The organism is Nocardioides sp. URHA0020 (genome assembly GCF_000620705.1).
Taxonomy (GTDB): Bacteria; Actinomycetota; Actinomycetes; order Propionibacteriales; family Nocardioidaceae; genus Nocardioides.
The window spans coordinates 377,577-431,166 of record NZ_KK211168.1 but is presented as its reverse complement, the minus strand read 5'-3'; the positions used below and the strand labels follow the sequence as shown (position 1 = coordinate 431,166).

The window sequence follows — 53,590 nt, the reverse complement described above, 5'->3', positions numbered from 1 at the left end:
CGGCGGGCCCTTGGTCCTGGGGGCCGTTGTAGTTGGAGTTGAGCCCGGCCGGTTCGGCGGGCCCTTCGTCCTGGGGGCCGTCGTAGTTGGAGTTGAGCCCGACGGGTGCCGGCGGTGCAGGCGTCAGCGCTGGCTGCGGTACGGCGGCCCGCGGCGGCGCCGGCGCTGGGTGGCCGTTGCTCCGCGGACGGGTGGCCGGACCGGGCGCCGGGCCGGTGACGTGCGTGCCCCGCGGTCGACCGATGATGCCGGGCGCGGGACCGGTGACGTCGTTGCTCCGGGGACGGCCAGGGCCGCCAGCGTCCGAGGGGCGCAGGCGGCGCACGATCGATGGTGCCGCGGGCACGCCCTGCGGCACGGCTCGGTCGCCGACCACGGGCAGCGGCGCAGGTAGCGCCGGGGACGCCGGCTCGGCCTCCGGTGTCGTCAGCTGCTCACCTAGGGGCTGCTTCTTGCCCGGTGCGAACGTCTTCGACATTGCGCTCCTCGACTCGGTCGGCCGCCGTCACTCTCGCACGCGCGACGTGCCCGCGTCTGCGGTTCGCCGCAAGTCAGCCGCGCGTCGTGAGGAGCACGTCCCCGAGCACCGGTGCGCCGTCACGTTCGCCGCCCGCGACGCTCGCCGAGCCGACGATCCGCCCGTCCTCGCGCCAGCCGCGCACGCGGATGGTCTCGCCCGGGAAGACGACGCCTGCGAACTTCACCCCGAAGCTCGACACCCGGGTCGCGTCGCCGTCGAGGAGGTCCTCGGTGAGCGTGCGCAGCGCGATCCCGTAGGAGCAGAGACCGTGCAGGATCGGTGCCGGGAAGCCGGCACCCCTCGCGAAGTGCGGGTCGGCGTGCAGCGGGTTGCGGTCACCGCACAGGCGGTAGAGCAGCGCCTGCTGCGGGGTCACGTCGTACGTCGTGTCCGCGTCGGGCTCGCGGTCGGGGATCTCGACCGGCGTCGAGGTGCCGCGGTCGCCGCCCCAGCCGCCCTCGCCCTTGACGAAGATCGACGAGCGGGTGGTCCAGAGCCGCTCGCCGGACGGGGCGGTGGCGACGCCCTCCTGCCAGATGACCGCGGCCTTGCCCTTGTCCCAGATCTCGCTGATCCGCGTGGTCACCGTCGCCGAGCCCGAGGTCGGCAGCGGGCCCGTGACCTCGATCGACTGAGCGCCGTGGACGACCTGGGCCAGGTTGATGTCGCACCCGGGCAGGTCGAGCGGCGGCGGGTCGGTCTGGTGGAAGGTCGGGGCGACCACGCCGAAGGACGGCAGCACCTGGAGACCTGGCCCGTCCAGCGTCCAGCGCAGCGCCATGGCCGACAGGTTGTCGCCCGGCTTCGATCCCGCTCCGATGCCCAGGTGGTAGAGCAGCACGTCGCTCTCCGACCACGAGAAGTCGAGCGAGCCGAGCTCGGCGCCGATCGCGACGTCGGGGTCGATGGGCACCTCAGGACTCCTGCGAGATGGTCTCTGCGGCGAGGTAGCCGAAGGTCAGTGCGGGGCCGATGGTGGCACCGGGGCCGGCGTACGTGCGCCCCATGACGGCGGACGACACGTTGCCCGCGGCGTAGAGGCCCGGGATGGCGGAGCCGTCGGGCCGCAGCACGCGGGCCTTCTCGTCGGTGACGAGACCGCCCTTGGTGCCGAGGTCGCCGGGGACGATCTTCACGGCGTAGAAGGGCCCCTGGTCGATCACGTGCAGCGACGGGTTCGGCTTGACGGTGGGGTCGGAGTAGTACTTGTCGTAGCCGCTCTCGCCGCGGTGGAAGTCCTCGTCGGTGCCGGTCCGGGCGAAGCCGTTGAAGCGCTCGACGGTCGCGGCCAGGGCGTCGGCGGGCACGTCGATCTCGGCGGCCAGCGCCGCCAGCGAGTCGGCCTTCTTGACGGTGCCGTTCTTGTACCACCGACCGGGGAAGGGCTGCCGGGGCGAGAGCCCGGCGAAGAGGTAGCGGTTGCGGTAGCGCTGGTCGATGATCATCCAGGCCGGGACGTGCCCGACGCCGGTGGCCTCGCCCTCGTAGATCTCGTGCACGGCCTCGACGTACGGCAGTGCCTCGTTCATGAAGCGCCGCCCGGCCTGGTTGACGATGATCGAGCCGGGCAGGTTGCGCTCGGCCAGGCAGAACCACGGGCCGGACGGCAGCGGGATGGTCGGACCCCACCAGGAGTCGTCCATCAGGTCGACCTCGGCGCCCGCGGCGATGCCGGCGAGCACGCCGCCGCCGGTGTTGAACTGCGAGCCGGTCGTCCAGTCGACCGACGTCGGCTGGGGCTGGTACTTCTCGCGCATCTCGAGGTTCTTCTCGAACCCTCCGCTGCCGAGGATCACGCCGCGTCGGGCCCGGACGACGGACTCGACGCCGTCGCGCAGCACGCGGACGCCGACGACGCGACCGTCCTCGATGACCAGGTCGGTCAACTCGGTCTCGTAGTGGACCGGCACGTCCGCGTCCATGAGGCCCTGGCGCAGGCCGATCGCGATCGCGTTGCCCATCGCGTACATCCTCTGACCGCGCATCAGGCTGACGATCCGCCTGAGCAGCACCTTCGCCATCGTCAGCGGACCCTTGATCGTGCGGAGGCCGAGGCTGATCTTGCGGTAGTCGGCCTGCGTGACGATGAGGTTCGCCGGAGCCTTCGTGTACGCCGGGTGCAACCGCTCGAGCTCGGAGCCGAGGAAGCGCGCGTCGAGCGGGATCGGCTCCGAGGAGCGGCCCGCGAGCCGGCCGCCGGGCGCCTCCGGGTGGTAGTCGGCGTACTGCGGCACCCAGGTGAAGCGGACCGGGGTCCGCTCCCGGATGAAGTCCATGACCTCGGGCCCGCGGTCCAGGTAGGTGTCGCGCCGGACCTTCGGCACGACGTCGCCGACGATCGAGTCGAGGTACTGCTTCGACGTCGCCGGGTCGTCGCCCTGACCGGCCGCCTTGAGCGCGTAGTTGTTGGGGATCCAGACCCCGCCACCGCTGCGTGCCGTCGAGCCGCCGAAGTACGCGCTCTTCTCGACCAGCACGGTCTGCAGACCGCGCGACTTCGCGGCCAGGGCGGCGGTCATGCCGGCGCCACCGGCGCCCACGACCACGACGTCCACCTCGGTGGGCAGGGGGGTCTCCATGGCGAGAAACTGTAACAGGTTCTACTATTGCTCCCGTGACCTCCCAGGACTCGATCGCGGCGGCCGTGACGCGACTCTCGCAGGCGCTGGCGACGCGGGTCCCGTGCGCGCCGGTGCGTGATCTGATCGGCACCGACGACCTGCCCGCGGCGTACGCCGTGCAACAGGGACTCGTGCAGGCCCGCCTGGCCGGCGGCGCCTCCGTGGTCGGCCGCAAGATCGGCGCCACGTCCGAGGCGGTGCAGCGGCAGCTCGGGGTGGACCAGCCCGACTTCGGCTACCTGCTCGACGACATGGACGTCAGCTCGCACGACCCGATCTCGATGCGGACCCTGCTCCAGCCGCGGGTCGAGGGCGAGGTCGCCTTCGTGCTCGCCCGGGACATCGACCCGGCGGAGGAGTCCCAGATCACGATCGACCTGGTCCGCGACGCGGTCGAGGTCGCGCTCCCGGCGCTCGAGATCGTGGACTCCCGGATCGCCGACTGGGCGATCGGCTTCACCGACACCGTGGCCGACAACGCCTCGAGCGGCCTCTTCGTCGTCGGCACCGAGGGCCGCGGCCTCGACGCGCTGGAGCCGGTCGACGTCACCATGTCGCTGACCATCAACGGCGAGGAGCGCTCCTCCGGCACCGGCGCCGCGTGCCTGGGTGACCCCCTGGAGGCGCTGCGGTGGCTCGCCGTCCAGGCCTACCGCTTCGGCGACCCGCTGCGCGCCGGCCACCTGATCCTGTCCGGGGCCCTGGGACCCTTCGTGCCGTTCGCCCCGGGGGACCGGGTCGTGGCGACCATCAGCGGCTTCGCACCGCTCAGCGTCCAGTTCGTCGACTGACCCGCGAGGAGTGAGACCCATGTCCACCAAGCTGACCGCAGCCATCGTCGGGCCCGGCAACATCGGGACCGACCTCATGTACAAGCTGCTCCGGTCGGACGTGATCGAGCCGCGCTGGATGATCGGCGTCGACCCGTCGTCCGAGGGGCTCAGGCTCGCCGCGGGCCAGGGGCTCGAGGCGACCCATGAGGGCGTGGACTGGCTGCTCAAGCAGGACGTGCTGCCCGACCTGATCTTCGAGGCGACCTCGGCGTACGTGCACCGCGAGTACGCGCCGCGCTACGAGGAGGCGGGCATCCGCGCGATCGACCTGACGCCGGCGGCGGTCGGGCCCGCGGTGATCCCGCCCGTCAACGGCCAGGAGCACGTGGGCGCGATGAACGTCAACATGATCACCTGCGGCGGCCAGGCCACGATCCCGATGGTCGCCGCGGTCACCCGCGGGGCCCAGTCGTCCGGGGGAGTGTCGTACGCCGAGATCGTCGCCTCGGTCTCCTCCATGTCGGCCGGTCCGGGCACGCGCGCCAACATCGACGAGTTCACGCGGACCACCGCTGCCGGTGTCGAGACGATCGGCGGCGCCCAGCAGGGCAAGGCGATCATCATCCTCAACCCGGCCGAGCCGCCCATGATCATGCGCGACACGATCTACTGCGCCGTCTCGCCCGACGCCGACCGCGACGCGATCGTCGCCAGCATCTTCGCGATGGAGAAGGCGGTGCAGGAGTACGTCCCCGGCTACCGGCTGCTGCAGGAGCCGCAGATCGACGACCCGTCACCGGCCACCCGCGGCCAGACGAAGGTCAGCGTCTTCGTCGAGGTCGAGGGCGCGGGCGACTTCCTCCCGCCGTACGCCGGCAACCTCGACATCATGACCGCCGCGGCCACGCAGGTCGGCCAGCACATCGCCCGCTCGGTCCTCGCCTCCGGTGGTTGAGGTGCGAGGAGCGCTGGCGACGACCCCCGCAACCACGTCCGAAGGGACCTCCAGATGAGCGACATCAACACCCTCGAGCGCACCTGGTCCGACACCCAGCCGGACAGCGGGCTGGACCTCCGCCTCACCGACACCTGCCTGCGCGATGGCTCGCACCACAAGCGCCACCAGTTCACCGCGCAGGAGGTGCACGACATCGTCGAGGCGCTGGACGGCTCCGGCGTGCCCGTCATCGAGGTGACCCACGGTGACGGTCTGGGCGGCTCGTCGTTCAACTACGGCTTCTCCAGGACGCCCGAGCAGGAGCTGATCCGGATCGCGGCCGAGACCGCGAAGCGCGCCAAGATCGCGTTCCTGATGCTCCCCGGTGTCGGCACCAAGGACGACATCCGCGCGGCGCAGGACAACGGCGGGCAGATCTGCCGGATCGCCACGCACTGCACCGAGGCCGACACCTCGATCCAGCACTTCGGTCTCGCCCGCGAGCTCGGCCTCGAGACCGTCGGCTTCCTGATGATGAGCCACACCCAGCCGCCGGAGGTCCTGGCCAAGCAGGCGCGGATCATGGTCGACGCCGGCAACCAGTGCGTGTACGTCGTCGACTCCGCCGGCGCTCTCGTCATGGAGCAGACCGCCGACCGCGTCGCCGCCGTGGTCGCCGAGATCGGCCACGAGGCGACCGTCGGCTTCCACGGCCACGAGAACCTCGGCCTCGGCGTCTCGAACACGGTCATCGCCGCCCGCGCGGGTGCGACCCAGATCGACGGCTCGGTGCGCCGCTTCGGCGCCGGTGCCGGCAACACGCCGCTCGAGGCGTTCGTCGGGGTCTGCGACAAGCTCGGCTGGCGGACCGGCATCGACTTCCTGACGATCGTCGACGCGTCCGAGGACGTCATCAGGCCGGCGATGCCCGAGGAGTGCCAGCTCGACCGGATGACCCTGATGATGGGGTACGCCGGGGTCTACTCGTCGTTCCTCAAGCACGCGGGCAACGCGGCCGAGCGGTACGGCGTCTCCGGCGCGAAGATCTTGCTCGAGGCGGGTCGCCGCAAGCTCATCGGCGGTCAGGAGGACCAGCTCATCGACATCGCGCTGATGCTCAAGGCGGAGCAGGACAAAGCCGCCGCCAACTCCTAGTCGGTGCGCCGAAGGCCCGAACTGCCCGCGGGTGGAGTATCGTGTGGATCGTTGAAGGGACGGCTCTGCAAGTCGTCCTCGCCGCACACCGTGTTGCGGCTTGTATCTCGTACTCCTGGTTTTCGGTTCGCTGGACATCAGCACAGGTGGATGTCTTCAGCGGCTCGGGGCACAGTGCCCCCGGCACGTAAACAAAGGATCAGATCATGGCTCAGGGCACCGTCAAGTGGTTCAACGCTGACAAGGGCTTCGGCTTCATCGCCCAGGATGGTGGCGGCGAGGACGTGTTCGTCCACTTCTCCGCGATCCAGTCCGGTGGCTACAAGTCGCTCGAGGAGAACCAGAAGGTCGAGTTCGACCTCGCCCAGGGCCCCAAGGGTCCCCAGGCTGAGAACGTCCGCGTCTCCTGATCTCACTCGAAGGGCCCCGACCGCTGCTGCGGTCGGGGCCCTTCGTGCGTCACTGGGTGGTGAAGGCGATCTGGTCGCCGATGGGCAGCGGCGCCGAGTCGCCGGTGGTGAGCAGCAGCCCGATCGAGCCCTCCAGGATGTAGCTGCACTTCGGCAGTGAGGAGATCACGACCGGGAGGTCCGCGCTGTTGAGCAGGGTGCTGACCGTGCCGAAGTAGTCCTCCCCGATCGGCGGCAGGGCGTAGTGGTACGGCCCGCCCGGTCCGGTGATCGTCAGCGCCATGCCGCCCAGGTTGGGGTGAGCGGCGGTGTAGCTCACGTCGAGCGCGTCGGTGATGCGGGCGCAGCCGTGGCCGACCAGCTGCTGGACGTCGATGCTGACCGCCCCGAGCTGGCTGTCGACCCGAGCCGGCACCCAGGAGCCCTGCTTCTGCACCTGGTCGTACGTCGTGTTGGCGAGCGCCACCCGTTCGGCGATCCCGGCCTGGACCTGGGTGGCCGGCTGGCCCGCGACACGCAGCACCATCCGCAGCGCGACGTACTCGTCGGCGGCGAGCCCGGCGGGGCTGGTGCTCTGCCCGGCGACGACCCCGGACAGGTTGTGCACCTGGGCCGAGATGGTGGCGCTCGCCAGGCCGATCAGGTTGTTGTTGGGCACGAAGAGGCCGGTGGTCAGGCTGTTGTCTTGCGGCACCGCCACCCAGCCGTCGGCGTCCGGCGCGACCGCGATCTGGTCCGGTCCGTTGGCGCCGAGGACGACGACCGACTTGGTCTCCACGGGCGGGAACGACCCCGTCAGACGCTGCCACGTGCCGATCTGCACGGCGACCATCTGGGCGGCTCGCACGGGCTGCCAACCCGCACCGGCGTCGTACTCGAAGCGATACTCCGCGGGCTGGTTGCTGAACTGCCGTCCGAGCACGCCGTTGAGCCGCAGGCCGGCGTAGAAGGCCCGGTCGTCGCCAAAGGTGCGCCCGGTGCCACCGGACGCGCTGTCGAACCCCGTCACGGTCTTGTAGCCACCGATGTGGTCGAACCACGGGTAGGGCTGATCGGTGCCCGGAGGCGCGTCGTCGACGCAGAGGTCGACGCAGAAGCACGGGCCGACGTTCTGACGGTCCGCCTGCCGCCCGCGGGCGGGCGGCTCCTGCAAGAGCACGCCGGTGGGGCCGTCGACGCGGAAGTAGACGTCCGGTCCGGCCACCAGCTCGACGTTGATCCACGGCGACCACGGCGTACGCGCGAAGGCATCGGGGGAGTAGTCGATGCGGAAGTGCCCGCTCGCGTCCGTCACGGCGCTGCCGAGAGCGTCATCCTGCAGCCAGTCGACGTCGAAGGCGCTGACCTTCACCCCGGGTACGGCGATCTTCGACTCGCACACGCGCACGTGACCGCAGATCGACCACCAGCCCATGCGGCCGCGGATCCCGCACCACGTGCGGTGGGGGATCTCGTAGGACCAGGCGGCCTCGAAGCCGCCCTGCGTCTCGCGCCACCTCGGGGCGAGCGTCGTCAGGGTGAACGACAGCGGCTTCGGCGGCACCCGGTGCCCCGTCATCGTGCCGCAGAGGATGTCGATGTCGAAGGCCTCGCCGCCGTCGTACGGCTCCGCCAGCTCGACCCGGAAGGTGCCGTCATCGCCGACGACCGCCTCGCCCAGCCGGTCGGCCGTCCGTGCCTGCGCGCTCGACTCCTCGAGCACGACCACGGTCTGCTTCGGGTCGGCCGCGGCGTCGCGACTGGTCGCTCCGCCGACACGGCGTACGAGGTGGACGGTCGCGCCGACGAGCGGCTCGGAGCAGTCGTCGCAGAGCATGCCGATCAGTCGGCCGGTGAATGTGTAGGACATGGCGTCACTCCTCAGGTCGGCCAGGCCCGAGATGAGGCGTGGCACCCAGGAGGAGCGGGTCGGCGGCGTGCTGGATACGCGGCGCCCCGGCCCTGCACGCCCTCGCACGCGTCGGCAGGTGCGGCGCCGTCCACCGGCTGAGGCAGACTGACCCGGTGTCCGACCACCTGAGCGACTGGCTGCTGACCAAGCGGGAGCGCGGCAACAGTGCGACCAGGCTCGACGACGTCCACCCGCGGGACGAGGCCTGGTCCGAGGGCAACCTGGTCCGTCCGCTGGTGCACGGCGCGGTGTACTTCGCGGAGCTGTACGAGCGGATCGAGGCGACCCGGGCGGGCGACCTGGTGCTCTTCAGCGACTGGCAGGGCGACGCCGACGAGCGGCTGACCGGCGAGCCGGGCAGCGAGGTGGTCGAGGTGCTCGGCCGCGCCGACGAGCGCGGGGTCGACGTCCGGGGTCTGGTGTGGCGCTCGCACAGCAGCGCGATCGGCTTCAGCTCCGACGAGAACCTCCGTCTCGGCCGCGCCCTGCAGAAGCGTGGCGCCGAGGCGATCCTGGACATGCGCGTCCGCACCGGTGGCTCCCACCACCAGAAGTTCGTCGTCATCCGGCACCGCGACGACCCGAGCCGGGACATCGCTTACGTCGGTGGCATCGACCTGTGCCACTCACGTCGCGACGACCGAGACCACGGCGGTGACCCGCAGGCGCTCGGCGACATGGCCGACGAGTACGGCGACACGCCGCCCTGGCACGACGTGCAGGCCGCGATCACCGGTCCGGCGGTGCACGACGTCGAGACCGTCTTCCGCGAGCGCTGGGAGGACCCCACGACGTTGAGCCGGAGCCCGGTCATCCTGCTCCGCGACAAGCTGCGCGGCCTCGACACGACGCCCGACCCGCTCCCGGAGCAGGCGCCCCCGCCGCCACCGGTGCCCGACGGGACCCACGTGGTCCAGCTGCTTCGCACGTACCCGAACCTCCGGCAGGGCCGGGACTACCAGTTCGCGCGCGGCGGCGAGCGCAGCGTGGCCCGTGGCTACACCAAGGCGGTGGAGCGCGCGCGACGGCTGATCTACGTCGAGGACCAGTACCTGTGGGGCAGCCACGTGGGCAACGTCTTCAGCGAGGCGCTGCGGGCCCACCCCGACCTGTACGTCGTGGCGGTGGTGCCGTTGCACCCGGACGTCGAGGGCTTCAGCCGCACCGCCCAGCTGGTCGGGCGGCGCCGAGCCATGCTCGACATGATGCGGGTCGCGCCGGGGCGCGTCGCGGTCTACGGGATCGAGAACACCGCAGGCACGCCGATCTACGTCCATGCCAAGGCCTGCCTGATCGACGACACCTGGGCCAGCATCGGGTCCGACAACTTCAACCGGCGCTCGTGGACCCACGACTCCGAGCTCTCCGCCGTCGTGATCGACACCGCCGGCACCTACGCGCGCTCGCTGCGCCTGGCCCTGGCCGCCGAGCACCTCGACCGCGATCCCGACGACGCGATGGCGGACTGCGTGGAGCCGGCCGACCTGTTCGCGACGTACGCGAGCTGCGCCGACGCGCTGGACGGCTGGTACGCCGGCGGGCGGCGCGGGCCACGACCGCCCGGCCGCCTCCGCCGGCTCGCACCGCCCGAGGTCGGGCCCGTGACCCGCCTGCTCGCGCGGCCGTTCTACCAGCTGGTGCACGACCCGGACGGACGCCCGAAGCCCCTGCGTCGCGACGACGACTTCTGACGCGATCCGGGCCCGCGGCGCGCGTCCGTCGGCCTGCGGGCGCCGGGATAGCCTGCAGCGTGTTCCACGTGATGTTCCTCGAGCCCCGGATCCCGCCCAACACCGGCAACGCGATCCGCATGGTGTCCGGGACGGGCGCCACCCTGCACCTGGTCGAGCCGCTCGGCTTCGACCTCGCGGCGCCCAAGCTCAAGCGGGCGGGTCTCGACTACCACGACCTGGCGTCGGTGGTGGTGCACCCGGACCTCGAGACCGCTCTCGCCGGTGAGCCGCTGGCCTCCGCGCGGGTCTTCGCCTTCACCGCGCACGCGAGCCGCTGGTACGCCGAGATCGAGTTCCGGCCGGGTGACGTGCTGCTCTTCGGACCCGAACCGACCGGTCTGCCGGACGAGGTGCTCAGCCACCCCCGCGTCACCGAGCGCGTGCGGATCCCGATGATCCCCGGTCGACGCTCGCTCAACCTGTCGAACTCCGCCGCCGTGGTGACGTACGAGGCGTGGCGCCAGCAGGGGTTCCCCGGCGCACAGTGAGCGGCCGGTCCCGTCGGCCCACGACGCGTCGGCACCGTGGTCGGGGCGTCCGGTCCGAGCGTGCCGTGACATGCTGCGGCCCATGCCCCAGGTCGTAGCGGAGGCGTGGGTCCCGGTCCTGCCGGGCACCGCGTTCGCGGTCTCGCAGACGACCGGTGAGCTCCGGCTGACGTGGGATCCGTTCATCCGTCACCAGCACCTGATCGACGCCGAGCGGCCGGGCAAGGACGTCCGCACCCTGACCAGGGCACGCATCGGTCCGACGATGATCAGTCGCTACGTCTCCTACCGTCCGCCGACGTCGGTCGGCATGACGATGGAGAAGGGGCCCTGGTTCTTCGCGACCTTCGGCGGCGGCTGGCGGTTCACCCCCGAGGAGCGCGACGGCGTCGAGGGGACCCGAGCCGTGTGGAAGTACACGTGGTCGGCCCGACCGGCGTGGCTCAGCCCCGTCGCCGACCCGATCGGCCGGTGGTTGCTGGGCCGCGAGATCCGAGCCCGCATCGCGGCGTTCGCCCGGGCCTGCGAGAGCCCCGACGTCCTCGGCGCCGTGTAGCGCGAGCATGACCTCCGTCAGGGGGGTACTGACCTGTCAGGTGCACGCCCGCACCCCTGTCGAGGGACACCGGAGAGGACGGCATGAGCGAGACGAGCGACAACGAGGCAGGTTCGGAAGCGGAGACCGAGGACGCCGAGCGGCGACAGCGGATGACCGACGTGCAGGCCGAGCTCGATGCCCGGGCGGACGGTGACGGACTCGCGGCCGAGGCGGGTGCGGGCGAGGAGATGGGGCTGTCCGAGGGGTGAGCGACCCGCCCGCCCGGACGCAGCAACGTCGACCCGGGCGGGGCGGGACCTCAGCTCAGGCCTTGAACTGGCCGACCGTGGTGCGCAGCGACCCGGCCAGCTGGGCGAGCTCGTTGACGGCGGTCTGGACCTGGGACAGCGCCTGGGTGGTGGACTCGGCCGAGGCGGAGACACCGGAGATGTTGGCGGCGATCTCGCCCGAGCCGGTGGAGGCCTCGGCGACGTTGCGCGACATCTCGTTGGTGGTGGCCGTCTGCTCCTCCACCGCCGAGGCGATGGTCAGCTGGTAGTCGTTGATCGAGGTGATGATCTGGGCGATCTCGCCGATCGCGATCACGGCGCCGCCGGTGTCGCCCTGGATCGCCTCCACCCGACGGGCGATGTCCTCGGTGGCCCGGGCGGTCTCCTGCGCGAGCTCCTTGACCTCGTTGGCCACGACCGCGAAGCCCTTGCCGGCCTCACCGGCCCGAGCGGCCTCGATCGTGGCGTTCAGTGCGAGCAGGTTGGTCTGCTCGGCGATCGAGGTGATCGTCTTGACGACCGCACCGATCTCCTGCGAGGACGTGCCCAGCTTGGCGACGGTCTCGTTGGTGGCGTCGACCGTCACGACGGCCTGGGTGGCGACGCGGGCCGCGTCGTTGGCGGAGGTCGCGATCTCGCGGATGGAGGCACCCATCTGCTCGGCGCCGGCGGCGACGGTCTGCACGTTGCGCGAGACCTCGTCCGCGGCACCGGCCACGACGCCGGCCTGGACCGAGGTCTCCTCGGCACCGGCCGCGATCTGCTGGCTGGAGGCCGACAGCTCCTCGGAGGACGCGGCGACCGCGTCGGCCGAGGACATGACCGAGTTCATCAGCGCGCGCAGCTTGTCGGTGGCGATGTCCAGACTGGCCGCCATCCGGCCCACCTCGTCCTGGGAGGTGACGCCGGCGCGTCGGGTGAGGTCGCCCTCGGCGAGGGCGTCGGCCACCGTCTTGACCTTGGCGACGTCCCGGCTCAGGGCCGTGGAGACCAGCCAGCCGAGGGCGAGCGCGAGGGCGATGCCGACGACGAGCAGCATGATGATCAGGTTGCGGCTCGACGAGTACGACGAGTCGACCTCGTCAGCAGCCGCGTTGGCTCGGGCGAGCTCGTGGTCGGACAGCGCGTCGAGGCGCTCGGTGAGCTGGGCGGCCGCGGGACCGGCCTGCTCGTCGTTGGCCTTGAGCCAGCCGGCGATGTCGTTGTCGATCGCCAGCGGCTTCATGACGGTCTGCTGGATCTTCAGGTAGGCGGCGCCGTCGGCCTGGAGGGCGTCGAAGAGCTCCTTGCCCTTCGCATCGGTGCCGCTGGCGAGGTAGGCGTCGGCCCCCTGGTTGAACTCGTCGTAGTCCGTCCCGACCTTGTCCAGCGCGGCCGTCGCGTCGTCGGGGTCGGGCAGGATCAGGGCGTCCCGGGCGTCCTTGCGCATGGCGCCCAGCGCCCGGTCCATCACCGCCAGGTTCGCGACTCCCTTGACGTTGTCGCTGTAGATGCCTCGGGCCTGGTCGGCGGCCCCGCCCAGCGCCTGGAGGCCGATGACCCCCACCACGGCAGCGACCACCGCGGTCACCGCGACCGCGGCCAGGACCTTCGCGCGGACAGGGAGCTGGCCGAGGAGTGACGCCGGAGAGCGGCGCGACGGGTTGACTGACATGTGTTCCTCCGAGAATGGGGTCGGGCCCGTGCGGTGCCCGCACATTCCATCGGTGAGAGACACCGCCTGCTTGAGGAAAATCCGTCAGTTCCTCGCTCGATGACCGGACCGGCCGCCGCTAGGCGACGCAGAACTCGTTGCCTTCCGGGTCGAGCATGACGACGTGGCCCAGGACCTCGAGGTGCTCCGCATCCCGGTAGGTCTCCTCGCGTACCCTGGTGGCACCGGCGGCGACCAGCGTGCTCACCGTGCGTTCGATGAGCGCGGCTCGTGCGGCCCAGTCCCACGGAGGTGCACCCGCGACCCGGATGTCGATGTGCAGGCGGTTCTTCGCGGTCTTCCCCTCCGGGACCCGCAGCCAGCTGATGGCGGGACGTACGCCGTCCGGATCGACGATCGACGCTCCGTCCCGGTCCTCGTAGCCCGGCTCGGGCACGTAGCCCAGGGCGGCGGCCCAGAAGTCCGCCAGGAGCTGGGGATCGTTGGCGTCGCAGCCGAGGGTCCAGTGAGCAGCCATGACGCTCACGCTAGGTCACCCGTCGACCGGTCGTCGTTGCGTGGGTGTCCGAGCGCGAGGGGCCCGAGGGGGTTGACTTTCCTACCGGGAAAGAACATCCTTCTTTCCTACACGGAAACAAGGAGTCGGCCATGGAGCCCATCGCCCACAACGAAGCTCGAGAAGCATTGGAAGCCATCGACCAGGCGCGCCGCGGCGTGGCCGCGGAGGTAGGACTGCCACGGTGGTACTGGTGGCTGCTGGCCGCCGGCTGGGTCGTGCTGGGCGTGGTCGGGGGAGTCTCCCCGGCGTGGTTCGCGACCGTCGCGACCGTCGCGTTCGGCGCCGTGCACACCGCTGTCGCCTCCAGGCTCCTCAGCGGCCGACGCCGTACCGGTGGCGTCCAGGTCAGCGCCGAGACCGCGGGCCGACGCCTGCCCCTGGTGGTGGTCGGCATGCTCGTGGCGCTGGTGGCCCTGACCATCGGCGTGGCGCTCGTCCTCGACGCCGACGGCGCCGAGCACGCCAGCACCTTCGCGGGGATCTTCGTCGCCGCGGTCGTCGGGTTCGGCGGGCCGGAGATCCTGCGGGTGCTCCGCCGGTGGGCCCACGCATGAGTGCCGCACGCTTCGACGAGCTGATCCACCCCAGCACCCGACTGGCACTCGTGGCGACGCTCGCCGCCGCCGACTGGGCCGAGTTCGCCTTCCTCAAGGACCGGCTGGCGCTCTCCGACTCGGCGCTGTCCAAGCAGCTGGCGACGCTGGAGGACGCGGGGTACGTCGCCACCGAGCGCTACCTCGTGGGCAGTCGTCGCAAGCTCCGCGCCCGGCTCACCCCGACCGGTCGTGAGGCGTACGACGGCCACGTCGCCGCCCTGCGCCAGGTGATCGGCCCGGCGAGCGACACCGCGCCGGCGCTCGACGGCCACGAGTAGCAGGCCTCGCTCGTCGATGTCAGCTCCGGACGAACGCGAGGACCGCGAGGACGCGCCGGTTGCTGGTCGCTGCGGGGTGCAGGCCGAGCTTGGTGAAGATGGCGCTGACGACCGGCTCCACGGTCTTGATGCTCAGGTGCAGCTCGTCGCAGATCGCCGCGTTGGACAGGCCGCGGGCCATGAGCTCGAGGACGTCCAGCTCGCGCTGGCTGAGGCCGTCGAGGTGACCGGCCCGCCGCTGGCCGGCGATGACGTCGGACAGGTTGAGGTGCTCGATCACCAGGGCGGCCTGGAAGGCCAGGTCATCCAGGAGCCGGTCCTCCGCGAGTGACAGGCGGTCCGATCGGGGTCGGTTGACGCTGAGCGCGCCGGTCACCGCGCCGTGCCGCTGCACGACGCGGACGTGGAGATCGGGAGACCCCTGCAGTGACGCGAGCTCCTCGGCGCGCAGGTCCGCACCCGTCTCGGGCCACAGGCCGACGACCTGCAGGTGGTCCTCGGGTCCCATCCACAGGGCAGCGCCGTCGGCTGCCGACGCCTCGGCGACCGCCCTGGCGAGGTCGGTCGGCAGGTCCTCGGACGCCGCACCGGTGCGCGACAGCCAGGTCAGAGCCGAGTACGCCGCGACGTGCTGACCGTGGACGATGGCCCAGCCGGCGACGACCGGGAGCAGCGCTGCGGTGATCAGCCCCGGCACCGGGGTGGCCCAGCCGGCGAGTCCGACGACCAGGGCCACCACCGAGATCGCGGCGGCACCGACGAGCCAGACGAGCTGGCGTCGCACGTGGCCGTCGGCCGCCCGCCACCTGGCCGCCAGGGCCAGCACCCACAGCACTTGGAGGCCGAAGTAGAGAGGATGGGCGATCCCCGACCAGAGCGCGTCGACCCGGTCCGGAGCGACCGCGCGGATCGGATGAGCGGTGCGCACGCCCGCTGAGGCGTACTCGACCGGCGAGGTCGCCGAGAGGGTCGCGCAGACCAGGGTCAGCCCCACCACCACGGCCGCGACCGGGCGCCACCGGCGCGACGGCAGTCGTCCGTCGGGGAAGCCGATCACCGCGAAGGTGGTCAGCGCGAGTGCGACGACCAGCGGCCAGACGCCCAGCCATCCCCACCACGAGATGGCGCCCGACGAGCTCGTGTGGCCGACCTGGCGGCCGAGGAACATGACGCCCTCGACCACACCTGCGCTCAGCAGGAGCACGCCTTCGCGGTGCCCCGGTCGCTGGAGGAGCACGTAGGCGCCGACGCCCGTGAGCGCCATGGCCAGCAGCCCGTTGTGCAGGTTGGCGACCCAGATGCCTCGCGCCATCCCCGCTGCGACCATCACGACGACCAGGCTGACCAGCAGCAGCGGCACCACGCCACGCAGGCCCCGGGAGTCGGTACGGGTCACGCGCTCATCGTGGCACGGGAGCGCCGCGTGCGGTCCAGGGTTAACCCTGCACCTGGCACCGCAGGGATTCCCCCGGTGGCGGCGATGCCGCACGGCGCCCACGGTGGAGGTCGGCCCCCCACCACCGAAGAGGCGACATGACCACCACTCCCGAGCTCCGTCCCCACCACGCCGTCGGGGCCACGCCCACCGACCGGTTGCTCGACGCCGCGCTGCTGGTCGCGCCGCTGCTCTTCCTCGCCGCCGACACGACGTACGCCGTCCGCGGCTGGGACGACCCGACCGCAGGAGTGCTGCACGTCCTCGGGGCGACCGGCTACGGCTTCGTCGTCCTGCGCGTCGCCTCGTGGCTGCGGCCGGACTCTCGGCTCGCCGCCCGGATCCTCTTCACCGGTCTCGTCGGACTCGTCGGCAGCGCCGCGTACGGCTTCGAGGCGATCCACCAGTCGCTCGGCGACACCCAGCTGGTCGACCGACCGGGCGCAGCCAACCTGATCAAGCCCTTCGGACTGTTCTTCCCGCTGTCGATGGCGCTCATCGCCTGGGCGCTGACCCGGCTCGGACGCCGCTGGCAGGGCGTCACCGTCCTGGTGGCCAGCCTCGCCTGGCCGGTGGCGCACATCGGCAACGTCGCGGTGCTCGCCGTCGCGGTCAACATCGCCCTCGTCGTCGGCTTCGGCAGCCTCATCTGGACGCGACCGTTCGTGGTCGATCCAGAGCCCCGACGCCGTCAGTTCCCTGGGCGCGTGTGACGGACCATGTCGGCGAGCGTCAGACCCGGTCGCTCGTCGTCCCAGGTCATCGAGCTGATGCGCCAGCCGCCGTACGTCTCGACGAACTGGGTGAGGATGACGCCGCGTGTCGAGAATGCCGTGCCGCCCTGGACGCCTGACTTCGCGTACACGCTCCAACGGTGCGCGACCGTCCCGAAGACGAGGGTCTCGGTCGACACCTCCTCCTCGCGGAACTCGGTGAGGATCCCGTCGTCGACGAGTCTCAGGCGAGGGGCGATGAACTCCTCGACCGTGGACGCCTCCGTCTGGCCGCCGACGTTCTTGATCAGCAGTCCTGCGTCGATGACGAGAGCGCGTATCCCGTCGTAGTCCGGACGGTGGCCGCTGGCGAAAGAGACGCTCGAGAGGAACGCCGCCATAAGCGCGTCCAGGCTCTCTGAGGCGACCGGCCCGCTGTTCTCCCAGGTGTTCACCGCACCAGCATCCAGCAACCTCGTCGCGCGTCGACATGTGTGGCCGGATCGCGGATCGCTAGCGTGCTCGCGTGACGACCTGGACCCGGCGAGGAGTGCTCGGGGTCGGCATCGTCGGCGCCCTGTCGGCGTGCTCGTCCGCTCCGTCGGCGGCCCCACCGGAGCCGACGGCCGCTCCGTCGCTGACGACCTCGCCGACGGCGTCGTCGTCGAGCGCCGCCAGGGTCGACTGGGCGCAGCTGCGACGTCACGTGCAGGGCACCCTCGCACGCCCGGGTGACCCGACGTACGACACGGTCCGGCGGCTGCAGAACCCGCGGTACGACGACCAGCGACCGCTCGGGGTGCTGTCCGTGGCGACCGCGGACGACGTGGCGACCGGCGTGCGGTTCGCCCAGGACCACGACCTCCCCGTCGCCCTCCGCTCCGGGGGACACAGCTATCCGGGCTGGTCGGGCGGGGGCCGGCCGCGGGCGCTGGTGATCGACTGCCGCCCCCTCGACGACGTCCGGCTCGACGGCACCACGGCCACGGTCGGCGCCGGAGCCTCCCTCGCCCACGTGTACGGCGAGGTGGGCCGGCGAGGTCGCGCCATCGCCGGCGGCTCCTGCCCGACCGTCGGGTTCAGCGGGCTGACCCTCGGCGGCGGGGTCGGAGTGCTGACGCGCGCGCTGGGGCTGACCTGCGACGCGGTGAGGTCGATGCGGGTCGTGACCGCCGACGGCACGCTGCGGACGGCGAGCGACGACAAGGAGCCCGATCTCTTCTGGGCGCTGCGCGGGGGAGGCGGGGGACACCTCGGGGTGGTGACGTCCTTCGACGTCGAGACCTCGGTCGCGCCGACGCTCAGCACGATCTACCTGGCGTGGCCGTTCTCGGCCGCGCGCGAGGTCATCGAGGCCTGGCAGCAGTGGGCGCCGGGCGCCGACGACCGGCTGTGGTCGACCCTCAAGGCGCTGGGTGGCGAGAGCCATCGAGGCGAGCCGACCCTGCTGCTCTCGGGCACCTGGACCGGCCCGGCGTCCGCCTTCGAGGGCCGGCTCGCCGGGCTGCTCGACCACGTCCCGGCACCGACGAGCCGGGTGCCGCACACCCGCGGCTACCTCGACGCGATGAGGGCCTTCGCCGGGTCGGGGGCCCGCGAGGCGTTCGCCGCGACCTCGCACGTCATGTACGCACCGCTCGACGCCGCGGGGATCGGCGACCTGCTCGATCGGGTGCACCTGGCGCAGGACTCCGGTCTCAAGGAGGCAGGCATCTCGATCGACGCCCTGGGCGGCAGGGTCCGCGACCTGCAGCCCGGCGACACCGCCTTCGTCCATCGCGAGGCGCTCGCGACGGTGCAGTACACCGCGACCTTCCCGCCCGGCAGTGCGCGCGATGCGGACGCCTACGTGCACGGGTTCCGCGACGCGATGCTCCCGCACTGGGGCGACCACGCCTACGTCAACTACGCCGACCGCACCATCACGGACTACCGCGCGGCGTACTTCGGGGACAACGCGGACCGGCTCGGACGCGTGCGCACGACGTACGACCCGGAGCACTTCTTCACCCAGCCGCAGGGCTTCTGAGGGCCGCCCGGCGGTCGTCGTCGCGGCGGCCGACGAGAGGTTCGTCGCGGCGCGCGGTCTCGTCTCGACCAAAACGAGAACGTGTTCTAGTATTGAGGGGTCCCACCACGACAGGAGATCTCGATGTCCCAGGCTGTGCTCGACGGTGTTCGCGACCTGCTCCCCTCGTTCCGCGAGCGGGCCGACGAGACCGAGCGCCTTCGCGTGGTCCCCGACGCCAACATCAAGGAGCTGGAGGAGACCGGATTCTTCAAGCTCCTGCAGCCGAAGCGCTTCGACGGGCTGGAGTCGGACCCCATCGACTTCTACACCGCCGTGCGTGACATCGCGGGCGCCTGCGGGTCGACCGGCTGGGTCTCCAGCGTGGTGGGCGTGCACCCCTGGCAGGTGGCGCTCTTCTCCGACGAGGCGCAGCAGGCCGTGTGGGGCCAGGACACCAACACCCGGCTGAGCTCGTCGTACGCCCCGACCGGCAAGGCGCAGCTCGCCGAAGGGGGCTACCGCCTCTCGGGCAAGTGGAGCTTCTCCTCCGGCTGCGACCACTGCAGCTGGGTGCTGCTGGGCGGCCTGGTCTTCAACGACGACGGCAACGTGGTCGACTTCAAGACCTTCATGGTGCCGCGCGAGAACTACACGATCAACGACGTGTGGCACATGGTCGGCCTCTCCGGCACCGGCTCCAACGACATCGTGGTCGAGGACGTCTTCGTGCCCGACGCGTTCACGCTGTCGATGGGCGACACCGGCCGCTGCTTCGGCCCGGGCCAGGAGCAGAACCCCTCCGACCTCTACAAGCTGCCCTTCCACTCCATCTTCACCGGCACCATCACCACCCCCATCATCGGCATGGCGCGCGGCGCGTACGCCGAGCACGTCGAGATGCAGCAGAAGCGGGTGCGGGCGGCGTACCTCGGTGAGAAGACCACGCTCGACCCGTTCGCCGCGGTCCGCATCGCGCGGGCCTCGTCGGACATCGACGCCGCCTGGGCGCTGCTGGTCAACAACATCCGCGACGAGCAGGCGCACGTCGCCAAGGGCGAGCGGATCCCGCTCGGGCTGCGGCTGCGGGTCCGTCGCGACCAGGTGCTCGGCACCCAGCGCGCGATCGACGCGATCGACTCGCTCTTCGAGGCATCCGGTGGTCGGGCGCTGGCCCAGGGCACCTACCTGCAGCGCGCCTGGCGTGACGCCCACGCCGGTCGCGTGCACGCGGCCAACGACCCGGAGCGGGCGCTGCAGATGTACGGCGCGCACGAGTTCGGGCACAAGGTCGACCCGGGGATGTACTGAGGTGACGCTCACCAAGGAGTCCGTCCGGCACTCGGCGAAGGCGGGCGACCTCACGCTCAACTACTACGAGGCGGGCGAGGGCGGCGAGGGCAGGCTGCCGCTCGTCATGCTGCACGGCGGCGGCCCGGGTGCCTCCGCCTGGTCGAACTTCGGCCGGGCGCTGCCGCACTTCGCGGCGTCGTACCGGACCCTGCTCGTCGACCAGCCCGGCTTCGGCCACTCCGACAAGCCGCCGGTGGTGGGCAACTACTACCGGTTCTCGGCCGACCACGTCGTCAAGCTCCTCGACGAGCTGGGCATCGAGCGGGTCCACCTGCTGGGCAACAGCCTCGGCGGCGGTACGGCGATGCGCCTGGCACTCACCTACCCCGACCGGGTCGGCCGGCTGATCCTGATGGGCCCGGGCGGGCTGTCGCTCAACCTCTTCCACGCCGACCCGACCGAGGGCGTGCAGAAGCTGATGAGCTTCGGCGCGGACCCGACGCCCGAGCGCCTGCGCGAGTTCATCTCGACGATGGTGGTCAACCAGGAGCTGGTGACCGACGAGCTGGTCGCGGAGCGGTTCGCCGACGCGACCGCGCCGGGCGCGCAGGCGGCGATGCGCTCCATGGGGATGTCGTTCTGGAACCCGGAGACCGCCGAGGACGGCATGCTCTGGCGCGAGGCCCACCAGCTGCGCAAGCACACGCTGCTGACCTGGGGCCGCGAGGACCGGGTCAACCCGCTCGACGGCGCGCTGGTCGCGCTCAAGCTGATCCCGAAGGCGCAGCTGCATGTCTTCCCCAACTGTGGGCACTGGGCACAGATCGAGGCCGCCGAGGAGTTCGCCGAGATCTCCACGGCGTTCCTGGCTCGCCACGTCGAATCTCGACATGCTCGATCACCGGAGGGGTCATGACGATCGACATCAGGTCCATGGGCTACGTCCGCGTGGCCAGCACGGACCTCGACGAGTGGAAGACCTTCGCCGGCAAGGTGCTCGGCCTCGCCGAGGGGCGCGGTCCCGACGCCACCCACCAGTACTGGCGCATCGACGAGGTGTCGGCCCGGCTCGTGGTCTTCCCGGCCGACGTCGACCAGCTCTCCTGCGTCGGCTGGGAGCTCGCCGACCACCGCGCGCTGCAGGAGGCTCGCCAGCACCTGCAGAAGGCCGGCGTCGCCTTCGAGGAGGGCACCAAGGACGAGCTCGCCGAGCGTCGGGTCCAGGAGCTGATCCGGTTCAGCGACCCGTGGGACAACGTCTTCGAGCTGTTCCACGGCATCACCTACGAGTCACGACCGGTCGTGACGCCGTACGCCGCCACCTTCGTGACGGCCGACCAGGGGATGGGCCACATCGTGCTGCCGGTCCTCGACGACGTCGAGGCCCTGCGGTTCTACACCGACGTGCTGGGCTTCCGGCTGCGCGACTCGATGAGCATGCCGGGGGAGTTCGTCGGCAAGGAGCCCGGCTCGAAGGTCTGGCTGCGCTTCCTCGGGGTCAACCCGCGGCACCACTCGCTGGCCTTCCTGCCGATGCCGAACCCCTCGAAGTGCGTGCACATCATGCTCGAGGTCGACCAGCTCGACCACGTGGGCCGCGCCCTGGAGCGGGTGCGCAAGCACCGGGCGCCGCTGTCGGCGACGCTCGGGCGCCACATGAACGACCAGATGGTCTCCTTCTACGTGAAGTCGCCCGGCGGCTTCGACGTGGAGTTCGGCACCGAGGGCCTCACCGTCGACGACAGCAGGTGGGTCGCGCGCGAGTCGACCGCCGTGTCGTACTGGGGCCACAACTTCGGCGCTTCGCAGTGAGACGCTTGCTCGCATGAGCCCGCAGACCGGTCGCGACGTCCCGGACGGCATGAGCCCCGACGCCCGCGAGACCTGGCCGAGCCCCGAGCTCATCAACTCCTGGCTCGGCGACCAGGACGTCGACTTCGAGTTCCGGCCCGGCGAGGACGTCGCCGTCCACGACGATCCGGACGCCGTCGGCAAGGCGCGGCTCTTCCGCGACGTGCTGGGCCGCTTCGCCTCCGGCGTCACCGTCGTGACCACGATCAGCAACGGCGAGCCGGTCGGCATGACCTGCCAGTCCTTCTCGAGCGTCTCCCTCGAGCCGCCCCTGGTGGTCTTCATTCCGGCCAAGAGCTCGCGCTCCTGGCCGCTGATCCAGCGCTCCGGGCGCTTCTGCGTGAACTTCCTGGCCGCCGACCAGGCGACGCTCTCGAACACGATGGCCAGCCGGGGCGCCGACAAGTTCGGCGACGTGACGTGGACGCCCTCCGCGGTGACCGGCTCACCGATCCTGGCCGGCTCCCTGGCTCACGTCGACTGCACGATCCACACCGTGCACGAGGCGGGCGACCACTACGTCGTCATCGGTCGGGTGGTCGACCTCAACACCGACGAGCTCGACGCCGACCCGTTGCTCTTCTTCCAGGGGAAGTACCGCACGACCGACGCGCGCTGACTGGTGGAGTTTTGTCGGCCGGCCGACAAAACTCCTCCTGGGACGACGAAGCTTTGTCGTCCCAGCATGAGTTTCATGGCGTGCGGACGAACGGGTGGCGGACGGCGGCGGCGGACCGGGCTGCGGGCGGTCCCTTCAGGGGCAGGACGCTCGTGTCCCGCGCCACGTCCGGGCGACACGGCGCCCGTCCGACCGCTCCCAGGAGCAGACGACCCCGTGGGGCGGATCGCTTCAGAGTGGCACGGCTGCTCGGTGCTCGCGCGCCGAGCCGAAGAGCTGTCCGAGGGCGTGCGCGCGCTTCACGACGAGGTGGGCGTCGTGCTCCCACGTGATCGCGATGCCCCCGTGCAGCTGGACGGTCTCGCCGGCGAGGTGGGCGACCGCGTCGGAGCAGTAGGCCTTCGCCACGTGGGTCATCACGTCGGCGTCCGCGGCCCGGGTGGCCACGGCGTACGACGCCGCCCAGGACGCCGAGCGGGACATCTCCGCGAGCACCAGCATGTCGGCCATCCGGTGCTTGAGCGCCTGGAAGGAGCCGATCGGGCGCCCGAACTGCACCCGCGCCTTGCTGTAGGAGACCGTCATCTCGAGCGCGCGCGAGGCGAGGCCGGCGGCGAGCGCCGCGCACCCCGCGGCGCCGACCTGCGCGGCCCGGTCACGTGCGGCGGCCCCGTCGCCGATCCGGGTGGCGCCGGCGAGGTCGGAGCGGACCGTGGCCAGCCTGATCGTCTGGTCCATGGAGGGGGTCCAGCTGCGCTCGCCGCTCGCGGGGTCGACCTCGTAGAGGTCGTCCCCGTCGACGAGGACGAGCACCGTCGCCAGGTCGCCGTCGAGCACGTCGACGGCGTCCGCCTCCATCGCGAGCGCCGCGACCTCGCCCGCCGCGATCCGCGGCAGCAGCCGAGCCTTGGCGTCCTGGTCGGCGCCGGCCAGCAGCGCCTCCGCGGTGACCAGCGAGGAGAGCAGGGGAGAGGGTGCCAGCGAGCGGCCGACCTCCTCGAGCACCACCAGCGACTCGAAGAGCGAGAAGCCTGCCCCGCCGTACTCCTCCGGGATCCCCAGCGCCGCGACCCCGATCTGCTCGCACAGCGTGCTCCACAGCCCTTCGTCGTACGTCTCGACGCGCGGATCGGCGCGCCTGTCGAGCAGCATGCGGACGGTGGTGGCGAGCTCCTGCTGCTCCTCGGTGAGCGCGAACTCCATCAGCTCGCACCGGCCTCGACGGGCTCGACCAGCGACGCGAGCACCCGCGCTCGGTGGAAGTCCGGCGTGCCCCAGGCCCCGACCAGTGCGCGGATCTTGGTGATCCAGATGCTGAGGTCGAACTCGGCGGTGTAGCCGATCGCGCCGTGCACCTGCAGGCCGGTGCGGGAGGCGAGGTACGCCGCGTCCGCGCACGCGATCTTGGCGGCGGAGACGTGGACCGCGCCGAGCGCCGCGCCGAAGACCAGGGGACGGGCGAAGTCGAGCGAGATGCGTACGTCGGCGAGCGCGTGCTTGATCGCCTGGTAGGAGCCGATCTCGCGGCCGAACTGCTTGCGCTGCTTGACGTAGGCGACCGCGTCGGCGAGCACCCGCTCGCCCGCACCGAGCAGCTGGGCGGCCGTGGCGAGCACCGCGAGGTCGAACGCGGCCCGGTCCGGCTGGCCAGCACCGCTCACGGGGAAGAGCCGACGGGTGCGGTCGACGGAGACGACCAGCTCGCCGATCTCGATGGCCGGCGTGCCGCCGACGAACACCTGGTCGGCGACGTCGGCGTCGAGCGCGTACGGCACGTGCGGCGGGACCGCCACGGTGGCGACCCCCTCGACCTCGCGCCCCAGGGCGATCGGCAGGTACGCCGCGGACTCGACCCACGGGCCGGGGACGGCGTACCGTCCCAGCGCCTCGAAGGCGATGGCGAGCTCGACGGGGGTGGCCTCCGTGGCGAGCGAGAGGACGCCCTGCTCGGCCAGGCGCGCCCAGAGCCTCAGGCCGGGTGCGCTGTCGCCGTCGGCCCAGGCGCGGGCGACCGCGGGCGTGTCCGAGGAGGCGAGCAGCGCATCGAGCGACGACGCGAAGTCCCGCTGGTCGGCGTCGAGCACGAACCTCACTTCGCCGCCCCCTTCGGCTCGCGCGGCAGGCCGAGGATGCGCTCGGCGACGATGTTGCGCTGGATCTCGTTGGTGCCGGCGTAGATGGGGCCCGACAGCGAGAAGGTGTAGCCGTCGAGCCAGGTCGACTCCGCCTCGGCGCGCGGGCCGAGCAGGTCGAGCGCCGTCTCGTGCAGGGCGATGTCGAGCTCGGACCAGAAAACCTTGTTGACCGACCCCGCCGCCCCCATGTCGCCGCCCTCGGCGAGCCTGGTCACCGTGCCCCAGGTGTAGAGCCGGTAGGCCTGAGCCTTGATCCAGGCGTCGACGACCGCGTCGGCGCTGGCCGCCGGGGGCCGCTCGGTGCGCTGGTAGAGCTCGACCAACCGGTCCGCGGCGGCGCAGAAGCGACCTGGGGAGCGCAGCGACAGCCCGCGCTCGTTGCCGGCCGTGCTCATCGCGACCCGCCAGCCGTCGCCCGGCGCTCCGAGGACGTCGGAGTCCGGGACGAAGACGTCCTCGAAGAACACCTCCGCGAAGCCCGCCTCGCCGTCGAGCTGGGCGATCGGGCGGACGGTGACCCCGTCGGCGTCGAGCGGGAAGAGGAAGTACGTCAGGCCGTGGTGCCGGGCCGGCTCGGGGTCGGAGCGGAAGAGGCCGAAGCCCCAGTGGGCGAAGGCTGCGCGCGAGGACCAGGTCTTCTGGCCGTTGAGCACCCACCCGCGGCGCTCGTCGTCGCGCGCCGCCGTGGAGCGCAGGGACGCCAGGTCGGAGCCCGCCTCGGGCTCGGACCAGCACTGCGCCCAGATCTGCTCCCCGGTCGCCATCGCTGGCAGGAAGCGGTCCTGCTGCTCGGGAGTGCCGTGGTCGAAGAGGATCGGGGCGAGCAGGAAGATGCCGTTCTGGGAGACCCGACCGGGAGCACCCGCGCGGTAGTACTCCTCCTCGAAGATCACCCACTCGACCAGCGACGCCTCGCGACCGCCGTACGACGTCGGCCAGGAGACGACCGACCACCGGGCGTCCGCGAGCCGCCTCTCCCAGGCCTGGTGGGCCACGAAGCCGTCGGCGGTGTCCATCGACGGGAGCGGCTCGGCTGGCACGTGGGCCTCGAGCCAGGCGCGCGCCTCGGTCTGGAAGGCCAGCTCCGGCTCGGAGAGGGTCAGGTCCATCGGTGCTTCCTCTCGGGAGTGGTTTCGAGGCTCAGGCCTGGCGGCCTTCGCACCTCAACCACCGGGGGCTGGGCGTGGGCGCGCGTCGGCACCTCAACCACCGGGGGCTCGGCGTGGGCGCGCACGGGCACCTCAACCACCGGGGGCTGGGCGTGGGCGCCCACGGGCACCTCAGGCACCGCGGAGCTCGGTCTTGAGGACCTTGCCGGACAGGTTGCGCGGGAGGGCATCGACGAGGACCACGTGGCGCGGGACCTTGAAGTTGGCCAGCCGGTCCTTCGCGTAGGCGATGACGGCCTCGGGCGTCACCGCGCCGACGACGTACGCCGTGCCGACCTCGCCCATCCGCTCGTCCGGAGTGCCCACGACGGCCACGTCGGCGACGCCGTCCATCCGCGCCAGCACCTGCTCGACCTCGGCCGGGTAGACGTTGAAGCCACCGGAGATGTACATGTCCTTGAGCCGGTCGGTGATCGCCAGGTTGCCGTCGTCGTCGAGCACTCCGACGTCGCCGGTGTGCAGCCAGCCGTCGGCGTCGATGGCCTCGGCGGTCGCGGCCGGGTCGTCGAGGTAGCCGAGCATCACGTAGTCGCCGCGGACAAGCAGCTCACCGGCGCCCTGCCCGCCGCCGGCGTCGATGCGGACCTCCATGCCCGGGATCGCCCGACCGCAGGTGGTCGCCACGGTCTGCGCGGAGTCGTCCTGCCGGCACATGCTGACGACGACGGCCTCGGTCATGCCGAAGGCGGTCACCACCTGGTCGATGGCGAGCTCGGTGCGCATCCGCTCGATCAGCACCACGGGCACGACGGCCGCGCCGGTCACGGCGAGGCGGAGCGAGGAGAGGTCCCGCGCCTCGCGACCGGGCGCGTTGAGCAGCGAGGTGAAGATCGTCGGCGCGCCGGGCAGCACGGTGATCCGCTCGACCTCGATCAGCTCCATCGTCGCGTCGAGGTCGAAGGTCGCCATCGGGTAGAGCGTGGCGCCGCTCAGCAGACCGGTGACGATGCCGACCTTGTAGCCGAAGGAGTGGAAGAAGGGGTTCACCACCAGGTAGCGGTCCTGGCCGGTGACCCCGCCCAGGTCGCCCCAGGCGCGTGCGACCCCGATCGTCTGCCGGTGCGCGGACATCGCGCCCTTGCTGCGGCCGGTGGTGCCGGAGGTGAAGAGGATGTCGGCGACGTCGTCGGGCGAGACCGACTCGGCGATGGCGTCGACCTGGGCCGTGGTGACCGAGCCGACGTCGAGGTCGGGCAGGTGCCGCAGATCGAGCACGGCCACGACCGACGTCAGCTCGCTCGCGGCGCGCAGGTCGGCGACCTGGGTCCGGCCGAGGAACCCGTCCTCCACCACGACGATCCGGGCGCCGGTGCGGTCGACCACGTCGGCGACCTCGTGCCCGGTGTAGCGGGAGTTGACGGGCACGAGCACGCCGCCGGCGTACGACGCCGCGAGGGCGGCGACCACCCAGCCGATGCTGTTGGGCGCCCACACGCAGACGCGGTCACCGGGCTCCAGCCCCAGGGCGACGTAGCCTCGCGCGGTGCGACGGACCCGTCGCAGCAGCTCCAGGAACGAGACGGACTCGCCGTCCTGGACGTACGCCGGGTGCTCGCCGAAGCGGTCCGCCGCCTCACCGAGCGCGGCCGGGATCGTCTCTGCCATGCCTTGCCTCTCGTTGTCTCGGCACCCAGGACTCGGTGGTCGGGGAGCGAGCGCAACCGGCCTCGTCATCCCAACCAAGCAATTGCTTGGTAATGTAGCACCCGTGGACCTGACCTACTCCGAGGAGGACCAGGCGTTCCGTGCCGAGGTGCGGGCCTGGCTCCAGGAGCACCTGACCGGCGAGTGGGCCGAGCTGCGTGGTCTCGGGGGCGCCGGGCGCGACCACGAGGCACACGACGAGCGACTGGCCTGGAACCGGCTGCTCGCCCAGCACGGCTGGACCTGCGTCGGCTGGCCGCGGGAGTACGGCGGCCGCGGGCTGAGCCTGGTCCAGCAGGTGATCTTCCACGAGGAGTACGCCAAGGCCGACGCGCCCGTGCGGGTCAACCACCTCGGTGAGGAGCTGCTCGGGCCGACGCTGATGGCCTTCGGCACGCAGGAGCAGAAGGAGCGGTTCCTGCCGAGGATCGTCGCCGTCGAGGAGCTGTGGGCGCAGGGTTACTCCGAGCCGGGCGCCGGCTCCGACCTGGCCAACGTGCAGACCCGGGCGCGACTCGACGGCCCCGCTGACGGTGGCGAGTGGGTGATCGACGGGCAGAAGGTGTGGACGTCCAACGCCCACTTCAGCCAGTGGGCGTTCGTGCTCTGCCGCACCGAGCCGGGCTCCGAGCGGCACCGCGGCCTGTCCTTTCTGCTGGTGCCGCTCGACCAGCCCGGGGTCGACGTACGCCCGATCGAGCAGCTGACCGGCGGCTCGGAGTTCAACGAGGTCTTCCTCACCGGAGCGCGCACCGACGCCGACCTGGTGGTCGGCGAGCCCGGTGCGGGCTGGCAGGTCGCGATGGCGCTGCTCGGCTTCGAGCGCGGGGTCTCGGTGCTGGCCCAGGTGGTCGGCTTCGCCCGCGAGCTCGACGGCGTCGTCGACCTCGCGCGGACCAACGGGTCGCTCGACGACCCGGTGCTGCGTGACCGCCTCGCCGGTCTCAAGGTCGAGCTCGAGGTGATGCGGCGCCAGGCGATGCGCGGGCTGTCGTCGGACGACGCCGCCGGGCCGTCGGTCTTCAAGCTGGTCTGGGCCAACTGGCACAAGCGGCTCGGTCAGGTGGCCATGGACGTGCTCGGCCCGGCCGGCCTGACCGCCGCCGCCGGCGGGCGCTACGAGCTCGACCGCTGGCAACGGCTCTTCCTCTTCTCGCTCGCCGACACGATCTACGGCGGCAGCGACGAGGTGCAGCGCAACATCCTCGCCGAGCGCGTGCTCGGCCTACCCCGAGAGGCCCGCGGATGACCGCCACCAGACCCGAGCAGCCCATCCCCGGCTACGTGCCCGGCCACGACCTGCTGGCGGGCAAGGTCGTCGTGGTGACGGCGGCGGCGGGCGCGGGCATCGGCGCGGCCGTCGTACGACGGGTGCTGGAGGAGGGCGCGAGGGCGGTGGTCTTCAGCGACACCCATGCTCGCCGGCTGGCGGAGGCCGAGGAGGCGCTGGCGGGTGAGTTCGGTGCCGAGCGGTTGCGCCAGCTCGTCTGCGACGTCACCGACGAGGCGCAGGTCGCCGCGCTGCTCGACGCGGCGGAGGACTTCGGTGGCGTGGACATCATGATCAACAACGCCGGGCTCGGCGGCACCGCGAACATCCTGGAGATGACCGACGAGCAGTGGCTCAAGGTCCTCGACATCACGCTGACCGGCACCTTCCGCTGCGTCCGGGCCGCCGGGCAGCGGATGGTGGCATCGGGCACGAAGGGCGTGATCGTCAACAACGCCTCGGTGATCGGCTGGCGTGCGCAGGAGGGGCAGGCCCACTACGCCGCGGCCAAGGCCGGCGTGATGGCGCTGACCCGGTGTGCGGCCCTCGACCTCGCGCCCAACGGCATCCGGGTCAACGCGGTGTCGCCGAGCCTGGCGATGCACCCCTTCCTGGCCAAGGTCACCTCCGACGAGCTGCTGCACGAGCTCAAGCAGCGCGAGGCGTTCGGTCGCGCGGCCGAGCCGTGGGAGGTCGCCAACGTGATGGTCTTCCTGGCCAGCGACTACGCGTCGTACCTGACCGGCGAGGTCGTCTCCGTGAGCAGCCAGCATGCCTGAGCCCGTGAGCGCGACCCGACGCGAGGAGCTGCTGGCGATCGCCGCCGGACTGTTCGCCGAGAAGGGCTTCAAGAACACCACGGTCCGTGACATCGCCGACGCCGCGGGGATCCTCTCGGGCAGCCTCTACCACCACTTCGACTCCAAGGAGTCGATGGTCGACGAGATCCTGCAGACCTTCCAGACCGAGCTCTTCGGCCAGTACGAGGACATCATCGCCGGTGACCTCGACCCACTGGCCAAGCTCGAGCGGGCCGTCGTGGTCTCCTTCGAGACGATCGACAAGCACCGCGACGAGGTGGCGATCTTCCAGAACGAGGCGGCCTACCTGCTGACCTTCGACCGGTTCTCCTACCTCGCCGAGCGCAACCGCCAGTCCCGCGAGGTCTGGCTCACGCTGCTGCAGGGCGGCATCGACGCCGGCGTGCTGCGCGACGACCTGGACCTCGAGCTCACCTACCGCTTCATCCGCGACACCGTCTGGGTCGCGGTGTCGTGGTACCGCCCCGGCGGGCGTCACACGCACACCGAGATCGCGCGCCAGTACCTCTCCATCCTGCTCGAAGGGATCCACCACCATGCCTGAGGCCTACATCGTCGACGCCGTGCGGACCCCGGTGGGCAAGCGCGGAGGAGCCCTCGCGGGTGTGCACTCCGCCGACCTGGCCGCGCACACGCTGAGCGCGCTGGTACGCCGTACCGGTGTCGACCCGGGTGCCGTCGACGACGTGATCCTCGGCTGCTGCGACACGATCGGCTCGCAGGCCGGGGACGTGGCGCGCACGGCGTGGCTCGTGGCCGGGCTGCCCGACCACGTGCCCGGTGTGACGATCGACCGCCAGTGCGGCTCGTCGCAGCAGGCGGTCCACTTCGCCGCTCAGGGCGTCATGTCCGGCACCCAGGACCTCGTGGTCGCCGGCGGGGTGCAGAACATGAGCGCGATCCCGATCTCGGCGGCGATGCTGGTCGGCCAGCAGTACGGCTTCTCTACGCCGTTCGCGGAGTCGCCGGGCTGGCAGGCCAGGTACGGCGACCAGGAGGTCAGCCAGTTCCGCTCCGCCGAGATGATCGCGGAGCGGTGGGACGTGTCGCGCGAGGACATGGAGGCCTTCGCCCTGGCGTCGCACGAGCGGGCGCGGACCGCGATCGCCGAGGGTCGGTTCACGGACGAGATCGCACCGGTCACGCTGCCCGACGGCACCGTCTTCGACACCGACCAGTGCCCGCGCGAGACCTCGCTGGAGAAGATGGCCGGGCTGCAGCCGCTGGCCCCCGACGGCCGGATCACCGCCGCGGTGTCCTCGCAGATCTGCGACGCGTCCGCCGCGATGCTGATCGCCTCCGAGCAGGCGGTCCAGGACCACGGGCTCACCCCGCGGGCCCGGATCCACCACCTGTCGGTGCGCGGCGACGACCCGGTCTGGATGCTCACCGGTCCGATCGGCGCCACCGAGCACGCGCTGGCGCGCACCGGCCTCTCGATCGACGACATCGACCTCTTCGAGTGCAACGAGGCGTTCGCGTCCGTCGTGCTCGCGTGGATGAAGGAGACGGGCGCCTGCCACGACCGGGTGAACGTCAACGGCGGCGGCATCGCGCTCGGGCACCCGATCGGCGCCACCGGCGTACGCCTGATGACCACGATGCTGGCCGAGCTCGAGCGCACCGGCGGTCGCTACGGCCTGCAGACCATGTGCGAGGGCGGCGGTCAGGCCAACGTGACGATCATCGAGCGGCTCTGAGTCGTCGAGACACCCGGACTGGTCGTCGGGATCGCGTCCTGGCAGCCAGCTCGGGTGTCTCGACGCGCACGGACTAGTTGAGGATCCGCATCGTCGACGGGACGCCGCCACCCTGGTGCACGTCCTCGACGAGCTCCTGGAGCGCGGTGAGGGCGACGTTCTGCGACATCGGGCCGTAGGAGACCCGGCCGACGCCGAGCTCCTGGAGCCGGGCGAGGGACGGTACGCCGGGGATGCCGATCATCGTGAGCCGCTGCGGGCCGTAGGCCTCGACCAGGGTCGCGACCTGCGCCTCGTCCAGCTTGGCCGGCACGAAGACGACCGGTGCGCCGGCGTCGAGGAAGGCCCGGCCCCGCTCGACCGCGTCGGCGAGGACCTCGGCCTGGTCGCGGTCGCGGCCCTTGACGAAGGCGTCGGTGCGGGCGTTGAGGACGAAGTCCACGCCCTCGGCCTCGGCCACCTTCATGATCTTCTCGACGTTGGCGGCCGCCTCGGCGAGCGGTCGCATCTGGTCCTCGATGTTGGCGCCGACGATGCCGAGGCCGATGGCGCGCCGTACGGTCTCGGCCGGGTCGCCGTACCCGCCCTCGAGGTCGGCGGTGACCGGGAGGTCGGTGGAGGCGGCGATGCGGCCGGCGGCCTCGAGCATCAGGTCGACCGGGATGTGCTCGCCGTCCGGGTAGCCGTACGACGCCGCGATGGAGTGGCTGGCGGTCGCGAGCGCGGTCGTGCCCTCGACGTCACCGACGACCTTGGCGCTGATCACGTCCCACACGTTGACCACGGTGAGCAGCTCGGGCGCCAGGTGGAGGCGGAGGAGGGTGGAAGCCTTGTCGCGTGTCGTGTCGTCAGCCATGGGACCACCCTAGGCGGCCGGGTGTCGGGCCACGCTCACGCCGCCGAGTCGGTCGTCTCCCCGAGGCCGTCGACGACCGCTCGCTCCAGCACCGCGGTCGCGTTGAAGAGCACCTGCTGGCCGCCCGCGCCCCGCAGGAACTCGCGGGTGCCGAGCAGCTCGTGGGTGTGCCGGTCGAAGATCCAGGTGCTGGAGGTGCCGTACGCCGCGTCGGCGCGGGTCACGCCGACGCCGCCACGTCCCATCGCGTCGGTCGCCGCGGGATCGATCCTGACGCCGGGGATGCGGGCGACCGCTTCGTAGAGAGCGGCCGCGGTGGCGGGCGGCAGCACCGACTCGCGCACGAGGTCGCCGATCTGATTGAAGACGGCCTGGTCCCGGTCCTGCCTGTCCGCCACGACGACCTGCTGCTCGAGCAGGTCGAGCAGCCGGTCCGGATCGGTGGGCAGCGCCGCGAGCCAGGTGTACGTCGGTCGGTGCAGGCCGGCCGGCGCCGGGCCGCCGTACGTGATCGGCCAGTCCTGCCCGAACTCGCGGATCACGCTCTTGTCGCTCGCAGCGGGACCGGGGTCCTGGCCGAGCCAGATCTCGCGCTCGTGCGGTCGACCGAGCTCGACGCCCTCGCCGAAGCGTCCCTCGTTGGAGATCACCTCGCTGCGGACGTAGACGAACTGGTCGGCGGACACCTCGGGTGCGGGGGCCGCGAGCGCGGCGACCGACGCCTGGTGGAGCACGGTCACCGCCGCGGGGGCCGCGACCACGGCGCGCGCGGTGGTCGCCGGCGGTCGGGGACCGGTGCGACCGGCGAGGGCGAGGGCCAGCACGGCGACCAGGCAGCCGGCGACGAGCACGACCGTGCCCACGGTGGCCATGCGGCGCCGGCGGCGATCGTGGACGGCGATGGTGCTGAGCACGCGCTGCTCGAGCCGGGCCCGGTGTGCGGGGGAGAGCTCGATGGTGCGGGGAGCCGGGTGGGCCGCGCGGAGCGTGCGGAGGTCGGTGGTCTCGGTCATCGTCGGGCCTCGCTGGTCGGGGTGGGCAGGAGGTCGGGCGCGGCCAGGTCGCGCAGCCTGGCCCGCGCTCGGGAGAGGCGGGACCGGACGGTCCCGACCGGCACGCCGAGCGCGTCCGCGGCCTCGGCGTAGGTGAGGCCGGACCAGACGCACAGGCCCAGCACCTCGGCCTCGCCCCGGCTCAGCGAGCCGATGGCCTCCGCGGTCCGCGCGAGGGTCCGCGCATCGTCGAGGCGGGAGACCGCCTCGTCCGCGAAGTCGTCGACGACGTCGCTCGAGGAGCGTCGCGACAGGAAGACCAGGCGGCGCCGTACGGCGCGCCGCGCGTTCATCGACTGCCGGGCGGCGATGCCGAGGAGCCAGGGCCGCAGCGGTCGGTCGTCGTCGGCGAGGACGCCACGGCTGCGCCAGGCGGCCAGGAAGGTCTCGGAGGTCACGTCCTCCGACGCCGACCAGCTGCCGGTCAGGCGGTGGGCGAGGGTGAAGACGGCGTCCACGTGCGCGGCGTACATCGCCGCGAACGCCGCTTCGTCCCCCGCTCGGATCTGTCGTCGCAGGCTGCGTGGGTCCGGTTCGGTGCTCACACCTACTCCTGTCCGCGACGAGCGACGGGTTCCGTCGAGGAGGGTCCCGACTTCTAGCGGAAGGTCAGCCAGAGGCCGACGACGAGCGGGATCAGCCCGAGCAGGAGCCAGGGGGAGAGCAGCCTCTTCTGGTGGATGGCGCGGAAGGCGAGCACGGCGAGGACGCCGAACGCCGCGGCCACGACGTTGAGACCGATCTGCGCGCTGGGGCGGTCGTCGTCGACGTACATCGCCGCGATCACCAGGCCGGCGGCCAGGTGCGCGATGGTGGTGGCGGCCAGGACCGACAGCACCCACTTCTGCACGGGCTCGAGGCTCATGGTGCCGGCGCCGGTGTTGCGGACGACCTCGCGGCGCGGGTTGTCGGGGTCCATCAGGTGGCGAGGGCGCTTCTTCGCCGGCCGGTCAGGCGTCGGGGTCTCACTCACCCACCCATTGTGGCGCTCCGGCGTAGGCCGCGTCGGCCGGGGTCTCCCCACGGCGCGCGAAGATCAGCGTCGCGAGCAGGACGACGTACGCCACGAACGCGAGCCCCGCGAAGGCGATCGTGATCGTGTAGCTCAGGTCCAGGACAGCGTCACTGGCGCCGAGGACCTGGGTGAGCAGCGAGATGTGGCTGTCCTCGGTGTCGCCGAAGTCCGGGCAGAAGGCGCCGAAGCCGAGCAGCCCGACCCAGGTGAGCACCTGGGCCCAGGCCTGCATCGGTGTCAGCGAGCGCGGTCGCCCGTGCTGGGTGTACGCCAGGACGGTCGTGGCGAGCAGCCCGATCAGCAGCACCGGGATCACCGACACCAGGAAGATGACGAAGAACCAGCCGCCGACGCCGAAGACGATCCGGCCGATCCAGACCCACACCAGCAGCAGGAGGTTGAGCGGGATCATCCACAGCAGCGTCCGGCGCCCCAGCTTCGTCACAGCGGCACCGTAGGGGATCGGCCGGGCCGCTAGGCGCCGGCGCGCTCGGAGGCGAGGACCGCATCGAGGACGCCGGGCAGCCTGGCCTCGAGGTCCGCGGTGCGCAGCGAGCTCAGGATGGCAGTGCCGTGGTACTCCTGCGCGATCAGGCCGGCCTCGCGGAGCACCCGGAAGTGGTGGGTGCGGGTCGACGCGCCGACCGGCAGGGAGAACTGGCTGCACGCCTGTGCGTCCGGCCCGTCGGCGAGCTGGCGCACGATCGTGCGGCGCACCGGGTCGGCGAGCGCCGAGAGCACCGCGTCCAGCGCGATGAGCTCCCGGTCGGGGTGGTCGAAGGTGCGGGTGGTGGCCATCACGTCCATGATACGACACTCGTCGTACAACGACGGTTGTCGTAGTACGTTGGCGGTCTTAGTACGACGGACGTCGTACTACAGCCACCCGACTCCAGGAGCAACAGATGAAGGTCCTTCTCACCGGCGCCACCGGCTACATCGGCTCGGCCGTGCTCACCGCCCTGCGCGACGCGGGTCACTCCGTCGTCGCTCCGGTACGCCGCCCCGAGGCGGTGGGTCAGGTCGAGCAGGCGGGCGCGAGCGCGGTGCTGGGTGACGTCACCGACGCCGGGTGGTTCGGCGAGCAGCTCGCGACCGCGGATGCCGCGATCCACGCCGCCTCGCCCAGTGACGCCACGAGCGCCGACTTCGACGCGGCCGTCGCCACCGCCGTGATCGACGCCTTCGGCGGCACGGCCAAGCCCTACCTGCACACCAGCGGGGTCTGGCTGTGGGGGAGCGGTGACTCGCTGGTCGAGACCTCGCCGTACGCCCCTCCGGCGATGACGTCGTGGCGGGTCGGCATCGAGCGACGGCTGCTCGAGTCGTCGGTCGCCGTCACCGTCCCGGCGCCCGGGATCGTCTACGGACGTGGGGCCGGACTGACCCAGCTGCTCCTCGGCGGACGCGACGAGGAGGGCCGCGTCCTGCTCGTCGGCGACGGCTCGCAGCACTGGACGACGGTGCACGTCGACGACGTGGCCGCGCTCTACGTGGTGCTGCTGGGCCTGGACGCGCCGGCCGGTCACGTCCTGGCCGTCTCGGGTGACAGCCCGACGGTGCGCCAGATCGCGGAGTCCGCCGGGGTCGGGGTCCGCCCGGAGAGCAACGACGCCACCGCGGAGCGCCTGGGTGCACCCCTCACCGAGGCGCTGCTGCTCGACCAGCAGGCCGACGGTGCCAAGGCGCGGGGCCTCGGCTGGGCTCCGACCCGTGCGGGCGTCCTGGAGCCGACCGGGCGAGGCTGACGACCTCGGTCACCACGGTGCGACCGTGGTGCCGCCCCGTTCCTCGGGCGCGACATCGCGCTCCTGGAAGCCGAACGCCGCGGCCAGCCGGTCGACCGCTCCGCGCACGTCCGGGTACTCCAGCACGGGCGTCACCGTGGCGGGCGGTGCGAGCGGTTGGTCGGCACGCCGCCCGCGTAGGCCGTCAGACGACGTACGACGAGGCGCGGCGCAGCTCGGCGGCGGCCTCGGTGACGATGCGGTCGACCAGCTCCTGGCAGGTGGGCAGGTCGTCGATCACGCCGACCACCTGACCGCTGGCGAGCACGCCCGCGTCGGTGTCGCCGTCGACAAGTCCGGCCTTGAGCATCATCGGGGTGTTGGCGGCGAGCGCCATCTGGGCGAGCGTGCGGCCCTGCGCCTTCTTCATCTCGCGGCCGTCTCGGGCCAGGCCCACCCACGACATGCCGCTGGTCCGCTTGAACTCCAGGGTGCGGCGCAGCGTCGGTCCCATCCGCTTGAGCGCGCTGGTCTCCTCGAGCTCCTCGACCAGCTCGGTGCGCAGCATCCGGTGCGGCATGCCGTCGACCTTGGCGGTGACGACCGTGTCGGTCAGGCCGCGCTGGAGGTAGAGCTGCTTGACCGCGTCGGGCACGGCGGAGTCCTGGGTGAGCAGGAAGCGGGTGCCCATGCCGACCCCGGCGGCGCCGTACGACAGCGCGGCGGCGAGACCGCGGCCGTCGAAGAAGCCTCCGGCGGCGACGACCGGGATGTCGACGGCGTCCAGGACGGTGGGCAGCAGGAGCGTCGTCGGCACCGGACCGGTGTGTCCGCCGCCCTCGCCGCCCTGCACCATCACGGCGTCGGCGCCCCACGCGGCGACCTTGACGGCATGCTTGGCCGCACCGATGGACGGCATCACGACGATGCCGTGCTCCTTGAGCGTGGCGATCAGCTCCGGCTTCGGGGCCAGCGCGAACGACGCGACCCTGACGCCGTAGTCGATGAGGAGCCGGCAGCGCGCGGGAGCATCGGCCGCGTCGGCGCGCAGGTTGACGCCGAAGGGCTGGTCGGTGCGGCCCTTGACCTCGATGATCGCCTGCTCCAGCTCCGCGAAGGTCATGGTCGCGCTGGCGAGGATGCCGAGGCCACCCGCGTCGGCAGTGCCGCTGACCAGTCGAGGACCCGAGACCCAGCCCATGCCGGTCTGCACGACGGGGTGGCGTACGCCGACCAGGTCGGTGAACGGGGTCCGGATCAGCTGCTCGCTCACGGCGCCACCTCCTGGGGGACCTCCTTGAAGCGGAGGCCCTTCGGGTCGAGCATCTCCCGGATCAGGACCAGCTCCTCGCTCGTGGGCCCTCGCGTGACGGGCACGTCGGCGGGGAGGTCGAGCTCGAAGCCGGTGGCCTCGCGGACCTGGTCGACGCTGACACCCGGGTGGACGCTGAGCAGCCGGACGCTGTGGTCGTCGCCCTTGACGTCGAAGACCCCGAGGTTGCTGACGATCCGGTGGATGTCGTTGTAGCGGGCGGCCGCGAAGCCCGCCTGCTCGGCACGCTGCGGTCCGACGCCGGAGACGATGTCCACCGCCTCGACGAAGACGCGGGTGGAGTGCTTCGGGACCCAGTACGACGTCCGGTTGTTGACCGTGTTGCCGGGTGCACCGCGGGAGCCGAGCAGCTGGCGCCGGGGCCGGGCCCAGTCGCCGATGGCGGAGATGTTCTGGTTGCCGTGGCGGTCGACCTGCGTCGCTCCCATCATCACGTGCCGCTTGCCGTACGCGACCAGGTCGAAGACCTTGCGGAAGGGGATCCAGCCCTCCACGACGTCGCCCGTGGCGAAGAGCGGCGGGACGCCGGCGAGGAAGAGCGACTCGCCGTCGGAGATCACCAGGTCGGGGTTGCTGGTGAGCTTGGCCAGGCGCACGCCGAGCATCGGGAGCAGGCCCATCGGGCTGGCGAAGATCTCGCCGTCGTCCTTGAACGCATCGGCGATGGCTGCGGCGCAGACGTCCGCGCGGGTCACGTCACTCACTTCCCCTCCTCGGCGAACGCCTGGACGGCGGCTTGGTACGACGCCTCGTCGCCCTCGAGGAACCGGCTGCTGAAGGCCGCCCAGTCCTCGTCGCTGCCGGACGCCGCGGCGGCGTACGCGCGCTGGAACCTCTCGTCGCGCTCGTAGTCCGGCGTGCACGTCGTGAAGTGGGCGCCGTGGGGCGTCTCGACGACACCGGTGACCATCATCCGGCTCAGCAGCAGCCGCTGCACCGGGGTGTCGACGGTCAGACCCGCCGTGTCGACGACCTGCTCCACGGACACGTAGGCGCGATCGGCCGCCAGGCAGAAGAGGTCGTCGAAGTACGGGTCGGGGCCGAGGTACGTCGCGTTGCCGTGCCGGTCGGCACGGTTGAGGTGCACCAGGGCGACGTCGAGGTGCAGCGCCGGCACGGCGACCAGCTCCTCGTGGACGTCGTCCGGGCCGGCGTACGGGCTGGTCACGGTTTTGATCTGCGGCTGGTTGACCAGCACGTCGGAGCCGAGGCCGGCGCGCATGGGCAGGAAGGGCAGCCGTTGGGCCGCTGCTCGCAGACCGGTCTGGAACATGCCCTCGTCGAGCTCGACCAGCTCGGGGATGGTGCCCTCCTGGCGCGCCTTCTGGAAGTTCGGCTCGAGCGGCACCGAGTCGAGGCTGACGAAGGCGAAGACCAGCCGCCGGATCTTGCCGGCGCGGGCCAGCAGGCCGACGTCGGCGCCGCCCCAGCTGACGATGGTGAGGTCCTGGAGGTCGCTGCGCAGGATGGCGCGCACCAGGGCCATCGGCTTGCGGCGCGGGCCCCAGCCCCCGATGCCGATGGTCATCCCGTCGGACAGCTCGGCGACGACCTCGTCGATGCTGAGCTGCTTGTCACGTGGTCCCGTGCTCACTTCTTGCTCTTCTCCGTCCCGGCGAACTGATCGCGGAGCTCGTCGCTGACCCCCGCGAGGTTGAGCTCCATCGTGAAGCCCTGCTCGAACCGGTAGCTCTTGTTGACGTCGATCGGGTCGATCCCGTTCAGCGCCTCCTTGGCGGCGCGGATCACCCGGGTGTCCTTGGCGGCGATCTCCCCGGCGACCTGGAGCGCGGCGTCGTCCAGCCGGTCGCGGGGGACCACCTCCAGGACGCTGCCGAACTGGACGAGGTCGCCCGCCTTGATGGTGCGGGCGGTGAAGTAGAGGGTGCGCATCATGTGCTGCGGCACCAGCCGGGCCATGTGCGTCGCGGCACCGAGGGCGCCCTGGATGACCTCGGGCACGCCGAAGTAGGCGTCGTCGCTGGCGACGATGCAGTCGGCGTTGCCGACCAGTCCGACGCCACCGCCGAGGCAGTAGCCGTTGACCGCGGCGACCACGGGCACCGCGCACTCGTAGACGGCCTTGAAGGCGGCGTAGCAGCCCTTGTTGGCGCCGATCAGGGCGTGGAAGCCGGTGGTGCGCTGCATCTCCTTGATGTCGACGCCCGCGTTGAAGCCGCGGCCCTCGGCCCGCAGGACGACGACATGGGTGTCGAGGTCGGCGCTGGCCTCGTCTAGGGCCGCGGCGACGTCGTACCAGCCCTGGACGGTGAGGGCGTTGACCGGCGGCGCGGCCATCGTCACCACCCGGATGCCGTCGGAGCGCAGCTCGGAGGAGATGCCCATCGGATGCCTTCCCTGTCTCAACCTAATGCTTGCTTGGTAGGCTAGCAGCATGGTGCTGTCGATCGACCTGACCGGACGGGTCGCGCTCGTCACGGGCGGCACCCGCGGCATCGGGCTGGGGATCACCCGGGCGCTGCTGGCGGCGGGAGCCGACGTGGTGACGTGCTCGCGGAGCGACGTGGAGCCGGTGCCGGGCACGACGCACCGCGTCTGCGACGTCCGCGACGCCGACGCCGTCCACGCCCTGATCGGCTCGCTGGACCGGCTCGACGTCCTGGTCAACAACGCCGGCGGTGCTCCCGCCGCCGACGCGGCGACCGCCTCGCCGCGCTTCCACGACAAGATCGTGGGCCTCAACCTGCTCGCACCGCTGGTCTGCGCCCAGGCGGCCAACGCCGTGATGCAGCAGCAGGAGACCGGGGGCTCCATCGTGAACATCTCGTCGATCTCCGCCGGGCGGCCCGCGCCCACCATCGCGGCGTACGGCGCGGCCAAGGCCGGCCTGGACTCCCTGACGACGTCGCTGGCGATGGAGTGGTCGCCGCGGGTGCGCGTCAACGCGATCGACGTGGGCCTGTGCCGCACCGAGCAGACCGACGACCACTACGGCGACGACGCCTCGGTCGCGGTGATCGAGCGGACCATCCCACTGGGTCGGATGGCGCGTCCCGAGGAGGTCGGCAACGTCGCGGCGTTCCTGGCCAGCGACCTGGCGTCGTACGTCTCGGGCGCGAGCGTCGCGTGTCACGGCGGGGGAGAGATCCCCGCCTTCCTGCTGGTCCAGAAGGGACTCTGATGAGCTCGCTCCTCGAAGGTCGCACCGCCATCGTCACCGGCGCCGGCCGTGGCATCGGACGCGCGCACGCGCTCGAGCTGGCGCGGCACGGTGCGGCGGTGGTGGTGAACGACTTCGGCGTCTCGTTGTCCGGCGAGGGCACGGGGGAGTCTCCGGCCGAGGCGGTGGTCGCGGAGATCGAGGCCGCGGGCGGGCGGGCGGTGGTGAACGGTGCCGACGTCGCCGACTTCGAGCAGGCCGCCGCGATGGTGGAGCAGGCGATCACGACGTACGGCGGCCTCGACATCCTGGTCAACAACGCGGGGTTCGTGCGGGACCGGATGCTGGTGAACACCGCCGAGGAGGAGTGGGACGCCGTGATCCGCGTGCACCTCAAGGGGCACTTCGCGCCGCTGCGGCACGCGGGCGCCTACTGGCGCGCCGAGTCCAAGGAGGGCCGCCAGCGTGCCGCCCGGGTGATCAACACGTCCTCCGGCGCCGGGCTGCAGGGCTCGGTCGGCCAGACGACCTACTCGGCCGCCAAGGGCGGGATCGCCGCGATGACGCTGGTGGCCGCGCAGGAGATGGGCCGGTACGGCGTGACTGTGAACGCGATCGCCCCGGTGGCTCGGACCCGGATGACGGAGGGCGCCTTCGACACCTCCGCCATGGCCCTGCCGGAGGACAACTCCCCGATCGTGGCCTGGCTGGCCTCCGCGGAGGCGGGGGACGTGACCGGCCGGGTGATCGAGATCGACGGCGGCCGGGTCACCGTCGAGCTCGGGTGGCGGCACGGACCCGCGCTCGACCTCGGCCGCCGGTGGGAGGCGGCCGAGGTCGGTCCTGCGCTGCGCGAGCTCCTCGCCGCGGGTCCCGCTCCGGAGCCGGTGTACGGCGCCTAGGGTGCGGGAGTTTCATCGGCCGGCCGATGAAACTCACCCCTGGACGATGAAACTTCGTCGTCCAAGCGTGAGATTCGTCGTCCAGACTCGGTGCACGTTCAGCCGGCGCGGCGTTGAGCGACGATGCGCTGCACCCGGGCACCGATCTCAGCCGGGTTGCTGAGGTCGCCCCAGACCAGCCGCAGGATGCGCAGCCCGGTCAGCTCCTCCAGCAGGACCTCTCGCTCCCGCTCGGCCTTGACCACGTCCTCGATCCTCTGGCCCGGCTTGAGCAGGCGGCCGTACTTCACCTGCCCGTCGAACTCCACCATCGCACCCTGCCTGCGCAGCAGCAGGTCGACCCGTCCAGCGACCCGTCCGGACGGGAGCCGGACCTCCCACTGCGGTTCGGGCTCGAACCCGAGATCCTCCAGGATCAGTCGGCTGCGCGTCTCACCAACGGACTCCGACCGCCCGTCGCTGGCCGCCACCGCGGCCGGCAGGTTGACGCTTCCGGGCCACTCCCGGAGCCAGACTCCCGCGTAGAGCTCGAGCTCTTCACGACGTGTGAGGCCCTGGTGCAGAGTCCAGTCCAGCACGCAGACGGCTGCCGCCAGGCCGAGCCCGGCCGCGGTCTCGACCGCCGTTCGAGCCGGTGCGGTCACCCAGTGATCGTTGAACCGGGACACGTCGGTGACGAAGGTGGCGCCCCGGTGGTGGGTGATGCCCGCCTGGACCCGGTCGCCTCGCCCGTGGAGATTGGTGATGTTGACGTTGGTGAGGTCAAGACCCCAGTCGGGGCCGCCACGGAGCACGTGGGCGCTGGCGTGGGAGAGCGCGACCCGATCGTCGTACTGCAGCATGACCGCCCGGCTGCGCAGGAGATGTCGGCCCGCGGGTGTCAGCCTCCGCCACACGTCGGCATCGGCGTACGCGCCGTGCCGGATCCGGACCAGTACCCGCAGGCGCACCATGCGCGCGAGCCAGTTGTCATCGAGTCCGAGCTCGATGGCGGTCCTGCGGAGCAGGAGTCCGTGGTCGTCGAGCGGCAGGTGCTGCATGGGCACCAGCGTTCCCCGTCACGGGCGGGCCCGGCTGCGTCGTACTCGATCTGTGGAGAACTCGTCGCTGCTCACCACAGAACTCATGCTGGGACGACGAAGGTTCGTCGTCCCAGGATGAGTTTCATCGGCCGGCCGATGAAACTCCTCGCAGGCGCAGGAACTAGATCCGCTCGATGACGGTGCCGGTGGCCATCGCGCCGCCCGCGCACATGGAGATCAAGGCGGTGGTCTGGTCGCGCCGCTCGAGCTCGTGCAGCGCCGTGGTGATCAGCCGGACGCCGGTGGAGCCCACGGGGTGGCCGAGGGCGATGGCGCCGCCGTTGACGTTGACCTTGTCCAGGTCGACGCGGTGCTGGCCGGCCCACGACAGGACGACGGAGGCGAAGGCCTCGTTGACCTCGAAGAGGTCGAAGTCCGAGATCGACATGCCGGTCCGGTCGAGGATCCGCTGGGTCGCGTCGATGGGTCCATCGAGGTGGTAGTACGGGTCCGAGCCGACCAGGCAGTGCGACACGATCCGGGCCCGCGGCTTCAGCCCGAGGGCGGCGGCGCGGTCGGAGTCCATGATGAGTACGGCGGACGCGCCGTCGCTGATCTGCGACGAGGTGCCGGCGGTGTGCAGGCCGTCGGGGAGCACGCTCCTGAGGCCGGCGAGGCCCTCCAGGGTCGTGTCGCGCAGACCCTGGTCGGTGTCGACCACGCGGGTCTCCCCGGTCGGGTTGCCCTCGGCGTCGAGCACGGGCGCCGTGACCGCGGAGATCTCGCGCTTGAAGCGGCCCTCGTCGACGGCGACGCGCGCCTTCTGCTGGGAGACGAGGCCGAACGCGTCGAGGTCGGCCCGGCTGATGCCGCGGTTGCGAGCGATCCGGTCGGCCGCCTCGAACTGGTTGGGCATGTCGATGGACCAGTCGTCCGGACGCGGGTCGCCGGTGCCGGCGGGCACGTTGGCGCCCAGCGGGATGCGCGACATTGCCTCGACGCCGGCGGCGATCCCGATCTCGATGCTGCCGGCCGCGATCATGTCGTTGACCAGGTGCGCCGCCGCCTGGCCGGACCCGCACTGCGCGTCGACCATCGTCCCCGCGGTGTGCTGCGCGAGTCCCGCGTGCAGCCAGGCGCGCCGGACCATGCCGTTGGACTGCTCGCCCGCCTGGGTCACGCAGCCGGCCACGACCTGGTCGACGAGCTCGGAGTCGAGACCGGACCGGGCCAGGACCTCGCCCATCGCGTGCCCGATCAGGACGGCGGGGTGGACGCCGGCCAGCCAGCCTTTCCTCTTGCCGAGAGGGGTGCGGACGGCGTCGATGATCACAGGGGTGCCCATGGGACAAAACTAGAACACGTTCTCGTCGCCAACAACCCTCGGGCGCGGCAGGATGCGCGGCAGGCCGCCGGAAACCTTCCCTGACCTACCTTCGGTATGTAACCTGTGCCACTAGAACGTGTTCCACATCGAGTAGGAGAGCGCCCCGTGACTGCAACCGACGTCCTTCCCGGAGGATTCGACTTCACCGACCCGGACGTGAATCAGCAGGCGATTCCGTACGACAAGTTCCGAGAGGCACGGCAGACCAACCCGATCTCGTGGGTCGAGCAGCCCTGGGAGCAGCGCAGCGGCTTCGCGGAGGAGTCGGGCACCGGCTACTGGGCGGTGACGCGGCACGAGGATGTCTCGGCGATCTCCAAGGACAGCAAGAACTGGTCCACCGCCGAGAACGGCGCGATCATCCGGTTCCCCGACGTCATGGAGCGCGGCCAGATCGAGCTCCAGCGGGTGATCCTGATCAACCAGGACCCGCCGGAGCACACCCAGACCCGCGGCATCATCTCCCGCGGCTTCACCCCGCGCTCGATCGCCGAGCTCGAGGCAACGATGGTGCAGCGCGCCGGCACGATCGTGAAGGACGCCGTCGCCCGGGGCACCGGCAACTTCGTCGAGGAGGTCGCCGCCGAGCTGCCCCTGCAGGCGATCGCCGACCTGATCGGCGTACCGCAGGAGGACCGGCACAAGCTCTTCGAGTGGTCCAACCTGATGCTCGCGGGTGAGGACCCGGACTTCGCCGGCAACAACGACGTCGCGGCCGCCGAGATCCTGGGCTACGCGATGATGCTGGCCGCCGACCGGCAGGCCAACCCGCGCGACGACCTGATCACCAAGCTGATCACGGCGCACAAGGGCGAGCGCGGGCTGTCCGACGACGAGTTCGGCTACTTCGTCATCCTGCTCGCGGTGGCGGGCAACGAGACCACGCGCAACGCGGTCACCCACGGCATGAACGCGTTCCTCGACAACCCCGAGCAGTGGGAGATCTGGAAGCGGGACCGGCCGGCGACGATGGTGGACGAGGTCGTGCGGTGGGGCACCCCCGTCAGCGTCTTCCAGCGCACCGCGCTGCACGACGTCGAGGTCAGCGGCCACCAGTTCAAGAAGGGCGAGCGCGCTGCTCTCTTCTACGCGAGCGCCAACTTCGACGAGACCGTCTTCGAGGACCCTCACACGTTCAACATCCTGCGTGACCCCAACCCGCAGCTGGGGTTCGGCGGCCACGGCGCGCACTACTGCCTCGGCGCCAACCTGGCCCGTCAGGAGATCCGGGTGATTTTCGACGCCATCGCCGACCACGCGCCGGACATCAGCAAGCTTGCCGAGCCGGTGCGGCTGCGGCACTCCTGGATCAACGGCATCAAGGACCTCCAGGTCAAGTACGCCTGAGAGGTACGACGTACGTCAGGCGGCCCGCTCGGTGAGGACCAGCGGGCCGTCTGCCGTGATGGCCACCGTGTGCTCCATGTGGGCGCCGCGGGAGCCGTCCTTGCTGCGCAGCGTCCAGCCGTCGTCGTCGGTGTAGATCTCGTCAGTGGTGTGCAGGAACCACGGCTCGATCGCGATCACCAGCCCCGGTCGGAGCTTCAGGCCCCGCCCGGCGCGGCCGTCGTTGGCGACGTGCGGCTCGCCGTGCATGGTGCGGCCGACGCCGTGGCCGCCGAACTGCATGTTGACGCCCAGGCCCTGGGCGCGGGCCACCTCGCCGATCGCCGCCGAGATGTCGCCCAGCCGGTTGCCCGGCACGGCCTGGGCGATGCCGGCCTCGAGCGCGCGTCCGGTGAGCGCGATCAGGTCGAGGTCCTCCTGGCGGGCGGTGCCGACCACGACGCTCAGCGCCGAGTCGGAGACCCACCCGTCCACGTTGGCGGCGAAGTCGACCGAGAGCAGGTCGCCGTCCTCGAGGACGTAGTCGTGGGGCAGGCCGTGCAGCACGGCGTCGTTGACCGAGGTGCACAGCACCTTGCCGAAGGGCGAGCCGCCGAAGGAGGGGTGGTAGTCGATGTAGCACGACTCCGCTCCCCGGTCACGGATCATCTGGTGGGCCAGCTCGTCGAGCTCGAGCAGGTTGACCCCGACCGCGGCCTTCGCGGCGAGCGCGGTGAGGACGTCGGCGACGAAGCGGCCGGCGGGGCGCATCTGCTCGATCTGGGCAGGGGTCCGGAGCTCGATCATGAATCGACCCTATCCGCGCTCAGTAGGGTGGCGCAATGGACCTCGATATGGGCTTGGTGCTGGGCACCATGTACTTCGGCACCCGCACCGACCAGACCACGTCGTACGCGCTGCTCGACCGGTACGTCGAGGCCGGCGGCCGCGTCCTCGACACCGCGAACTGCTACTCCTTCTGGTCCTCGCCCACCGGGCACGGCGGCCAGAGCGAGGAGCTGATCGGTCGTTGGCTGGCGGCCAACCCGGGGCTGCGCGACGAGCTGGTGATCGCCACCAAGGTCGGGGTCGAGCCCACGGACGACGGTCACGAGGAGGGCCTGTCCGCGGCGGTGATCGAGCGCGAGCACGCGCGCAGCCTCGAGCGCCTCGGCATCGACACGATCGACCTCTACTGGGCCCACGGCGAGGACCGGTCGACCGACCTCGAGGAGACCGTCGGGGCGTTCGGCGCGCTCGTCGACCGGGGCGTCGTACGCCGGCTCGGCGTCTCCAACCACCCCACCTGGCGCGTCGAGCAGGCCCGCACCATCGCCGAGCGGCTCGGCGTGGAGCCGTGGTCGGCGCTCCAGCTGACGACGTCGTACGTCGAGCCGCGACCGGGTGCGGCGGTGCCCGGCAAGGACCACCGCTTCGGCTGGGTCACCGAGGAGACCGTGGACTACCTGCAGGTGCACCCCGAGCTGGACCTCTGGGTCTACAGCCCCTTGGTGCAGGGCAGCTTCGACCGCCCCGACCGGCCGTTCCCCTCCGCCTACGACCACCCGGGCACCACGGAGCGGCTGGCGACGCTGCGTCGGGTGGCCGAGGACCACGGCGGCGTGCCCGCCTCGCAGGTGGTGCTGGCGTGGATGCTCGCCAAGGGCTGGAAGCCGATCATCGGCGTCAGCAGCGTCGAGCAGCTGGAGTCCGCGCTGGCGTCCGTGCACCTGCTGCACTGAGCCGGGATCCGCCGAGAGCAGATCCGCTGGCGGCAGATTCGCTTCCGTGGCCGGCCGGCGCGACGAACGCTGGTCCCATGACCCAGCCACCTCTGACCGGACCCTTCGACGACCAGCTGACCGCCCGCCTCATGCACCAGCGCATCCTGGTGCTCGGGCAGGAGGTCGACGACGGCATCGCCAACCGCCTCTGCGCCGAGCTGCTGCTGCTCTCGGCCGAGGACCCGCACCGCGACATCAGCCTCTACATCAACTCGCCGGGCGGCAGCGTCAGCGCAGGCCTCGCGATCTACGACACGATGCGCCTCATCCCGAACGACGTCAGCACGCTGTCGATGGGCCTCGCGGCCAGCATGGGCCAGTTCCTGCTGTCGGCCGGGACGCCGGGCAAGCGCTACGCCCTGCCACACTCGCGGATCCTGATGCACCAGGGCTCCGCCGGCATCGGCGGCACCGCGATCGACATCGAGATCCAGGCCGAGAACCTCGAGCACGTCAAGGGCGTCCTGATCGGCCTGATCGCCGAGCACACCGGGCAGCCGTACGACGTGATCGAGCGCGACTCGCTGCGCGACCGGTGGTTCACCGCCGACCAGGCGCTGGCCTACGGCTTCGTCGACCAGGTGCTGAGCGACCTGGGCGCGATCAACCCGACCCGGCCGACCGCGAGCTTCGGGGTGCCGGCATGAGCCAGTACACGATCCCGAGCGTCATCGAGAAGACCCACCGCGGCGAGCGCGCGGTCGACATCTACAGCCGGCTGCTGACCGATCGGATCATCTACCTCGGCACCGAGGTCGACGACGGGGTCGCCAACGTGGTGATCGCGCAGCTGCTGCACCTGGAGTCGGAGAGCCCGGACGCGCCGATCAACCTCTACCTCAACTCCCCGGGTGGGTCGGTCACCTCGATGCTGGCCATCTACGACGCCATGCAGTTCATCCGGCCCGAGGTCGGCACGGCGTGCGTGGGTCAGGCGGCCTCGTCGGCCGCCGTCCTCCTCGCAGCCGGGGCGCCGGGGCGCCGTACGGTGCTGCCGCACGCCCGCGTGGTGCTGCACCAGCCCTCGGGCGGTGGTCAGGGCACCCTGCCCGACCTGGCGCTCCAGGCCAAGGAGATCGCCCGGATCCGTGCGGAGACCGAGCACCTGCTGGCCCACCACACCGGGCGGTCGGTCGAGCAGGTGCGGGAGGACACCGAGCGCGACCTGGTGCTGTCCGCCGAGGAGGCGGTGTCCTATGGCATCGTCGACAGCATCCTGGACAGCCGGAAGAAGCCCGTCACCTGAGAGGTTGCGCCCGACATGAGCGAACTCACCGTCCGAGCCATCGCGGCCCTCCGCGCCAACCACGACGAGCTGGCGGCGGTGGTGCCGACGCTCAGCGAGGCGCAGCTGACCGGCCCGAGCGGGGCCGCCGAGTGGACGGTCGCGCAGGTGTTCTCGCACCTGGGCAGCGGCGCCGAGATCAGTCGTACGCCGATCGCGACCGCCGCAGGGGAGCAGGTCGACGCGGAGGACAACCAGACGATCTGGGCGCGCTGGGACGGGTCCACCCCGGCCGAGCAGGTGGCCGGCTTCCTCACGCACGACGCGGCGTACCTCGACACCGTCGAGGGCCTCAGCGCCGAGCAGCACGAGAGCCTGCAGATCGACATGGGGTTCCTGCCGCAGCCGGTCCCGCTGGTGGTGGCGCTCGGCATGCGTCTCAACGAGGTCGCCAACCACGCATGGGACGTGCGCGTCGGGCTCGACCCCGCCGCGACCGTCGACGCTGCCTCGGCCGACCTGCTGCTCGAGCTGTTCGCCGGGCCGCTCTCCTTCTTGCTGGGGTTCTCCGGCAAGGCCGACCAGCTCGAGCAGGAGGTGCGGCTCGCCATCCCCGGCGGCGGCATCGAGATCACCGACGCGGTGAGGGTCGCCGACGAGGTCGCCGACCCCACCGCGACCTTCGACGGACCGACCGAGGCCGTGGTGCGCCTGCTGACCGGGCGCCTGGGCGACGCGTACGCCGCCGACGTCACCGTGACCGGCAACGTCACGCTGGACGAGCTGCGACAGGTCTTCCCGGGCTACTGACCGGGGGCGCCGACGGGCCTGCCCTAGGCCGCCAGGCAGACGGGTCCCGAGATCTGCGAGAGCCGCCGGCTGACGCGAGACGTCAGGTCGACCAGGCGCAGCCCGAGGGCGCCGGCGACCGCGCCGAGGATCTCGGAGCTGGGCTCCTTGAGCCCGCGCTCCACCTCGGAGAGGTACTGCGTCGACACCCCGGCATCGGTCGCGACGTCGGCGAGGGTGCGCTCCGCCGTACGACGCTCCTCGCGCAGCTCGTGGCCGACCGCCTCGCGCCACAACGGCTCGGGTCGGTCGGGCGCCGGACGAGCGGGGAACGCGAGGATGTCGGCCATGTCCCGACGGTAGGCCCGCCGGGACGGTGGCGACAGCGGCGTTCGCCAGGGGCGAACTAGTTCGTCGGCCTCTCCGCGCCGACGACCCACATCGCGAAGAACTGCGAGCCGCCGCCGTACGCGTGGCCCAGGGCCTTGCGGGCGCCGTCGACCTGGTGCTCGCCGGCCGCTCCCCGCACCTGGAGCGCGGCCTCGCCGAAGCGGAGCATGCCCGAGGCGCCGATCGGGTTGGACGACAGGACGCCGCCCGAGCAGTTGACCGGGAGCACGCCGTCCATCGCCGTGCCGCCGGACTCCGTGAGCCGCCAGCCGCCACCGTTGGCGTCGGCGAACCCGAGGCTCTCGAGCCACATCGGCTCGAACCACGAGAAGGGCACGTAGATCTCGGCCATGTCGATCTCGTCGATCGGGCTGGTGATGCCGGCCTGCTTCCACAGGGCGGCCGCGGCGTCCCGGGAGGCCTGCGGGTTGACCTGGTCGCGCTCGGCCGAGGTCGTCGCCTCGGAGCGCATCACCGTGCCGTGGATCCAAGCCGGGTTCGGCGAGGCGGCCGCGACGTCCTCGGAGACGATCACCAGGGCGCACGCGCCGTCGGAGGACGGGCAGGTCTCGTCGTAGCGGATCGGGTCCCAGAGCATCTGCGAGGCGAGCACCGACTCCACGGTGGTGCCCTCGTTGTGCAGGTGCGCGTAGGGGTTCCGCAGCGCGTTGTTGCGGTCCTTGGCCGCCACGATGGCGCCGACGTGGGTCGGGGCGCCGGAGCGGCGGATGTAGGAGCGCACGTGCGGGGCGAAGTAGCCGCCGGCGCCGGCGTGCACCGGCATGTTGAACGGCAGCGGGACCGAGAGGGCCCACATCGCGTTGGACTCCGACTGCTTCTCGTAGGCGACCGTCAGCACCTTGCGGTGCACGCCCGCCTGGACGAGCGACGCGGCGACGATGGCGGTGGACCCACCGACCGAGCCGGCGGTGTGCACGCGCAGCAGCGGCTTGCCGGCGGCCCCGAGCGCCTCGGCCAGGAACAGCTCGGGCATCATCACGCCCTCGAAGAGGTCGGGCGCCTTGCCGACCACGATCGCGTCGATCTCGTCGAGGGTCATGCCCGCGTCCTCGAGGGCGCGGTCGATGGCCTCGCGGCACAGGCCGGCCATCGAGACGTCGAGGCGCTTCGCGCGGTGGTGGGTCTGGCCGATCCCGACCACGGCGGCAGGCTGCTTGCCCATCAGCTACGTCCTTCCAGCACGCAGAGCAGGTTCTGTTGCAGGGCCGGGCCGGAGGTCGCGTGGCCGACGGCCTTCGAGATCTCGCCGGACCAGATCCGCGAGGCGGCCTCGCCGATCCGGATGCCGCCCCCCGAGAACATCGGGTTGCTGGTCAGAGCGCCGCCCGACGGGTTGATGCGGACGTCGTCGCCCAACCCGAGCTCGCGACGCAGGATCAGCTCCTGGTGGCTGAACGGCGCGTGCAGCTCGGCCACCTCGACGCCTGTCAGGTCGACCGCGGCAGCGGCGCGCGCGGCCGACGGCGACCGGGTCAGGTCGCGGGTGCCGAGACCCATCGGGTCGATGTAGTGCGACAGGCCCTCGATCCAGGCCGGCCGGTCCCGCACCGCCCGGGCCCGGTCGCCGGCGGCGAGCACGATCGCGGCCGCGCCGTCGGTGACGGGGGAGCAGTCGTGCTTGCGCAGCGGATCGGCGTACAGCGGCCGCGACAGGAGCTCCTCGACCGAGGAGCCGCCCTTGCGGATCGAGTACTCGTTCTTCTCCGCGTCGGTGAGGGAGCGGTTGGCCACCTCGGCCATCGCCGTCTCGTCCCACTCGCCGGCGTCGATGCCGATGCGGGCCTGGAGGCCGGCGAGCGACACGGTGTCGGGCCAGAGCGGGGTCATCGTGTACGGCTCGAGCTGCAGGCCGAGGGTTCGGCGCAGCACCCCGGCGGAGGACTTGCCGAAGGCGTACACCAGGGCGGTGTCGACCTCGCCGGTCTGGATCTTCAGCCAGGCCTCGTACATGGCCCAGGCGAGGTCCATCTCGACGTGCGACTCGTTGACCGGCGGGATCACGCCGATCGCGTCGACGGCCGAGACGAACGAGAAGGACCGCCCGGCCAGGTAGTCGGAGGATCCCGAGCACCAGAAGCCGATGTCGCGGCGGGTCCAGCCGGTCTGCTCGTAGCACTCCGCGAGGAGCGGGACGAGCAGCTCCACGCAGGTCGGTGACCCGTCGAACTCGGCCATCTGTCGCTGGGCGAACCCGACGACGGCAACGTCTCTCATGCTGTGCGCTCCATTTCCGGGGCCCCTCAGAGGTGGTGCTGGTAGGTGTCGTAGTCCGCGTCCGGCTCGTCGGCCGGCTCGAAGTGGTCGATGTTCTCCAGGGAGTACGTCCACTCCTCCTCCGGCTTCCAGACCGCCCTGACCCGCATGCCCATCCGCACCTCGTCGGCCGGCACGCCCAGGATCAGGTGGAGGATCGCGATGTCGGCGCCGTCGAGCAGCACGTACGCCGAGACGTACGGCGGGATGATCTTCTGGCCCAGGAACGGCACATTGACGATGCAGAACGTCGTGATGGTGCCGGTCTGCGACAGCTCCACCTCCTCCGCGGTCGGAGTGCCGTCGGCCGGGCAGGCGCTGCGCGGCGGCACGTAGACCTTCTGGCAGGTCGGGCAGCGCTGCCCGAGGATGCGCCCCGCGTTGAGGCCGCGGTAGAACGCCGACTCCTCGGGCGACGCGGCGTACTGGTAGTCGAGCGAGACCGGGACGATGACACCGGTCACCGGGTCGACGGTCCTCGTCCCGGTGCCGCCGGACGAGGGGGGCGCGCTCCCCCCGGCGTCACCCTCACCGGAGAGCGGCTCGAACGCCTCGATGTCGGTGATCGCGCCGACCCGCTCCGCTGCCCAGCGGACCTGGACCCGCATGCCGGTCGACACCTCGTCGGGCGACGTCACGTCGAGTGCGTGCAGAAACGGGCGGGTCGCGCCGTCCAGGGTCACCAGCGCGAAGGCGAAGGGCCGGTCGAACGGCTGGCCCTTCACCGGCTCGGGCACCCACGACCACGACGTCACGGTCCCCACGGACGCGACCTCGACGAAGTCGGTGGTCTGCTCGTGCGTCACCGGGTCGTACTCCAGCGGAGGTACGACGACCCCGCCCTCCGACGTACGTCCGGCGACGACGACGCCGTCGCGGAGGCCGGTCAGGAACCGGCCGACGACAGGTCCGGTCGACCGGGTGTAGTCGAACGCTACGGTGACGGGTGCTGACAGTGTTCGTGTCATGATCCGAAACTAGAACACGTTCTAAGATCGGGCAAGACCGTGCCCATATCGGGGAGACGACAGGAGAGACGGATGAAGCTCGGACTGCAGCTCGGCTACTGGGGGGCCCAACCTCCGCACGGCGTGGGAGAGCTCGTCGCCGCCGCCGAGGACTCCGGCTTCGACGCGATCTTCACCGCCGAGGCGTGGGGGAGCGACGCGTTCACCCCGCTGGCCTGGTGGGGCCGCGAGACCGAGCGGATCAAGCTCGGTACGTCGATCGTGCAGATGTCGGGCCGCTCGCCGACGTCGATCGCGATGCACCTGCTGACCCTCGACCACCTCTCGAACGGCCGGGTCATCCTCGGCATGGGAGTCAGCGGGCCGCAGGTCGTCGAGGGCTGGTACGGCCAGCCCTTCGGCAAGCCGCTGGCGCGCACCCGTGAGGTCGTTGACATCATCCGCAAGGTCCTCGCCCGCGAGGACAAGGTCACCAACGACGGCCCGCACTACCCGCTGCCGTTCCGTGGCGACAACTCCGTCGGCCTCGGCAAGCCGCTCAAGCCGATCGTGCACCCCCTGCGCTCCGACGTGCCGATCTGGCTCGGCGCAGAGGGCCCGAAGAACGTCGCCCAGACCGCGGAGATCGCGGACGGCTGGATCCCCATCTTCTACACGCCGAAGTCGGCCGGGATGTACCGGCCCTGGCTCGACGAGGGCTTCGCCCGGCCCGGCGCTCGGCGTACGCGCGAGGACTTCGAGATCGCCGCGACGTGCCACCTGCAGGTGGTGGCGAACGCCGAGGAGAAGCAGCTCGTGCTCGACGCGATCAAGCCCTCGGTGTCGCTCTACATGGGCGGCATGGGCGCCCAGGAGGCCAACTTCCACAACCAGGTGTTCGTGCGGATGGGCTACGAGGACCTTGCCGCGGAGGTGCAGCGGCTCTACCTGGGCGGCGAGAAGGACAAGGCGACGGCCCTCATCCCGGACGAGCTGGTCGACGACATGCACATCGTCGGCACCGCGGGCGAGGTCAAGGAGCGGGTCGCGCAGTGGGAGGAGACCGGCGTGACCACGCTGCTCCTCAGCGCCCGCTCCGCCGACGAGATCCGATCGGTCGCGGACCTCCTCGCCTGACGACCGCCCGGGCCCTCGCTCGAGGGGTCGGGGACCGACCGTCCCGGTGGTTGAGGAGGGCCGCCAGGCCCGTCTCGCCGGTGGTTGAGCAGGGCCGCGAGGCCGGTCGCGCCGGTGGTTGAGGAGGGCCGCCAGGCCGGTCGCGCCGGTGGTTGAGGAGGGCCGCCAGGCCCGTCTCGAAACCCCCGCAGCGAGGGCAGGC

General features: G+C 71.5%; 57 protein-coding genes and 1 pseudogene. 29 read left to right on the top strand and 29 right to left on the bottom strand.

The annotated features are described in order from the left end of the window. From N542_RS27880 to kstD, 3 genes and pseudogenes are all read right to left on the bottom strand, one after another. Positions 1–478 (bottom strand): annotated as a pseudogene (locus N542_RS27880) (hypothetical protein); the annotation flags it as partial. A 73-nt stretch (positions 479–551) separates the two neighbouring features. Further along, a complete protein-coding gene (locus N542_RS0113790) occupies positions 552–1,433 on the bottom strand; it encodes a MaoC/PaaZ C-terminal domain-containing protein (RefSeq protein WP_028644419.1) in 882 nt (293 codons plus the stop codon). A 1-nt stretch (position 1,434) separates the two neighbouring features. Next, entirely contained in the window at positions 1,435–3,099 is a 1,665-nt protein-coding gene (gene kstD, locus N542_RS0113785) for a 3-oxosteroid 1-dehydrogenase (protein ID WP_028644418.1), read from the bottom strand. A 35-nt stretch (positions 3,100–3,134) separates the two neighbouring features. Here kstD and N542_RS0113780 point away from each other — a divergent pair, with 35 nt between their 5' ends. The 4 genes from N542_RS0113780 to N542_RS0113765 all read left to right on the top strand — a co-directional run bounded on the left by N542_RS0113780 (position 3,135) and on the right by N542_RS0113765 (position 6,416). Then, entirely contained in the window at positions 3,135–3,932 is a 798-nt protein-coding gene (locus N542_RS0113780) for a 2-keto-4-pentenoate hydratase (protein ID WP_028644417.1), read from the top strand. 19 nt (positions 3,933–3,951) lie between these two features. After that, positions 3,952–4,869, top strand: coding sequence for an acetaldehyde dehydrogenase (acetylating) (locus N542_RS0113775; RefSeq protein WP_028644416.1), 918 nt, complete (start codon positions 3,952–3,954; stop codon positions 4,867–4,869). Between the two features lie 54 nt (positions 4,870–4,923). Beyond that, entirely contained in the window at positions 4,924–6,006 is a 1,083-nt protein-coding gene (dmpG, locus tag N542_RS0113770) for a 4-hydroxy-2-oxovalerate aldolase (protein ID WP_036507777.1), read from the top strand. A gap of 206 nt (positions 6,007–6,212) precedes the next feature. Continuing rightward, positions 6,213–6,416, top strand: coding sequence for a cold-shock protein (locus tag N542_RS0113765; RefSeq protein WP_028644414.1), 204 nt, complete (start codon positions 6,213–6,215; stop codon positions 6,414–6,416). 49 nt (positions 6,417–6,465) lie between these two features. Here N542_RS0113765 and N542_RS0113760 read toward each other — a convergent pair whose 3' ends face one another. Continuing rightward, complete coding sequence (locus tag N542_RS0113760) at positions 6,466–8,265, bottom strand: hypothetical protein (protein WP_051551760.1); 1,800 nt, start codon at positions 8,263–8,265, stop codon at positions 6,466–6,468. Between the two features lie 155 nt (positions 8,266–8,420). Between N542_RS0113760 and N542_RS28365 the strand changes: the two genes are divergently transcribed. The 4 genes from N542_RS28365 (at position 8,421) to N542_RS27555 (ending at position 11,335) form a co-directional block, all read left to right on the top strand. Beyond that, positions 8,421–9,998, top strand: coding sequence for a phospholipase D family protein (locus N542_RS28365; protein WP_028644412.1), 1,578 nt, complete (start codon positions 8,421–8,423; stop codon positions 9,996–9,998). A 71-nt stretch (positions 9,999–10,069) separates the two neighbouring features. After that, positions 10,070–10,528 carry a tRNA (cytidine(34)-2'-O)-methyltransferase gene (locus N542_RS0113750; RefSeq protein WP_231482678.1) on the top strand — a complete coding sequence of 153 codons (459 nt, stop codon included), beginning with the start codon at positions 10,070–10,072 and terminating at the stop codon, positions 10,526–10,528. An 82-nt stretch (positions 10,529–10,610) separates the two neighbouring features. Beyond that, positions 10,611–11,084, top strand: coding sequence for an SRPBCC family protein (locus N542_RS0113745; protein ID WP_028644410.1), 474 nt, complete (start codon positions 10,611–10,613; stop codon positions 11,082–11,084). Positions 11,085–11,167: 83 nt separating this feature from the next. After that, positions 11,168–11,335, top strand: coding sequence for a hypothetical protein (locus N542_RS27555; protein ID WP_155993058.1), 168 nt, complete (start codon positions 11,168–11,170; stop codon positions 11,333–11,335). Between the two features lie 55 nt (positions 11,336–11,390). On the opposite strand, the gene N542_RS0113735 is transcribed toward N542_RS27555, so the two are convergent. Both N542_RS0113735 and N542_RS0113730 read right to left on the bottom strand, forming a co-directional pair. After that, positions 11,391–13,010: a methyl-accepting chemotaxis protein gene (locus N542_RS0113735; RefSeq protein WP_028644409.1), complete on the bottom strand. Its 1,620-nt coding sequence runs from the start codon at positions 13,008–13,010 to the stop codon at positions 11,391–11,393. A 118-nt stretch (positions 13,011–13,128) separates the two neighbouring features. Next, positions 13,129–13,527, bottom strand: a complete 399-nt coding sequence (locus N542_RS0113730) for a VOC family protein (protein WP_028644408.1) — start codon at positions 13,525–13,527, stop codon at positions 13,129–13,131. Between the two features lie 131 nt (positions 13,528–13,658). Between N542_RS0113730 and N542_RS0113725 the strand changes: the two genes are divergently transcribed. Beyond that, positions 13,659–14,123: a hypothetical protein gene (locus tag N542_RS0113725; protein ID WP_028644407.1), complete on the top strand. Its 465-nt coding sequence runs from the start codon at positions 13,659–13,661 to the stop codon at positions 14,121–14,123. Continuing rightward, entirely contained in the window at positions 14,120–14,443 is a 324-nt protein-coding gene (locus N542_RS0113720; protein ID WP_028644406.1) for a transcriptional regulator, read from the top strand. The genes N542_RS0113725 and N542_RS0113720 overlap by 4 nt, the downstream gene beginning before the upstream one ends. A 19-nt stretch (positions 14,444–14,462) precedes the next feature. Here the strand turns inward: N542_RS0113720 and N542_RS26710 are convergent, their stop codons facing one another. Next, positions 14,463–15,839: a helix-turn-helix transcriptional regulator gene (locus tag N542_RS26710; RefSeq protein ID WP_051551759.1), complete on the bottom strand. Its 1,377-nt coding sequence runs from the start codon at positions 15,837–15,839 to the stop codon at positions 14,463–14,465. Between the two features lie 137 nt (positions 15,840–15,976). Between N542_RS26710 and N542_RS0113710 the strand changes: the two genes are divergently transcribed. Further along, the gene (locus N542_RS0113710; RefSeq protein ID WP_028644405.1) at positions 15,977–16,591 is read left to right on the top strand and encodes a hypothetical protein; all 615 of its coding nucleotides are present in this window, start codon (positions 15,977–15,979) and stop codon (positions 16,589–16,591) included. On the opposite strand, the gene N542_RS0113705 is transcribed toward N542_RS0113710, so the two are convergent. Then, positions 16,570–17,046 carry a hypothetical protein gene (locus tag N542_RS0113705; protein WP_028644404.1) on the bottom strand — a complete coding sequence of 159 codons (477 nt, stop codon included), beginning with the start codon at positions 17,044–17,046 and terminating at the stop codon, positions 16,570–16,572. The two genes, N542_RS0113710 and N542_RS0113705, sit on opposite strands and share 22 nt — an antisense overlap. Before the next feature lie 71 nt (positions 17,047–17,117). Between N542_RS0113705 and N542_RS0113700 the strand changes: the two genes are divergently transcribed. The 5 genes from N542_RS0113700 to N542_RS0113680 all read left to right on the top strand — a co-directional run bounded on the left by N542_RS0113700 (position 17,118) and on the right by N542_RS0113680 (position 22,362). Continuing rightward, positions 17,118–18,620 (top strand): FAD-binding oxidoreductase, encoded by a 1,503-nt coding sequence (locus N542_RS0113700; RefSeq protein WP_028644403.1) that lies wholly within the window; start codon positions 17,118–17,120, stop codon positions 18,618–18,620. A 123-nt stretch (positions 18,621–18,743) separates the two neighbouring features. Then, positions 18,744–19,910: a 3-hydroxy-9,10-secoandrosta-1,3,5(10)-triene-9,17-dione monooxygenase oxygenase subunit gene (hsaA, locus tag N542_RS0113695; RefSeq protein WP_028644402.1), complete on the top strand. Its 1,167-nt coding sequence runs from the start codon at positions 18,744–18,746 to the stop codon at positions 19,908–19,910. A 1-nt stretch (position 19,911) separates the two neighbouring features. Further along, positions 19,912–20,808: a 4,5:9,10-diseco-3-hydroxy-5,9,17-trioxoandrosta-1(10),2-diene-4-oate hydrolase gene (gene hsaD / locus N542_RS24865; protein ID WP_036507774.1), complete on the top strand. Its 897-nt coding sequence runs from the start codon at positions 19,912–19,914 to the stop codon at positions 20,806–20,808. Continuing rightward, a complete protein-coding gene (hsaC, locus tag N542_RS0113685; protein ID WP_028644401.1) occupies positions 20,805–21,704 on the top strand; it encodes an iron-dependent extradiol dioxygenase HsaC in 900 nt (299 codons plus the stop codon). Before hsaD ends, hsaC begins: the two co-directional genes overlap by 4 nt. A 13-nt stretch (positions 21,705–21,717) precedes the next feature. Further along, positions 21,718–22,362, top strand: coding sequence for a flavin reductase family protein (locus tag N542_RS0113680; RefSeq protein WP_231482642.1), 645 nt, complete (start codon positions 21,718–21,720; stop codon positions 22,360–22,362). A 231-nt stretch (positions 22,363–22,593) separates the two neighbouring features. On the opposite strand, the gene N542_RS0113675 is transcribed toward N542_RS0113680, so the two are convergent. The 4 genes from N542_RS0113675 to N542_RS0113660 all read right to left on the bottom strand — a co-directional run bounded on the left by N542_RS0113675 (position 22,594) and on the right by N542_RS0113660 (position 27,271). Further along, positions 22,594–23,565, bottom strand: a complete 972-nt coding sequence (locus N542_RS0113675; protein ID WP_028644399.1) for an acyl-CoA dehydrogenase family protein — start codon at positions 23,563–23,565, stop codon at positions 22,594–22,596. After that, a complete protein-coding gene (locus tag N542_RS0113670) occupies positions 23,565–24,455 on the bottom strand; it encodes an acyl-CoA dehydrogenase family protein (protein ID WP_028644398.1) in 891 nt (296 codons plus the stop codon). Before N542_RS0113670 ends, N542_RS0113675 begins: the two co-directional genes overlap by 1 nt. Then, a complete protein-coding gene (locus N542_RS0113665; protein ID WP_028644397.1) occupies positions 24,452–25,606 on the bottom strand; it encodes an acyl-CoA dehydrogenase family protein in 1,155 nt (384 codons plus the stop codon). Before N542_RS0113665 ends, N542_RS0113670 begins: the two co-directional genes overlap by 4 nt. Positions 25,607–25,777: 171 nt before the next feature. After that, the gene (locus N542_RS0113660) at positions 25,778–27,271 is read right to left on the bottom strand and encodes a FadD3 family acyl-CoA ligase (protein WP_028644396.1); all 1,494 of its coding nucleotides are present in this window, start codon (positions 27,269–27,271) and stop codon (positions 25,778–25,780) included. Between the two features lie 103 nt (positions 27,272–27,374). Here N542_RS0113660 and N542_RS0113655 point away from each other — a divergent pair, with 103 nt between their 5' ends. Genes N542_RS0113655 through N542_RS0113640 form a run of 4 tightly spaced genes read left to right on the top strand, consistent with a single transcriptional unit; the run spans position 27,375 to position 31,101 of the window. Then, positions 27,375–28,559 carry an acyl-CoA dehydrogenase family protein gene (locus N542_RS0113655; protein ID WP_028644395.1) on the top strand — a complete coding sequence of 395 codons (1,185 nt, stop codon included), beginning with the start codon at positions 27,375–27,377 and terminating at the stop codon, positions 28,557–28,559. Next, a complete protein-coding gene (locus tag N542_RS0113650; RefSeq protein ID WP_028644394.1) occupies positions 28,556–29,359 on the top strand; it encodes an SDR family oxidoreductase in 804 nt (267 codons plus the stop codon). The genes N542_RS0113655 and N542_RS0113650 overlap by 4 nt, the downstream gene beginning before the upstream one ends. Next, a complete protein-coding gene (locus N542_RS0113645; RefSeq protein ID WP_028644393.1) occupies positions 29,352–29,945 on the top strand; it encodes a TetR/AcrR family transcriptional regulator in 594 nt (197 codons plus the stop codon). Before N542_RS0113650 ends, N542_RS0113645 begins: the two co-directional genes overlap by 8 nt. Continuing rightward, positions 29,938–31,101, top strand: coding sequence for an acetyl-CoA C-acetyltransferase (locus N542_RS0113640; protein ID WP_028644392.1), 1,164 nt, complete (start codon positions 29,938–29,940; stop codon positions 31,099–31,101). The genes N542_RS0113645 and N542_RS0113640 overlap by 8 nt, the downstream gene beginning before the upstream one ends. A 73-nt stretch (positions 31,102–31,174) precedes the next feature. Here N542_RS0113640 and N542_RS0113635 read toward each other — a convergent pair whose 3' ends face one another. Genes N542_RS0113635 through N542_RS0113610 form a run of 6 tightly spaced genes read right to left on the bottom strand, consistent with a single transcriptional unit; the run spans position 31,175 to position 34,822 of the window. Beyond that, positions 31,175–31,957, bottom strand: coding sequence for an isocitrate lyase/PEP mutase family protein (locus tag N542_RS0113635; RefSeq protein ID WP_028644391.1), 783 nt, complete (start codon positions 31,955–31,957; stop codon positions 31,175–31,177). A gap of 35 nt (positions 31,958–31,992) precedes the next feature. Then, positions 31,993–32,970 carry a CU044_5270 family protein gene (locus tag N542_RS24860; RefSeq protein ID WP_051551753.1) on the bottom strand — a complete coding sequence of 326 codons (978 nt, stop codon included), beginning with the start codon at positions 32,968–32,970 and terminating at the stop codon, positions 31,993–31,995. Further along, positions 32,967–33,554, bottom strand: a complete 588-nt coding sequence (locus N542_RS24855) for an RNA polymerase sigma factor (RefSeq protein WP_197025956.1) — start codon at positions 33,552–33,554, stop codon at positions 32,967–32,969. The genes N542_RS24860 and N542_RS24855 overlap by 4 nt, the downstream gene beginning before the upstream one ends. A 53-nt stretch (positions 33,555–33,607) precedes the next feature. Further along, positions 33,608–33,982 (bottom strand): hypothetical protein, encoded by a 375-nt coding sequence (locus N542_RS0113620; RefSeq protein ID WP_028644390.1) that lies wholly within the window; start codon positions 33,980–33,982, stop codon positions 33,608–33,610. Further along, positions 33,975–34,469 carry a hypothetical protein gene (locus tag N542_RS26705; RefSeq protein ID WP_051551748.1) on the bottom strand — a complete coding sequence of 165 codons (495 nt, stop codon included), beginning with the start codon at positions 34,467–34,469 and terminating at the stop codon, positions 33,975–33,977. The genes N542_RS0113620 and N542_RS26705 overlap by 8 nt, the downstream gene beginning before the upstream one ends. Before the next feature lie 29 nt (positions 34,470–34,498). Next, positions 34,499–34,822, bottom strand: a complete 324-nt coding sequence (locus tag N542_RS0113610) for an ArsR/SmtB family transcription factor (protein ID WP_028644389.1) — start codon at positions 34,820–34,822, stop codon at positions 34,499–34,501. Positions 34,823–34,929: 107 nt separating this feature from the next. Here N542_RS0113610 and N542_RS0113605 point away from each other — a divergent pair, with 107 nt between their 5' ends. Next, positions 34,930–35,772: an NAD-dependent epimerase/dehydratase family protein gene (locus N542_RS0113605; RefSeq protein WP_028644388.1), complete on the top strand. Its 843-nt coding sequence runs from the start codon at positions 34,930–34,932 to the stop codon at positions 35,770–35,772. A gap of 184 nt (positions 35,773–35,956) precedes the next feature. On the opposite strand, the gene N542_RS0113595 is transcribed toward N542_RS0113605, so the two are convergent. Genes N542_RS0113595 through N542_RS0113580 form a run of 4 tightly spaced genes read right to left on the bottom strand, consistent with a single transcriptional unit; the run spans position 35,957 to position 39,430 of the window. Then, complete coding sequence (locus N542_RS0113595; RefSeq protein WP_028644387.1) at positions 35,957–37,024, bottom strand: NAD(P)H-dependent flavin oxidoreductase; 1,068 nt, start codon at positions 37,022–37,024, stop codon at positions 35,957–35,959. Next, positions 37,021–37,788, bottom strand: a complete 768-nt coding sequence (locus N542_RS0113590) for a CoA-transferase subunit beta (protein ID WP_028644386.1) — start codon at positions 37,786–37,788, stop codon at positions 37,021–37,023. The genes N542_RS0113595 and N542_RS0113590 overlap by 4 nt, the downstream gene beginning before the upstream one ends. Then, positions 37,785–38,678: a CoA transferase subunit A gene (locus N542_RS0113585; RefSeq protein ID WP_028644385.1), complete on the bottom strand. Its 894-nt coding sequence runs from the start codon at positions 38,676–38,678 to the stop codon at positions 37,785–37,787. Before N542_RS0113585 ends, N542_RS0113590 begins: the two co-directional genes overlap by 4 nt. Then, positions 38,675–39,430 (bottom strand): enoyl-CoA hydratase family protein, encoded by a 756-nt coding sequence (locus N542_RS0113580; protein ID WP_028644384.1) that lies wholly within the window; start codon positions 39,428–39,430, stop codon positions 38,675–38,677. The genes N542_RS0113585 and N542_RS0113580 overlap by 4 nt, the downstream gene beginning before the upstream one ends. Positions 39,431–39,479: 49 nt before the next feature. Here N542_RS0113580 and N542_RS0113575 point away from each other — a divergent pair, with 49 nt between their 5' ends. Next, positions 39,480–40,226, top strand: coding sequence for an SDR family oxidoreductase (locus N542_RS0113575; protein WP_028644383.1), 747 nt, complete (start codon positions 39,480–39,482; stop codon positions 40,224–40,226). Then, positions 40,226–41,107, top strand: a complete 882-nt coding sequence (locus N542_RS0113570) for an SDR family oxidoreductase (protein ID WP_028644382.1) — start codon at positions 40,226–40,228, stop codon at positions 41,105–41,107. The genes N542_RS0113575 and N542_RS0113570 overlap by 1 nt, the downstream gene beginning before the upstream one ends. Positions 41,108–41,205: 98 nt before the next feature. Here the strand turns inward: N542_RS0113570 and N542_RS0113565 are convergent, their stop codons facing one another. Together N542_RS0113565 and N542_RS0113560 are read right to left on the bottom strand one after the other, a co-directional pair. Further along, entirely contained in the window at positions 41,206–42,147 is a 942-nt protein-coding gene (locus tag N542_RS0113565) for a hypothetical protein (RefSeq protein WP_028644381.1), read from the bottom strand. Positions 42,148–42,310: 163 nt separating this feature from the next. After that, entirely contained in the window at positions 42,311–43,474 is a 1,164-nt protein-coding gene (locus N542_RS0113560) for a steroid 3-ketoacyl-CoA thiolase (protein WP_028644380.1), read from the bottom strand. Positions 43,475–43,621: 147 nt separating this feature from the next. Between N542_RS0113560 and N542_RS0113555 the strand changes: the two genes are divergently transcribed. Further along, positions 43,622–44,863, top strand: coding sequence for a cytochrome P450 (locus tag N542_RS0113555; protein WP_028644379.1), 1,242 nt, complete (start codon positions 43,622–43,624; stop codon positions 44,861–44,863). A gap of 15 nt (positions 44,864–44,878) precedes the next feature. Here N542_RS0113555 and map read toward each other — a convergent pair whose 3' ends face one another. Continuing rightward, positions 44,879–45,649 (bottom strand): type I methionyl aminopeptidase, encoded by a 771-nt coding sequence (gene map, locus N542_RS0113550; protein WP_028644378.1) that lies wholly within the window; start codon positions 45,647–45,649, stop codon positions 44,879–44,881. Between the two features lie 35 nt (positions 45,650–45,684). On the opposite strand from map, the gene N542_RS24845 reads away from it, so the two are divergent. The 4 genes from N542_RS24845 to N542_RS0113530 all read left to right on the top strand — a co-directional run bounded on the left by N542_RS24845 (position 45,685) and on the right by N542_RS0113530 (position 48,661). Then, positions 45,685–46,584 (top strand): aldo/keto reductase, encoded by a 900-nt coding sequence (locus tag N542_RS24845; protein ID WP_036507770.1) that lies wholly within the window; start codon positions 45,685–45,687, stop codon positions 46,582–46,584. Positions 46,585–46,661: 77 nt separating this feature from the next. Beyond that, a complete protein-coding gene (locus tag N542_RS0113540; RefSeq protein WP_028644377.1) occupies positions 46,662–47,273 on the top strand; it encodes a ClpP family protease in 612 nt (203 codons plus the stop codon). Then, positions 47,270–47,872, top strand: coding sequence for an ATP-dependent Clp protease proteolytic subunit (locus N542_RS0113535; RefSeq protein ID WP_028644376.1), 603 nt, complete (start codon positions 47,270–47,272; stop codon positions 47,870–47,872). Before N542_RS0113540 ends, N542_RS0113535 begins: the two co-directional genes overlap by 4 nt. Positions 47,873–47,887: 15 nt before the next feature. Beyond that, positions 47,888–48,661 (top strand): maleylpyruvate isomerase family mycothiol-dependent enzyme, encoded by a 774-nt coding sequence (locus N542_RS0113530; RefSeq protein ID WP_028644375.1) that lies wholly within the window; start codon positions 47,888–47,890, stop codon positions 48,659–48,661. Positions 48,662–48,684: 23 nt separating this feature from the next. Here the strand turns inward: N542_RS0113530 and N542_RS0113525 are convergent, their stop codons facing one another. The 4 genes from N542_RS0113525 to N542_RS0113510 are packed head-to-tail and all read right to left on the bottom strand — an operon-like array spanning position 48,685 to position 52,272. Continuing rightward, positions 48,685–48,990, bottom strand: coding sequence for a helix-turn-helix domain-containing protein (locus tag N542_RS0113525; RefSeq protein ID WP_028644374.1), 306 nt, complete (start codon positions 48,988–48,990; stop codon positions 48,685–48,687). Between the two features lie 56 nt (positions 48,991–49,046). Further along, the gene (locus N542_RS0113520; RefSeq protein ID WP_028644373.1) at positions 49,047–50,213 is read right to left on the bottom strand and encodes a thiolase domain-containing protein; all 1,167 of its coding nucleotides are present in this window, start codon (positions 50,211–50,213) and stop codon (positions 49,047–49,049) included. Then, the gene (locus N542_RS0113515) at positions 50,213–51,265 is read right to left on the bottom strand and encodes a thiolase domain-containing protein (RefSeq protein ID WP_028644372.1); all 1,053 of its coding nucleotides are present in this window, start codon (positions 51,263–51,265) and stop codon (positions 50,213–50,215) included. The genes N542_RS0113520 and N542_RS0113515 overlap by 1 nt, the downstream gene beginning before the upstream one ends. A gap of 26 nt (positions 51,266–51,291) precedes the next feature. Further along, positions 51,292–52,272, bottom strand: a complete 981-nt coding sequence (locus N542_RS0113510) for a Zn-ribbon domain-containing OB-fold protein (RefSeq protein ID WP_028644371.1) — start codon at positions 52,270–52,272, stop codon at positions 51,292–51,294. A gap of 72 nt (positions 52,273–52,344) precedes the next feature. Here N542_RS0113510 and N542_RS0113505 point away from each other — a divergent pair, with 72 nt between their 5' ends. Continuing rightward, entirely contained in the window at positions 52,345–53,388 is a 1,044-nt protein-coding gene (locus N542_RS0113505; RefSeq protein ID WP_028644370.1) for an LLM class F420-dependent oxidoreductase, read from the top strand. The last annotated feature ends 202 nt before the right edge of the window (positions 53,389–53,590 follow it).

Excerpts from the sequence above, each read along its gene's own strand:
- N542_RS0113560 (WP_028644380.1), bottom strand. The coding sequence starts at position 43,474 with ATGGGCACCCCTGTGATCATCGACGCCGTCCGCACCCCTCTCGGCAAG.
- N542_RS0113750 (WP_231482678.1), top strand. The coding sequence starts at position 10,070 with ATGTTCCTCGAGCCCCGGATCCCGCCCAACACCGGCAACGCGATCCGC.
- N542_RS0113575 (WP_028644383.1), top strand. The coding sequence starts at position 39,480 with ATGGTGCTGTCGATCGACCTGACCGGACGGGTCGCGCTCGTCACGGGC.
- N542_RS0113505 (WP_028644370.1), top strand. The coding sequence starts at position 52,345 with ATGAAGCTCGGACTGCAGCTCGGCTACTGGGGGGCCCAACCTCCGCAC.
- kstD (WP_028644418.1), bottom strand. The coding sequence starts at position 3,099 with ATGGAGACCCCCCTGCCCACCGAGGTGGACGTCGTGGTCGTGGGCGCC.
- N542_RS0113675 (WP_028644399.1), bottom strand. The coding sequence starts at position 23,565 with ATGGAGTTCGCGCTCACCGAGGAGCAGCAGGAGCTCGCCACCACCGTC.
- N542_RS0113660 (WP_028644396.1), bottom strand. The coding sequence starts at position 27,271 with ATGGCAGAGACGATCCCGGCCGCGCTCGGTGAGGCGGCGGACCGCTTC.
- N542_RS0113765 (WP_028644414.1), top strand. The coding sequence starts at position 6,213 with ATGGCTCAGGGCACCGTCAAGTGGTTCAACGCTGACAAGGGCTTCGGC.
- N542_RS24845 (WP_036507770.1), top strand. The coding sequence starts at position 45,685 with ATGGACCTCGATATGGGCTTGGTGCTGGGCACCATGTACTTCGGCACC.
- N542_RS0113635 (WP_028644391.1), bottom strand. The coding sequence starts at position 31,957 with ATGGCTGACGACACGACACGCGACAAGGCTTCCACCCTCCTCCGCCTC.
- N542_RS0113760 (WP_051551760.1), bottom strand. The coding sequence starts at position 8,265 with ATGTCCTACACATTCACCGGCCGACTGATCGGCATGCTCTGCGACGAC.
- N542_RS0113720 (WP_028644406.1), top strand. The coding sequence starts at position 14,120 with ATGAGTGCCGCACGCTTCGACGAGCTGATCCACCCCAGCACCCGACTG.
- N542_RS0113645 (WP_028644393.1), top strand. The coding sequence starts at position 29,352 with ATGCCTGAGCCCGTGAGCGCGACCCGACGCGAGGAGCTGCTGGCGATC.
- N542_RS0113515 (WP_028644372.1), bottom strand. The coding sequence starts at position 51,265 with ATGAGAGACGTTGCCGTCGTCGGGTTCGCCCAGCGACAGATGGCCGAG.
- N542_RS0113525 (WP_028644374.1), bottom strand. The coding sequence starts at position 48,990 with ATGGCCGACATCCTCGCGTTCCCCGCTCGTCCGGCGCCCGACCGACCC.
- N542_RS0113565 (WP_028644381.1), bottom strand. The coding sequence starts at position 42,147 with ATGCAGCACCTGCCGCTCGACGACCACGGACTCCTGCTCCGCAGGACC.
- N542_RS0113520 (WP_028644373.1), bottom strand. The coding sequence starts at position 50,213 with ATGGGCAAGCAGCCTGCCGCCGTGGTCGGGATCGGCCAGACCCACCAC.
- N542_RS0113665 (WP_028644397.1), bottom strand. The coding sequence starts at position 25,606 with ATGGACCTGACCCTCTCCGAGCCGGAGCTGGCCTTCCAGACCGAGGCG.
- N542_RS0113570 (WP_028644382.1), top strand. The coding sequence starts at position 40,226 with ATGAGCTCGCTCCTCGAAGGTCGCACCGCCATCGTCACCGGCGCCGGC.
- hsaA (WP_028644402.1), top strand. The coding sequence starts at position 18,744 with ATGTCCCAGGCTGTGCTCGACGGTGTTCGCGACCTGCTCCCCTCGTTC.
- N542_RS0113745 (WP_028644410.1), top strand. The coding sequence starts at position 10,611 with ATGCCCCAGGTCGTAGCGGAGGCGTGGGTCCCGGTCCTGCCGGGCACC.
- N542_RS0113640 (WP_028644392.1), top strand. The coding sequence starts at position 29,938 with ATGCCTGAGGCCTACATCGTCGACGCCGTGCGGACCCCGGTGGGCAAG.
- N542_RS24860 (WP_051551753.1), bottom strand. The coding sequence starts at position 32,970 with ATGACCGAGACCACCGACCTCCGCACGCTCCGCGCGGCCCACCCGGCT.
- dmpG (WP_036507777.1), top strand. The coding sequence starts at position 4,924 with ATGAGCGACATCAACACCCTCGAGCGCACCTGGTCCGACACCCAGCCG.
- N542_RS0113540 (WP_028644377.1), top strand. The coding sequence starts at position 46,662 with ATGACCCAGCCACCTCTGACCGGACCCTTCGACGACCAGCTGACCGCC.
- N542_RS0113510 (WP_028644371.1), bottom strand. The coding sequence starts at position 52,272 with ATGACACGAACACTGTCAGCACCCGTCACCGTAGCGTTCGACTACACC.
- N542_RS27555 (WP_155993058.1), top strand. The coding sequence starts at position 11,168 with ATGAGCGAGACGAGCGACAACGAGGCAGGTTCGGAAGCGGAGACCGAG.
- N542_RS0113650 (WP_028644394.1), top strand. The coding sequence starts at position 28,556 with ATGACCGCCACCAGACCCGAGCAGCCCATCCCCGGCTACGTGCCCGGC.
- N542_RS0113610 (WP_028644389.1), bottom strand. The coding sequence starts at position 34,822 with ATGGCCACCACCCGCACCTTCGACCACCCCGACCGGGAGCTCATCGCG.
- hsaC (WP_028644401.1), top strand. The coding sequence starts at position 20,805 with ATGACGATCGACATCAGGTCCATGGGCTACGTCCGCGTGGCCAGCACG.
- N542_RS0113725 (WP_028644407.1), top strand. The coding sequence starts at position 13,659 with ATGGAGCCCATCGCCCACAACGAAGCTCGAGAAGCATTGGAAGCCATC.
- N542_RS0113735 (WP_028644409.1), bottom strand. The coding sequence starts at position 13,010 with ATGTCAGTCAACCCGTCGCGCCGCTCTCCGGCGTCACTCCTCGGCCAG.
- N542_RS0113605 (WP_028644388.1), top strand. The coding sequence starts at position 34,930 with ATGAAGGTCCTTCTCACCGGCGCCACCGGCTACATCGGCTCGGCCGTG.
- N542_RS0113775 (WP_028644416.1), top strand. The coding sequence starts at position 3,952 with ATGTCCACCAAGCTGACCGCAGCCATCGTCGGGCCCGGCAACATCGGG.
- N542_RS0113710 (WP_028644405.1), top strand. The coding sequence starts at position 15,977 with ATGACCACCACTCCCGAGCTCCGTCCCCACCACGCCGTCGGGGCCACG.
- N542_RS0113680 (WP_231482642.1), top strand. The coding sequence starts at position 21,718 with ATGAGCCCGCAGACCGGTCGCGACGTCCCGGACGGCATGAGCCCCGAC.
- N542_RS0113580 (WP_028644384.1), bottom strand. The coding sequence starts at position 39,430 with ATGGGCATCTCCTCCGAGCTGCGCTCCGACGGCATCCGGGTGGTGACG.
- N542_RS0113535 (WP_028644376.1), top strand. The coding sequence starts at position 47,270 with ATGAGCCAGTACACGATCCCGAGCGTCATCGAGAAGACCCACCGCGGC.
- N542_RS0113530 (WP_028644375.1), top strand. The coding sequence starts at position 47,888 with ATGAGCGAACTCACCGTCCGAGCCATCGCGGCCCTCCGCGCCAACCAC.
- map (WP_028644378.1), bottom strand. The coding sequence starts at position 45,649 with ATGATCGAGCTCCGGACCCCTGCCCAGATCGAGCAGATGCGCCCCGCC.
- N542_RS0113730 (WP_028644408.1), bottom strand. The coding sequence starts at position 13,527 with ATGGCTGCTCACTGGACCCTCGGCTGCGACGCCAACGATCCCCAGCTC.